Origin of the sequence: Paenibacillus algorifonticola (genome assembly GCF_000971975.1) — a bacterium.
GTDB lineage: Bacteria > Bacillota > Bacilli > Paenibacillales > Paenibacillaceae > Pristimantibacillus > Pristimantibacillus algorifonticola.
The window spans coordinates 57,672-114,517 of record NZ_LAQO01000002.1; the positions used below are offsets into that span (position 1 = coordinate 57,672).

A 56,846-nucleotide genomic window follows, 5' to 3' on the forward strand; every position below is an offset into this window, starting at 1 on the left:
AGCGCGCGGAACAACCAGCACAGTGAAAAAAGCCGCAAGCAGCCGCAAAACGGGTTCCACCGCTTCATCCAAACCCGGTATGTTCGAACGGATAAAAAATATGTTTAACGAATTTATTTGATCGGGGGAAATTGATGATGTTGGAATTCGACATGGAATTGGAGCAACTCGCTCAAATAAAAGTAATCGGCGTCGGCGGCGGCGGCAGCAATGCGGTTAACCGAATGATTGAAAATGGGGTAAAAGGTGTTGACTTCATTACCGTCAATACGGATGCTCAGGCGCTGCATTTGTCGAAATCCGAGCACAAGCTGCAAATCGGCGATAAGCTGACACGCGGACTCGGTGCGGGCGCTAACCCGGAAGTGGGTAAGAAAGCGGCTGAGGAATCCCGTGATCTCGCACTCAACCAGCTGAAAGGCTCGGACATGGTATTCGTTACCGCAGGTATGGGCGGTGGCACAGGCACAGGCGCTGCGCCTGTTATAGCTGAAATCGCAAGAGAATGCGGAGCGCTGACTGTAGGCGTAGTAACCCGTCCATTCACCTTCGAAGGCCGCAAGCGCGCCGCACAAGCGGAAATGGGCATAGAAGCGCTTAAAGAGAAAGTAGATACACTGATCGTTATCCCAAATGACCGTCTTTTGGAAATTGTCGACAAGAAGACGCCTATGCTGGAAGCGTTCCGTGAAGCGGATAACGTGCTTCGTCAAGCGGTGCAAGGTATTTCCGATTTGATCCAAGTACCGGGTCTGATCAACCTTGACTTCGCAGACGTTAAGACGATTATGACAGAGCGCGGCTCTGCACTGATGGGAATCGGGGAAGCCAGCGGTGAGAACCGTGCAGCAGAAGCGGCGAAAAAAGCGATTATGAGCCCGCTGCTGGAAACGTCCATTGATGGCGCACGTGGCGTTATTATGAACATTACAGGCGGCAGCAACCTGAGCCTGTATGAAGTTAATGAAGCAGCTGAAATTGTTATTTCCGCTTCCGATCCGGAAGTGAATATGATTTTTGGTGCCATTATTGACGATAATTTGAAAGATGAAATCAAAGTTACCGTCATTGCGACTGGCTTTGAACACAAGGCCGCTCCGGCTGCTAGACGCTCGCCGCAGCAGCAGGGAGAATCAGAGACTCGCCAGCCGGCAAGTCCGACCTCCGCGCCTGCTTCGACATCGTCTGTCAAGCCTTTTGGCGCAAGCACTTCGAGCGATCAGCTTGAGATTCCAGCCTTTTTGCGCAACCGTCCACGCAGCGATCGCTAGATGGCGGTTTACAGCCTACAAGAAAGCCCGCTTTTCCCATTAGCATTTGGGAGAAGCGGGCTTTTTGCGCTTCCTTTCCAAGCAGGAACGAGGCAAAGACACTTTTGTTGCTGTCAAACGACCGCTTGTCCTGCCGTTTTTTATTCGCGCGCTCGACAAAAAAAGATGGCTCACCCCGTCATGATTAGACAGACTTTGAAATAGGATTTTAATATACTAGTCTCAATCGTTCTCACCGGCGCCATGAAGCAAGCCTGGCGGACGGAATTCGCAGGAAGGTGACGATTGTGGCTATATATGTCGATGTCATGTTTGTGCGGGAGCTGCTGGTCGACGGCGGGCTGCTGCTGACGACAGCATGGGCGAGGAACATTCGTGCCAAGCCATGGCGGGTGCTCGCCGCTGCAAGTGTTGGAGCCAGCTACGTCGTGCTCATGTTGTTTCCGATGCTGTCCGTCCTGTTTACCTTGGTTGTCAAGCTAGGCATCTCGATGCTGATGTTATGGATTGCCTTTGGTTATGGGTCGATTCAGCATTTTCTTCGCACGACGGCAGCCTTTTATGCCGTTAATTTTGTGGCGGCAGGAGCGATCATCGGCATTTATTATTTGCTGATGCAGGGCTCGGGAGAAGTATGGAGAACGATTGCCTTCGTCGATGGAAGCATGCATGTTGAGCTGAAAATGAGCCTTATTTATTTATTTGCAGCGTTTTGTATCGGGCTGTATATATACCGCACCGTGTTGACGCAGCGTCGTGAAAGGGAGTTGGTGCAAACTCATCTTGCCGATGTAAGTATTCATATTGAAAATCAGGAATTCCGCTGCATCGGATTGATTGATACGGGCAATCAGCTCTATGATCCGTTGTCGCGAACTCCGGTAATGGTCGTTGAAGCCGCTCTTTGGCAAAATGAATTGCCTCCTTCATGGTTGCAAAGCATTCGTGAGGCCGAGGTGGATCGTCTGGTCGCAGGCATGGGTGATGACGTCTTTATTTGGCAGCATCGCTTGCGCCTCATTCCTTACCGCGGCGTCAACCGCGGCTCGCAATTTATGCTGGCGCTAAAACCGGATTTTGTCCGAATTGAGCGGGATGGCTGCAGTTATGTCGCGAAAAAAGTGTTGATTGGGCTTGATGGCGGCAAGCTGACAGCAGACAGCTCGTATCAGGCGATCATTCATCCCGCACTTGTGCAGACTCCGCAAGCGGATGCGAGGACAGGAGACTGAAAATACTACGATTATCGGGGAGGGATAGGCCGGATGCTCGTCAAGTGGAAATTGGTTCTGCAGTTATATTATTATCGGACTTTATTTTTATTCGGACTAAAAAGCGAAGAGATTTATTATATCGGTGGAAGCGAAGCGCTGCCGCCTCCCTTGACGCGGGAAGAGGAAGAATATTTGCTGGGCAAGCTGCCCTCTGGGGATACGGCTATTCGGGCAATGCTCATTGAGCGCAACCTGCGGCTTGTCGTATACATTGCCCGCAAATTCGAAAATACAGGCATTCACATTGAGGATTTGGTGTCCATAGGCGCCATTGGCTTAATTAAAGCGGTCAACACCTTTGATCCTGAGAAAAAAATCAAGCTGGCGACTTATGCGTCGCGCTGTATTGAGAATGAAATTCTAATGTATTTGCGGCGCAACAACAAAACGCGTACCGAGGTCTCTTTTGACGAGCCGCTGAATATTGATTGGGATGGCAATGAGCTGCTGCTGTCGGATGTGCTCGGAACGGAAAACGATACGATTTACCGCAATATTGAGGAGCAGGTTGATCGCAAGCTGCTGCATAAGGCGCTCGACAAGCTGACGGAGCGTGAACGCATCATTATGGAGCTGCGATTCGGGCTTGCGGATGGGGAAGAGAAAACGCAGAAGGACGTTGCCGATCTGCTCGGTATCTCTCAATCTTACATTTCGCGTTTAGAAAAACGCATTATTAAGCGGCTGCGCAAGGAGTTCAACAAAATGGTATAAAAGGGCAATCCATAGAGTTGCAAAGCGGAGTGCTGAGCAGGAATATTTCGGGCGTCCGAGGAGATAATGAACATTAATGTTTCTCCTTGGGAGGTAATCACGTTGGCACGAAATAAAGTTGAGATCTGTGGAGTGGATACCGCGAAACTGCCTGTACTGACAAATGTTGAAATGCGGGAGCTGTTCACCGCTTTGCAAACCCGCAATGAGTGGGCAGCCAGAGAGAAATTGGTTAATGGCAACTTGAGGCTTGTGCTCAGTGTCATTCAACGGTTTAACAATAGGGGAGAGTTTGTAGACGACTTGTTCCAGGTCGGCTGCATTGGACTTATGAAGGCGATAGATAATTTTGATCTTGGCCAGAACGTCAAATTTTCCACCTATGCCGTCCCGATGATTATCGGGGAAATACGCCGTTATTTGCGCGACAATAACCCGATTCGCGTATCGCGAAGCCTGCGGGATATCGCTTATAAAGCGCTGCAAGCCAGAGACAGCCTGACGAATCAAAATTCGCGCGAGCCGACGATTTTTGAAATTTCCGAAATGCTGAATGTTCCAAAGGAAGATGTTGTGTTCGCGCTTGATGCGATTCAGGATCCGGTATCGTTGTTTGAGCCGATTTACCATGACGGCGGCGATCCGATTTATGTGATGGATCAAATTAGTGACGACAAAAACAAAGACGTGTCGTGGATTGAGGAAATCGCACTTCGCGAAGCGATGCATAAGCTGAACAATCGGGAAAAAATGATTTTGTCGATGCGGTTTTTCGAAGGCAAGACGCAAATGGAGGTCGCCGATGAAATCGGCATCTCGCAGGCGCAAGTATCACGACTAGAAAAGTCGGCTATCCAGCAAATGCAGAAGCATGTCAAATCGTAGACGCTCGTGAAAAAGATGCAGCGCTGCGTGAAGGCTTGGCTTTCACGCAGCTCGCCTTTTGGGAAGCAGGCCGGACAATGATGTCCGGTCTTTTTAATGTCTCTTAGTCCCTTTTAAACGCTTTTTGCAAGGTGCGGGGCAGCTGATTATGCTTGCTGGCTGCTGCTAACGGCGGTTATTTTGCGAAAGAGGACATTTTGGGCGCGTCTTACATATACTGATATAAGAGACAGCACAGCTAGGCTGGGCATGGAGCCCGGTCATAAAATGGTTATTCATCCCGCTGGAAAAGTGGTGAGCTGAAAAATGAAAATATCTGATTTTCAGACGAAGGATGTCATTAATATTGTGGACGGCAAGAAGCTCGGGCATATTACCGATTTGGAGCTGGATTTGCGGCAGGGACGTATCGATTCCATCGTCATTCCGCAGTACAGCCGCTTTATGGGGCTGTTTGGCGGGCCAGGCGGAGAGGTCGTCATTCCTTGGCGCAACATTGTGAAAATCGGGGCGGACGTTGTGCTCGTTCGCATGGATGAAACGAAGCAGCGCCTGGAGGAAGAGGATTTGCACGCAAGAGGATAACAGGGTAAACTGCATAAAGAGGTGATGACCCGAATGGAAGCTTTTAAGTGGAATCATTCAGCGAAGAATCCTTCGCTTTTTTTGTTGTCTAATTGGATGGATGAAAATAAACAGCTGACAGCCGGATTTACCGGCCGCGATGGCGGCGTAAGCGCCGCTCCTTGGGCGACACTGAATATGGGGCTCCATGTCGGCGATGCAGATCGCGACGTCATTCACAACCGCCAGCGGGTCGTAGAGGCGGTCGGCTTTCCCTTTGAGGCGTGGACCTGCGCGGAGCAGGTTCACGGCGCTGATGTATATAAAGTAACCGAACAGGACGCTGGGCGGGGCAGGGATTCCCGCAGCAGCGCGATTGCCGATACCGATGCCCTTATGACGGATGTGCCGGGCATTTTGCTCGCTTCCTTTTATGCGGATTGCGTGCCGCTTTATTTCTATGATGCTGAGCATCAAGCGGTAGCGCTTGCCCATGCGGGCTGGAAAGGAACGGTTGCAGCCATTGCCAAAGTGACGCTTGAGGCGATGGCCGCGCAATATGGCACAAGAGCAGAGAATGTGCGTGCAGCAATCGGTCCATCGATTGGCGGCTGCTGTTATGAGGTCGATCAAACGGTCATTGGCAAGGTGCTTCCTATACTCGATTCCTTCGAGCTGAACGGCGAAGAAGCGCGTAATACGTTGATTAAGCTGCTGCCAAATGGCAAGGCGATGGTCGACTTGAAAGAAATTAACCGTCAGATTATGATAAAAGCAGGAATTATGCCGATCCATATCGAATTAACACAGTGGTGTACTGGCTGTCGTCAGGATTTGTTTTTCTCCCATCGGATGGAAGGCGGCAAAACTGGACGAATGGCCAGCTGGATAGGGATTGCAAAGAGGTGACGAAATTGGATAGCTCATTAACAGGGCGGATAGCAGAAGTACAGCGCCGGATCGATGCAGCATGTGAGAGAAGCGGTCGTAAGCCGGAGGATGTGAACGTTATTGCGGTGACTAAATATGTATCGCTCGCTACAGCTGTTCAGGCGTTTGACGAGGGACTTCGCCATTTAGGCGAAAACCGCTTTCAGGACGCGCTGCCCAAGTGGGAAGCGATTAGCGGCGAAACAGCCGAAGGAGGCGATGGACAAGCCATCTGGCATTTCATCGGTTCGCTGCAGACGAATAAGGTTAAAGATGTCATAGGGAAGTTTACATACATTCACTCGCTGGATCGTTTGTCGCTTGCACAGGCGATTGAGAAGCGAGCAGCGCAGCTTGGCGTGCAGGTGCCCTGTATGATTCAGGTTAATGTATCGGGCGAAGATTCCAAGCATGGCCTTGAACCGGAGCAGCTGCCGGAGCTTTTGGAAGCGATTAAAAGCTTTCAGTATGTACAGCCGGTGGGCTTAATGACGATGGCGCCTTATGAGGCTGAAGCTGAGCAGACCCGGCCCGTATTCCGCGCGTTGCGGGAGCTGAGGGATAAGATGAATGCAACAGTGGCTTTGAACGCTCCGCTGACGGAACTTTCCATGGGCATGTCGAACGACTTTGAGGTCGCGATTGAAGAGGGCGCAACGTGGGTTAGATTAGGAACGATACTTGTGGGAAAAGAGGGATGACGAATGGGCGTTATGAATAAGTTTATGAATTTTCTTGGTTTGCAGGAGGAAGAAGAGATTATTGAACGGGAAAGAAGCGCGCAGCCGGAGGAGCCAGACCATGAAATTGAAACCTCTCCGTTCGAAGCACGTAAAAATACAAAGGGCAACAACATTGTAAGCATACATTCGCAGAAAAATGTACGAGTCATCTTGAGCGAGCCGCGCTCCTACGATGAGGCGCAGGATATTGCCGATCATCTGCGTTCGCGCCGTGCCGTCATTGTGAATCTGCAGCGTGTGCGTACAGACCTCGCGCTTCGCATTGTTGATTTCCTCAGCGGTACAGTGTACGCTTTGGGTGGAAATATTTCGAAGCTCGGCCCGAACATTTTCCTATGTACGCCGGATTCGGTTGAAATTCAAGGGTCGATTACGGAAATGATGGCAGAGGACAATGAATACTCCAAAATGAGGTGACCACCGATTGTTTAGTAGTGTATCAGGGCTCATAATGAACCTTCAAAGTATTTACAGCTTTATGATTATTGGTTATGTTTTAATGTCGTGGCTGCCGAATGCGCGCGAAAGCTTTATTGGCGTATTTTTAGGCAAGCTGGTTGAGCCTTACTTAGGCATTTTCCGCCGTTTCATTCCATCGATTGGTGGCATGATCGATATTTCCCCAATCGTAGCGATTTTTGCGCTTCGTTTTGTGGCAATGGGGCTCATTGCGGTAGTAGGCTTTATACTGCCGGGCTAGACTTCAAAAGTTAGGAAGGGAATTTCAATGAAATTACCTATATATGACCATTTCCACCCGGACGAGAAGCCATTCGTAGACCGGGCATGGGAATGGGTGGAACGGTCCGCACAGCAGCATGAGCTGAAGCGGACCGATTTTTTGGACCCGAGACAGGCGCAAATCGTGCAAAGTCTCGTCAATCGCCATCCAGATGTCGAACTGCGGCTCGATGGCGGCTATCCCGAGGCAGAGCGCTGCCGGGCGATTATCGGGCCGGATTATCGGGATTTAGACCAAGAGCTTGCTGCTATCGCTGTGCTGGAGGTTCAGGTCAGCGGCCCGGGCGGGGCAAGCCAGCAGCTCGATCACGGCGATTACCTTGGCGCTTTGCTTGGCCTTGGCATCAAGCGTGACCGAGTAGGGGACATTCATGTCCATGAAACTTTCGCTCACATTATGATGACGGAAGACATTGCGGACTATTTGAACGTTCATTTGCGACAGGTGCACCGTGCGAGCGTATTGACTGAAATCATTCCATTGTCTTCTTTGTCGCCAGTAGTGCCAGAGCTGCAGGAAATGAGCTTTACAGTCGCTTCGATGCGGGTGGATGGTATTGCGAGCGATGTGCATCGGATCAGCCGCACGAAGATTGTAGATCCAATCCGCGCCGGCAGATGCCGGGTGAACTGGAAAACGGTGGAGGACCCGTCCGAGCAGCTGCGCGAAGGCGATGTCGTTTCCATAAAAGGGTTGGGCCGATTTAAAGTTTTGGAGGCGGATGGCGTGACGAAGAAAGGCAGAATTCGGCTGAAGGTGGGCAAATTTATTTAGCTCTATTGCAGGATTTTGCTGGCGGTTGTCGAATCCTTTCCACAGCAAATGTTTTCCGGTATGGAAATAAGTCGAGGAGGTGCGCCGATGCCGTTAACGCCATTGGACATACATAATAAGGAATTTGGTCGCCGGTTGCGCGGCTATGACGAGGATGAGGTCAATGAATTTCTTGACCAGGTCATTAAAGATTATGAAACGATTATCCGCGAAAATAAGGAGCTGCAAAATCAGATCCTTAATATGCAGGAGAAGCTGAACCACTTCTCGAACATCGAAGAGACGCTGAGCAAGACGATTATCGTCGCACAAGAGGCGGCTGACGAGGTTCGAAACAATGCGAAGAAGGAAGCGCAGCTGATCATTAAGGAAGCGGAGAAAAATGCGGATCGCATTATTAATGACTCGCTGAGCAAGTCGCGCAAAGTATCGGTTGAGGTTGAAGAGCTGAAGAAGCAGGCGTCGATCTTCCGTGCACGGTTCCGTACGCTTGTAGAAGCGCAGCTGGAGCTGCTGAGCCAGGACGATTGGAGAACGCTTGATCCGGGCCAGCATCCAGAGCTGGAACAGCTTTCTCGTGGTTAATCCACACAAGGCTAATTGACAACGGGGCAGCGATACGCTATAAATAGGATTAATGATTGTTAAGATGTAAAACTTCGTTGACGAGAACGAGTATGTATCGTTGCTTGATCCCCAGAGAGTCGTTGCTTTGCTGCAAGACGACGTTCAAGCGGTTACAGAATATCCTCTCCGAGAAGCAGCGCCGAAACTTTGCCTAGCCAGTTGTGATTTACGGCTGCACGGTAGAAGGAGTAAGGGCTGACGGTCCGTCCTCCGTTACAGGGACCGTGGATGCTGCGGCATTCACGCCAAAGGTGCCGTTTTTTAGGCTGCTCGTGCAGCGTAGTTGACGGAACAAGGGTGGTAACGCGAGCAAGCCTCGTCCCTTCTACAGGGGCGGGGCTTTATTTTTTTGAAAATATAAGCCCGTATAAGTTTCACTCTTATAAAGGGCTTCTATTTCATCGCGAAACGGTAGTTTTGCCGCCAGAGGATGGCGACTGCCGTTTACGCTTGAAATATAAGCCTGCATAAGTTTCACACTTATTAATGGGCTTCTATTTCATCGCGAAACGGAAGCTTCGTCGCCAAAGGACGACTACAGCCGTTTACGCTTGTCGGGAGGAATTTTAAGATGCAACGTGTAGATGTAAAGGAAAAAGCAAGAACGCGCGAGCTTCGCGTATTAAAGCAGTGGGCGGATAACGATACGTTCAAAAAGTCGATTGAAAATCGGGAAGGCAAGCCGAATTTCGTGTTTTATGAAGGGCCGCCGACCGCTAACGGCGCGCCGCATATCGGCCACGTGCTGGGCCGCGTCATTAAAGATTTTATTTGCCGCTACAAAACGATGTCCGGCTACCGTGTTGTGCGCAAAGCGGGCTGGGATACGCATGGTTTGCCTGTTGAGCTTGGTGTTGAGAAGCAGCTCGGCATTTCCGGCAAGCAGGAGATCGAGAATTACGGCGTAGAAGCTTTTATCAAAAAATGCAAGGACAGCGTCTTTGAATATGAGAAGCAGTGGCGTGAGCTCACCGAGGGCATCGCTTATTGGACAGATCTTGACAATCCGTACATTACGCTTAAAAACGAATATATCGAAAGTGTATGGCATATTCTCTCGACGATTCATAACAAGGGCTTGCTGTATCGCGGCCACCGCGTCAGCCCGTATTGCCCTTGCTGCCAAACGACGCTGAGCTCCCATGAGGTTGCGCAAGGCTATGAGGATGTTAAAGATTTGAGTGCAACGGTCAAGTTTAAGCTTGCAGGCACTGGCGAATTCGTACTCGCATGGACGACTACGCCTTGGACGCTGCCGGGAAACGTAGCGCTGGCCGTTCATCCGGAGCTTGAATACGTCCGTGTAGCAAGCGGTGGAGAAGTATTTATCGTCGCTAAAAGCTTGGTAGAGAGCGTATTTAAGGAGGAGCACGAAGTGCTGTCCTCGCTAAAGGGCTCCGAGCTGGTTGGTCAAAGCTATGAGCCGCCTTTCCATTACGTTGCCGTTGAAAATGCTCATAAAGTCATCGCTGGCGATTTCGTAAGCGATACGAGCGGTACGGGTATCGTACACATTGCGCCGGCATACGGTGAGGATGACTATAGAGTAGCACGCCAGAACGGCATCAGCATGCTGAACGTCGTGAACAATGCGGGCCGTTACGTCGATGAAGTGACAGACCTCGCTGGACGCTTCGTCAAAGATTGCGATGTCGACATTGTGAAAATGCTCAGCGAGCGCGGCCTGCTGTTCTCGAAAGAACGTTATGAGCATAGCTATCCGTTCTGCTGGCGTTGTAAATCGCCTTTGCTGTATTACGCGACAGAAAGCTGGTTCATTGAGACGACTGCGGTTAAAGATCAGCTGATCGCTAACAACAATGGGGTAGACTGGTACCCAGGTCATATCCGCGATGGACGCTTCGGCAAATTCCTTGAAGATCTGGTGGACTGGAACATCAGCCGTAACCGCTATTGGGGAACGCCGCTGAACGTATGGATTTGCGAAGCGACGGGCAAGCAATATTCGCCTGGCAGCATTGCCGATCTGCGCGAGCGTGCGGTTGGCGACGTGCCGGAGGATATTGAGCTGCATAAGCCTTACGTCGATGAAATCAAGCTGAAATCGCCGTTCGCCGAAGGCGCAGTCATGACGCGTACGCCGGAAGTGATTGATGTATGGTTCGACAGCGGCTCGATGCCGTTTGCGCAGCATCATGTTCCTTTTGAAAATGCCGACCGTTTCGCCGAGCAGTATCCGGCTGATATGATTTGCGAAGGCATCGATCAGACGCGCGGCTGGTTCTACAGCCTGCTTGCGGTATCGACGCTATACAATGGCAAGGCACCGTATAAAGCGGTTATTTCAACCGGACATATTTTGGATGAAAATGGTCAGAAAATGTCCAAATCCAAAGGCAATGTCATTGATCCTTGGGAAATTATCAACGAGTACGGCACGGATGCTTTCCGTTGGGCTTTGCTTGCGGATAGCGCACCGTGGAACAGCAAGCGTTTCTCACGTTCGATCGTAGGCGAAGCAAAATCCAAAGTCATTGACACCATTGTCAACACGCATGCTTTCTATGCGCTGTATGCGACTATTGATGGCTTCGATCACAAAACGCATGAAGAGCGCCATTCTGCGAATAAGCTGGATCGCTGGATCGTCTCGCGCCTGAACAGCCTGATCAAGACGGCTGTGAAAGGACTTGACGGAAATGACTTCCTGAACCCGGCGAAGGCGATTGAAATTTTCGTTGACGAGCTGAGCAACTGGTACATCCGTCGTTCCCGTGACCGTTTCTGGGGCAGCGGCCTTACCGAGGACAAAATCAATGCCTATCAAACGCTGCGTCATGTGCTGCTGACACTGGCTCGCGTCATTGCGCCATATGCGCCGCTGCTGGCGGAAGACCTCTACGGCAATCTTGGCGGCGGAGAAAGCGTCCATCTAGCAAACTATCCTACAGCAGACGAGTCCGCAATTGACCTAACGCTAGAGCAGGATATGGAGAGCGCGAAGCAAATCGTGGAGCTTGCCCGCAACGTCCGCAACGAAACGGGCATCAAGACGCGTCAGCCGCTGTCTGAGCTGATCGTGTCCCTTGACCGCGAGTTTGACGTAGCAGGCTATGAGGAAATCGTGAAGGATGAAATCAACGTAAAATCGATCGTCGTGCAAAACAGCGACAGCGGATTTGTAGATTTCACGCTTAAGCTGAACCTCAAAGTTGCCGGTAAAAAATACGGCAAAAACGTTGGCCCGATTCAGGCTCATCTGAAATCGTTGTCGGCCGATGAGACGCGTGCTGTTATAGCACACGGATCGCTCGCTATGGCGGTGGATGCGGAGGAGCTGTTCATTCCTGTCGAGGAGCTTCTCGTTGAGAAACAAGCGAAATCCGGCTTTGCGTCCGCCTCGGGCAGCGGCATTACCGTAGCCTTGAACACGGACATTACGCCTGAGCTGGAGCAAGAGGGCTGGGTGCGCGAAATCATCCGTGCGGTTCAAGATACGCGTAAAAAGCTGGATCTGCCAATTGAGAAGCGCATTGACCTGGTGCTCAGCGTCGATGAAGGACTGCGCGCAGCGCTTGAAACGTTCAGTCATGTGCTGGAGGAAAATGTACTGCTGAGCAGCGTTTCCTATGAAGAGCTGGAAGACAGCGAGCGGGTCCAATTGGGCGAGAAGGAAATTGGCATTTTGATCAAAGGCTAAGGTGCGAAGAAAATTGTGCCAAGTTTCTCATATTCAGCATAAGAAAAAGGCGTTTAAGGATATAGTATAAGGAGCAAATAAAAAACGAGCATAGCTTATGCTCGTTTTTCCTTATTTTATGCCCAGGAGGGATGCCGAGATGAAAGAGTTGGAGCGTAAGCCGATTCGTTCAGTGAAGGAAGAGCAGTCGCTTGAACATACGCTGAGCAAGCTGGATAGCAGGCTGAGCAAAATAGCGGCGGAAATGGAACGTACGCAAATAGCAGAATATGTGGATTTGCTGAATCGGCCGATTAGCCTCATATGGCGCAATGTGCTTGCTGGATTGGCGAGAGGCGTCGGTATTGCGATTGGCTTTACCTTTTTTGCAGCGACGATTCTTTATGTATTGCAAATTTTGGGGGCGCTCAATTTGCCGATTATCGGCGATTATATCGCAGATATCGTTCGCATTGTGCAGATTCAGCTGGAAGGAAAAAACTATTAAGCAGCCGATTACATATGCGGACAAACGTTCCGCTATTTATTCATAATACCAGTATTATAAGCGCAAGGGCATTTTTATGAACAAATAACGGAAGCTGCCGTCCGTGAGGAAACGTATTTAACTGTCCTGCTCTAAATGGTGGTCGCCTTCTTCACTCTCCATATAACGCTTATATTGTGAATTATGAATAATGGACACATGGCGTCCGGTTATGTCGGTGGCGACGAAGCTTTCCAGCTGCTCCACAAAACCGTCGTTTTCCTCTGAGGCGGAGCCGATATGCGCATAATCGGTCGCCTCGGGATTGCCGGACATGGCGGGGGAGTCGGAGTTGCCCCATTGCTCGACGATTTGCCAGGCATCCTCGCCGTCGAAGCCGGCCCAGCCTGTGTATGCTTTTTCACTGGAGTAGCCGTAAGGCAGTTGGATCGTTTCTTCCTCAATAGGACGATTGTAGGTTAACTCTTGGCGCGGGGCATGGTCCAGGCAATATAAGCAATCTGGAATAGCCTCCAGACGTTCGTATGGAATAGGCTCCTTGCACACGATGCAGGAACCGTATGTCCCGTTTTGAAAAGCTTCAAGCGCTGCGTCGATACGGTTCAAATGCAGCTCCTCCTGCTCCAGCAATGCGATATCCTTGCTGCGCTCGAACATATCAGTTCCGGCATCGGCAGGATGATTGTCGATGGTTGTAAGATCGCTGCTATTCGATTTCCATCCCGTATCAAGACCATAATGGCCATTATGCTCTAGTCGTTGTTCAATGTCTTGCTTGTCCGATATTAATCGAGCGTGCAGCTCGCTAAGCTGTTCCATCGTAGGCAGCCGCATGGCAGGCACCATCCTTTGTTCATTTAGTCCTCCGCACCGCAGAGGCTGGCTCATTCCATATTGACTATGCTACAATAGCTTGGGACATATGACGGAATGTTATGCAGACGGATAGGTCCAGCATGCACAACGAAAGGAGAAAGTAGATGCGTTATTACTACTACTGGATCGCTTTATTCGTATTTGTTGTAGATTTTATAACGAAGAAAATAATTGCGACAAAGCTGAATCTGGGTGATTTGATTAGTGTAATTGGCAATTTCTTTTACATTACTTCGCACCGCAACAGGGGAGCTGCCTTTGGCATTTTGCAGGAGCAGCGTTTATTTTTTATCATCATTACAATTGTTATTTTAGCCGCGATTATCTGGTACATACAAACGACTCGGAAGCTCGGCAAAGTATGGTTGCTAACAGGGCTTGGACTTGTGCTTGGCGGAGCGTTCGGCAATTTTCTTGATCGGGCCATGTATGGCGAAGTTGTCGATTTCCTGCTGTTTAATTTCGGAAGCTATTCGTTCCCGATTTTTAATGTCGCTGATTCGGCGATTTGCATTGGTGTCGTGCTGATATTAATTGATGCCTTGCTGACCTCGAAACAAGAGAAGCAGGATCAAATGAGAAGTGAAAAGGATAAGGAGTCTAACCCGAATGAGCAGCAAACCGTTTGATGGACAAGAAGTAGAGCAAGAGATGGAGCAGGAAGAGCAGGAACAATTGGGGTTTGTCATTAACGAGGATCAGGCTGGGGAACGTCTGGATAAAGTCGTAACCGAAGCTATGGATGATCCGGCCATATCGCGTACCCAGGTACAGGAATGGCTCAAGGCCCAAGCCGTTACGGTGAACGGACAAACAGGCAAAAGAAATTATAAAGTTGCCGCGGGCGACGTTATCGTCGTTACAATTCCAGAACCGGAAGAGGCGGTCATTGATCCTGAAAATATACCGCTTGATATCGTCTATGAGGATAGCGACGTCATCGTTATTAATAAGCCGCGCGGATTAGTCGTTCACCCTGCGCCGGGTCATTCATCCGGTACCGTTGTCAACGCGCTCATGTATCATTGTAAAGACTTGTCGGGCATTAACGGTGTACTTCGTCCCGGCATTGTCCATCGCATTGACAAGGACACCTCAGGGCTGCTGATGATCGCGAAAAATGATTTGGCTCACGCTTCGCTCGCTGCGCAGCTGAAGGATCATTCGATTACGCGCAAATATATCGGTTTGGTGCATGGCAATTTGCCGCATGACCACGGCACGATTGATGCGCCAATCGGCAGGGATACGAATGACCGTAAAATGTTTACGGTTACGGAGCGCAACAGCAAGCATGCGGTAACGCATTTCATGGTTATCGAGCGAATTGGGGAAGACTATTCACTAGTGGAGCTCCAGCTGGAGACAGGGCGGACACATCAAATCCGCGTACATTTAAAATATATTGGCTATCCGCTTGCAGGCGATCCGATGTATGGACGCAACAAGACGGTAGCGCTTAAGGGACAAGCGCTGCATGCGGCGGTGCTTGGCTTCAAGCATCCGCGCACAGGCGAGCAGATGCATTTCGAAGCGCCAATTCCTGGCGATATGAACCATATATTGAATGTGCTGCGCGGCCGATAAGCCGATGCCGTCCATGTGCATGGCAGCACAGTAGCGCAAAAATACAAACTTTTGGGCAAATCCTTTATTAAGTCTCAGGGAAAAGTAAGCTATTCTAGTAGTTAAAGGATTGGTGATAAATAATGACGAACATTAATCATAATTACCAGGAGCTGCAAGGCAGCTATTTATTCTCTGAAATTGCAAAGCGTCGCACACAGTTTATTAAAGAAAACCCGAATGCTGAAATTATTAGCTTAGGGATTGGTGACGTTACGCGGGGTTTGCCGGAAGCGGTTGTTAAAGCGATGCACGAAGCAGTGGACGAGCTGGCTGTGCCAGGCTCCTTTCGCGGATATGGCCCAGAGCAAGGATATGACTTCTTGATTAATGCCATTATCGAGAATGATTACAAAGCACGCGGCGTAGATATTCAAACGAACGAAGTATTTTTGAGCGATGGCTCGAAATGTGACGTCGGCAACATTCAGGAGATTTTTAGCCAAAACAGCATCGTAGCTGTTCAAGATCCCGTTTATCCGGTTTATGTGGACACGAATGTTATGGCTGGACGCTCTGGCAAATATAATACAGATTCGAAGCGTTATGAAAATATCGTTTATCTGGAATGCACGGCGGAAAACAACTTCACGCCAAGCTTGCCAGACCGCAAGGTGGATCTCATTTACCTGTGTTACCCGAACAATCCGACGGGCATGACGCTTTCCCGTGAGGAATTGCAAAAATGGGTCGACTATGCAAAAAGCAACAACTGCATCATCCTATATGATTCGGCTTATGAAGCTTTCATTCAAGAATCGGATGTACCGCATAGCATTTATGAAATCGAAGGCGCGAAGGAAGTCGCGATCGAATTCCGCAGCTTCTCGAAAACAGCGGGCTTCACAGGCGTTCGCTGTGCTTACACCGTCGTTCCTCGTGAGCTGAAAGGCTTCGATGACAACGGCAAGGAAGTATTGATCAATGATCTGTGGAATCGTCGTCACACAACGAAGTTCAACGGAGTGTCTTACGTAACGCAGCGCGGTGCAGCAGCGATCTATTCACCTGAAGGCAAAGAGCAAATTAAAGCGCTTGTTGACTACTACATGACGAATGCGAAAATTATTCGTGACGGCCTTGCTTCGCTCGGTCTTGAAGTATTTGGCGGCGTTAATGCGCCCTACATTTGGCTGAAAACGCCAAACGGCCTCGATTCATGGGCATTTTTCGATAAGCTGCTTTCGGAGGCCAACATTGTGGGTACGCCGGGCGTCGGCTTCGGACAAAGTGGTCAAGGCTACTTCCGCCTGACGGCATTCGGCAGCCGTGAGAATACGGAAAAAGCAGTTGAGCGTATTCGCAAAATGTCGCTGTAAGCTGGCTATAGTACCTCGCAAGAGAGAAAAAGCTCCGCAACCTCAGGTTGCGGAGCTTTTTTGCTTGAATTTTTTCTTCATATAATAGATGGAAACGAGCAGTGCCGGAAGTATAAAGCCATGGGTGAAATCCCAGTCGATCCAGTAGGGAACAATCGTTTTGACATAATACAAAGATTGGGTGCCACCATCATGGCCAGACCGAACATGAGGAAGGAGGTTGGAACGATGAGCGGTTTGAAGGTAGAGAGCCGCAGCAGCTGCGCCGTTCCGATCGAGAAGGCATAAAAATAAAGTACGGTTTTGAAGAAGGTCGAAATGACCCAGGCAGTAGCTATTAAAGCTTCAATACGCTGGAGAAAAGCCCCGATATTGATTTTTTGCGTCAGCACATAAGTCGAATAAATATTATGCTCGGTAAAATAAGCGCCGAGAACCGTCAAGGAAATAAACACGAGCAGGAAAAGCAGCAGTGAAGCGCATAAGGCCGAGATAAGCACATCCTTGTTCCGATGAGCTGGTTTGGAGGCATAGGGGAAAATCATGAGAAAGGAGCATAATTCCCCGAACGGATAAACGCTGAACATCATCGTAGCATGGGCGAATGACAGCCCTTCCGAGCCAAAATAGGGCTTCAACCGCTCTAAATCCATTTGCGGAATCAGACAGACAATTAAAGCTATACAAATAAAAATAAACAGTGGCAACAAGATTTCGGCGCTTCGGGCAATCGACTCAATGCCATTCCATACGCCCCACATGAGGATCAGCACGAACAAGAGATGGATGTAGCGAATAGGTGTACTCTGGAACAGCTGAGTTGTCAAAAAGTCTCCAACCTCACGGATGAAGGTTGAGCCAGCCAGCAGGAAAAAGAGCAAATAAGCGCAGCTGAGCAGCGCCCCCAGCCATTTTCCGAGAATACGGTCATTGATTTGAACTAGATTGAGCTTTGGGTAAAAGCTGCTCAAATGGAGAATCAGCCAAAGAATAAGCAACCCGATAGGTATGCCGAACAGGGCGGCGATCCACCCATCCTGCTGCGCGTAGCCCGCAATAATAGCAGGTATGATCAAGATCATATCGCCAACAGCGGCTAAATAACAAGCACGGCCAGCTGTCTTGCGCTAATTCTTCCTTTTTCCAGCATGGCATAGTGGCTCCCTTCATGGTTTAAGGTCGGAACATTCGATCGAAAAATTGATTGACGGGCTCATAAATCGTAATTAACGCATTAAGCGGGCTTGGCACAGGCTTCACATTTGCTGCGTAAATGCTGAAGGCGGTTCCGGCACTGAGCAGCAGAAAATAAGCAAAAGCCTCGCGTTTCAGCTTTTTTTTGATTAAAGCGGGCATTTGAATCATCCCGAAGGAAATAGCGATACATAATACAATGAGCGTTGGCAGTGACATTGGTTTACTCCTTTATATCCTGTAAAATAGAATCGTCGAGCATGCCGACCCCTCGCAGTTGAACATGAACTTCGTATTCTACCTTCAGTCTTGGGAACTCCTCATCCCAATGATCGCGTAATTGCGCCCACTGCTTGGGATTATTTCGGCTAATATTCAGACCAAATCCAAAAATGTCGGATTTAAAACGCTTTTGAACAGTTTTTACAGATTCTTTCATAAACATTTCGATTTTTTCGCTGCCCTCCTTCTCAATGATTCTGAGGTCATCCTGACTGGAGATTGGCACGGTACAAGCATCTCCCATGATGCTGGACATATTGTTGACTTTAATGTGGATAACCGGATTTCCGTCTACAATTTTGGAGGTAACATCGGTCTGGCTGCGCAGTACCTTGATGCTTAGCTTGCCTTTATGGTCCGGGCAAGGTAAGTTTCCCGTCGTACTTTTTATATTGTTTGTAATATAGTTATAGCCTTTGCTTTCCTGCTCGTTCATCCATCCAAGCAGCCTGTCCTTCTTGAGCACCGCCATGCCAGTATACGTCAAATTCGCTACGGGCTTAATTGTCGTCAAATTATCCTTATTTCCACCGTTCTGCTTATCACCTACAATTTGGACGCCAGTCAGTACAGGCTCAACACCGTCGCTAATCATTTTCTCCAATAAATCGTCAGTGACGGTAGTAATAGTAGGTGCCCATGTTTTTGCGGAATTTTGCAGGGAAAGGAACAAATTATTGGCTGGAATGGTTTCCAGCGGGGTTAAAACATTCAAAATATCCGAAGCTCTCGAATGGCGCGCGATCATCACATAATAGTCCGGGCGGATTTCCGGATGCCGCAAAAAAGTTTCCAACTCATCGGCAATGCCCATTCTGGCGACCGCTTCGCTGAAAATAAGTACGCGAATATGGGACATATAGCTATTCCGTGGGCTAGTCAGGGTCATTTTATTAATCGCTTCGAGGATGGTGGGCGCGCTCGCTTGGTACAGCGTAACGGGCGTTGTCGTGCTTTTTCCTGAATTGGATGCTACTTCCGATGGGACGACGATCTGGCAGGATACTTCCAGCATATTGTTCTTTCCCTTATCGATCGCCATAGCAAGCACGATGCCAAGTTCGTTCATTTCCTGACGGTCCCAGCAGCCAGTTATCAACAGCAAAATTAAAGCGGCAGCCAGCAAGGAAATACCTGTTCTTTTCATGCGGCGTCCCCTTCCTTATAAGCGTTTCGTACGTTTCTTTTGCCTTTTTTTCTGTCCATTGCCATTGGAGTATGGTCGATTCATCATATGCGTCCATGGCATACGAAACAGTGAATCTTTTATATCTGAGGCTACGAATGGGCCGAATGGACTCATGTAGGCTGCGCCAAAAGAACGCAAATTCGTCAAATGCAGCAAAATGGCCAGCAGTCCAAGCAAAATACCGAAAAATCCGAACGTTGCCGCTAAAATTATATAGAAGGAGGGCGCAAGCATGGCTATAAAAAACGATAAATAGCGAATGAGCCGCAACAGGGTGCTGATATCTGCGCGCTGATAATAGTCCTCGGGCGATTGGAAGAAATGGACGAACAGTGAAGGGATAAGCATGACGAACGGCGTGCCGTCTACAATAATCGCGACGCGGCCTTCCAGCAGCCCCGCAGCGACCGTATCAGGGCGCTCGCTGTTGTAGATCGTAGGAAAAGGCGTCAGTGTAACGTCCTGAATCAGCTCCTCGATATAGCCGCTTTCCAAAATGCTGTCGATATCAATATCATCCAGTCTGCGCCGGACCTCTTCGAGTACGCCTTTATCGACGAGATGATTCACGTACATGAGGGCAACGGATGTTTTCGTTATTTTTCCGATTTGCCTTGTTTCCATCCAGAGCTGAGAATCTTTAATCCTTCTGCGGATTAAAGTCGTATTCGTGCGCAAATTTTCAGTGAACGCCTCCATTGGCCCGCGAACGACCGATTGCGACTGTGGCTCGGTTATGCTGCGGTCTTCCCAGCCAGCTGCACTAATACTAATGGCTTGCGAGCTGTTATCCAATAGCAAAATAATAGCCCCAGACAGCAGGCGATGAAACAGAAGCTCCATCTCATCGATATAATCGGTGTTTCCAGCGATTAAAACGTCCTCTTTTACATGGATCAGACGATCATTTGGATCATCAAACTTAGGCGTATGCTCATTCGCATAGCCCATAAGAGAGCCTAGAACCGACTGATGAAGCATTTGAACATCAATCATGCCTTCAATATAAACGAGAGCACCAGGCCACAGATGCAGGCAGGAGAAGCACTTGATGACGAGATCGGAGCTGCCGCCGATTTCAGTCTGAATATGCTTAATACACGCTTCGAGCGAAGCGGGCAGGCTGATTTTTTCATGCGGCTGAGATACGTGCGACTGCATCTGTTTCACTCCTGCTGGCAAAATATCCGTAATTGCTTGTTAGTATGCCAACTGCCTGTAAAAAATATGTTAGTTATCCAATCAAAGGCTGGCGGTACGTATTTACTGCTGCTGCCCCTTGACATCTTATGTCGAACGTGGGATAATTCCTTTGGTATAAAGTTGTACCTTTAACTCAGTCCTGAGAGGCTGGCAAGGTAGCGTGAATAGTTGATTAATTAAGCTGGGGACTAGCAACTCCTCATCTTCCGCAACTCATGAGGTTGGCGGAGATGGATGGAATCCACAGCGGTTAATCATGGGCTCCTTGCGAATACGCAAGGAGTCTTTTTTATAAAGCGCCTTGATGAGAGTTGGCAGTTCAACCTGCGCTAGGATGGGAGGTTACGTAACGGTGGAAGAAGAGCACTTGGTCATTATGGATGATGCAGCCATTCGCCGCGCACTCACCCGCATCGCCCACGAGATCGTGGAGAAGAACAAAGGCATCGACAACTGTACGCTGGTCGGCATTCGGACAAGAGGCGTTTATTTAGCCCGAAGAATAGCGGAGCGCGTTCAGGAAATTGAAGGCAAGCCTGTTTTGGTGAAGGAGCTGGATATTACCCGCTATCGCGATGATGGCAAGGCGCTAGGCAGCCGCACCGAGATGGAAGCAGGCATAATCGGCGAGATGGATGTCGAATTGTCGGTCGTACAGGACCGCAATATTATTTTGTTCGACGATGTGCTGTATACCGGCCGGACGATTCGCGCCGCGATGGATGCGGTGATGGATTGCGGCAGGCCGCAAAGCATTCAGCTTGCTGTGCTGGTTGACCGTGGTCATCGGGAATTGCCAATAAGGCCGGATTTTGTAGGTAAAAATGTGCCATCCTCCAAACAAGAGCAAATCTCCGTTACGCTAACCGAGATTGATTCCTTAGACCAGGTGAAAATTATTCATCAGAGGGGGCAAGCCTAAATGACACTTTTACAGCTCAAACAGCGCAGTTTGCTTGGTTTGAAGGAGCTTGACGCAGAGGAAATTATCGCCATATTGGATCGTGCCGCTCATTGGGAGCAGCAGGAGACGAAAGTGCAGAACGTGCTGCAGGGCAAGTTTGCAGCTAATATGTTTTTCGAGAACAGCACGCGCACACGCTTTTCCTTCGAGGTAGCGGAGAAGCGGCTTGGGGCGGAAGTGCTGAACTTCTCGGCAGCCGTATCGAGTGTGCAGAAGGGCGAATCGGTATATGATACCGTTCGCACCTTGGAGTCGATGGGCATAGACGTCGGCATCATCAGGCTCAAGCCGATTGGCTTGCTTGCCGAACTGGCTACGAAAATTAAAGTGCCGCTGATTAACGCGGGCGATGGCAACAACGAGCATCCGACGCAGGCGCTGCTTGATCTATATACGATGCGCAAGCAATTTGGCGCAATTAAAGGTTTGACCGTCTCGATTATCGGAGACATCCTGCACAGCCGCGTAGCGCGTTCGAACTTATATGCGCTGCAAAAGCTGGGCGCTACGGTGAAGTTTTGCGCTCCTGCGAACTTGCAGGCGTCCGACCTTGACGCCCGTTATGTGACGATGGAGGAAGCGCTGAAATCCGATGTCGTGATGATGCTGCGGGTACAGCTGGAGCGTCACGAAAGCGGCATGCTGAGCTCGGCTGAAAGCTACCGCGAGCAGTTCGGACTCACGGTGGAGCGAGCAGCGACAATGCCGGATCACGCGATTATTATGCACCCGGCGCCGATCAACCGCAATGTTGAAATTGACGATGAGCTTGTCGAGCATGCCAAGTCCCGGATTTTTAAGCAGATGGAGCACGGGGTTCCGGTCAGAATGGCCGTCATAGAACGGGCTTTAAACTAACTTTTAGATGAAATCGGGAGGGTGAACCAATATGTCATTATGGATTATTAACGGCAGCGTTTGGGATAAAGCTGCAAGCGGCCTAGTGAAGCAGCATATTCGAATTGAGGATGGCAAAATCGCCGAGCTTGCAAGCGGCGAAACAGCGCCAGATACAGGATCAGCAGAAGTGATTGACGCAGAGGGCAAGCTTGTATCAGCCGGCTTCATCGATATGCATGTGCATTTGCGCGATCCTGGCTTCGAATATAAAGAAGATATCGCAACAGGGACGCGTTCAGCAGCGAAAGGCGGATTTACAACAATCGCCTGCATGCCGAACACTCGCCCGGTGACAGATACACCTGAAACGATTAAATACATTTTGGACAAAAATGCGAAGGAAGGCGTCGTTCGCGTCCTGCCTTACGCCGCTATTTCTAAAAATCAGCTCGGACGTGAGCTGACGGACTTTGCAGCGCTTAAAGCGGCTGGTACGATTGGCTTTACCGACGATGGTGTCGGCGTACAAAGCGCCCAAATGATGAAGGATGCGATGGCGCTGGCAAAGTCGCTTGACATGCCGGTCATTGCGCACTGCGAGGACAATACGCTCGTTGAGGGATTATTCGTCTCGGAAGGCAAGTTCTCAAGCGAGAACGGACTGAAGGGCATTCCGAATGAATCGGAAGCGATTCATGTTGGCCGCGACATTTTGCTGGCTGAAGCGACAGGCGTTCATTATCACGTCTGCCACGTCAGCACCGAGCAATCGGTAAGGCTGATCCGCCTTGGTAAGCAAATCGGCGTCAATGTAACCGCTGAGGTTTGCCCGCATCATCTGGTGCTGTCGGACGAGGACATTCCAGGCTTTGATGCCAATTGGAAAATGAACCCGCCGCTGCGCACGCCGCGCGATGTGGCTGCGGTCATCGAAGCGCTGGAGGACGGCACGATCGACATGATCGTAACGGATCATGCGCCGCATAGCGCGGAAGAGAAAGCTCGCGGCATGCAGCTTGCGCCGTTCGGAATTGTCGGCTTTGAGACAGCTTTCCCGCTGCTTTACACGCAGTTTGTTAAAACCGGCAAATGGACGCTGGGCTTCCTGCTGGATCGTATGACGGCTGATCCGGCACGGGTGTTCAAGCTGGAGACAGGCCGCCTGGCAGCAGGTGCGCCAGCTGATCTGACGATTGTGGATCTCGGCAGCGAGCGCACAGTCGATCCGGCAACATTTGCCTCGCGCAGCAACAACACGCCTTTCGGCGGCTGGAAGCTGCAAGGCTGGCCGGTAGCGACGATTGTGAATGGCGCGGTTGTGTGGTCGGAGCAAGCATAAGCACGTTAACTTGGATATGCTAATTGACATATAGGAATACGAAGACCTGAGGAGTGAGACGGATGCAAGCGAGATTATTATTGGAAGATGGAACGTTGTTTACAGGACTATCCTTCGGCGCGGAAGTGCAAACGATGGGTGAGGTTGTTTTTAATACAGGAATTACGGGTTATCAGGAAGTATTGTCTGATCCGTCCTATTGTGGACAAATCGTAACGATGACTTACCCGCTGATCGGCAACTACGGCATTTCGCGCGATGACTTTGAGTCGATTCGCCCGTATATCCACGGTTTTGTCGTACGCCGCAATGAACCGGTGCCGAGCAACTGGCGCGCCCAATATTCGCTTGAGCAGCTGCTTAAGGAGTATGGCATTCCGGGCATCAGCGAAATCGACACGCGCATGCTGACGCGGATTTTGCGTCACCATGGCACGATGAGAGGCCTGCTTACTACAGGCAACGAGCGCATTGAGGAGCTGCAAGAGCGCCTTGGCTTGTCTACGCTAATGACGGATCAAGTAGCACGCACATCTACGAAGCATGTATTCTCCAGCCCAGGCAATGGCGAGCGCATTGTGCTTGTAGACTTTGGTGCAAAAAGCGGCATTTTGCGCGAGCTGACTAAGCGCGGCTGCGACGTCGTTGTTGTGCCTCATGACACGACGGCTGAAGAAATTCGCCGCCTGGCACCGGATGGCATTCAGCTGTCCAACGGCCCTGGGGACCCGAAAGACGTTCCACATGCGGTTAAAATGATTTCCGAGCTGCTCGGCGAATACCCGATCTTCGGCATTTGCCTTGGGCACCAGCTGTTCGCACTTGCTTGCGGCGCTGATACAACGAAGCTTAAATTCGGCCACCGCGGCGGAAACCATCCGGTGAAGGAACTAGCGACGAACCGCTGCTACATTACTTCCCAGAACCATGGCTACACCGTAATGGAAGATTCGATTGCGAACTCCGGTCTGACCGTTACGCATATCAACAACAATGACCGTACGATTGAAGGGCTGAAGCATAATACGCATCCAGCATTTTCGGTGCAATACCACCCGGAAGCTGCTCCAGGACCGTATGATTCCAGCTATCTGTTTGACGAATTCCTGAGTATGATTCGCACACATAAATTAAATAACCCGCAAAAGCGTCGCCAAGTCGTACTCGCGGAAACGTTGAAGGTGAAAGGGGAGCTTCAGTATGCCCAAAAATAATAAACTCAAAAAAATTCTCGTCATCGGCTCCGGCCCTATTGTTATCGGCCAAGCCGCTGAATTCGACTATGCTGGCACGCAAGCTTGCCAGGCGCTTATGGAAGAAGGCTACGAGGTTGTATTGATTAACAGCAACCCGGCTACCATTATGACAGACACAAATATGGCTGATAAAGTATATATCGAGCCTATTACGCTTGAATTTGTATCGCAAATCATTCGTCAGGAGCGTCCGGATGGCTTGCTGCCGACGCTTGGCGGCCAAACAGGCCTTAACATGGCGGTAGAGCTGGCACGCGCTGGCGTATTGGAAGCGGAAAATGTACAGCTTCTCGGCACACAGCTGACAGCTATCGAGAAAGCCGAGGACCGCGATTTGTTCCGCGATCTGATGCGCGAGCTGGAGCAGCCGGTACCTGAGAGCGATATCGTAACGACAGTTGAAGCGGCAGTTGCTTTTGCCAATGAAATTGGCTATCCGATTATCGTTCGTCCTGCCTACACGCTTGGCGGTACAGGCGGCGGTATTTGCGCAAATGAAGAAGAATTGCTGGAGACGGTTGCTTCCGGTATCCGTTACAGTCCAATCGGCCAATGCTTGATTGAAAAATCGATTGCCGGCTTGAAGGAAGTTGAATACGAAGTTATGCGTGATGCGAATGACAACTGTATCGTTGTCTGCAACATGGAAAACTTTGACCCGGTTGGCGTACATACTGGTGACAGTATCGTAGTAGCGCCTAGCCAAACGCTGTCGGACCGCGAGTATCAAATGCTTCGTTCCGCTTCGCTTAAAATCATTCGCGCTTTGAACATCGAAGGCGGCTGTAACGTACAGTTCGCGCTTGATCCACAAAGCTTCCAATATTATGTAATTGAAGTTAACCCGCGCGTCAGCCGCTCTTCGGCGCTGGCTTCCAAAGCGACAGGCTACCCGATTGCTAAAATGGCTGCTAAAATCGCAATTGGCTACACGCTTGATGAAATCGTGAACCCAGTAACCGGCCAAACGTATGCTTGCTTTGAGCCTACGCTCGATTACATCGTATCGAAAATTCCGCGCTGGCCGTTTGACAAGTTCGTGAATGCGAACCGCAAGCTTGGCACGCAAATGAAAGCGACAGGCGAAGTTATGGCGATTGGCCGTACATTCGAGGAGTCGATTCATAAAGCGGTTCGTTCCCTTGAAATTGGCGCGCATCGCATTCATTTGAAGGAAGCGACTGACCTCAGCGATGATGTGCTGCGCACACGCCTTCAAAAGCCGGATGATGAGCGCATGTTCCTGGTAGCTGAAGCGTTCCGCCGTGGTTATGCTTTGCAGGAAATTCAAGATCTGACGAACATCGACTGGTGGTTCCTGGACAAAATCGAAGGCATCGTAGCATTCGAGGACAAAATCCGCCAAGAAGCGACGCTTTCGCGTGAAACGCTGTACCAAGCGAAGCGCAAAGGCTTCTCCGACCGTTCGATCGCTGAGCTTCGCAAAGAAGGCAATCCGAATGGCAGCCACACGAATGAGCATGATATTCGTACTTACCGTAAAGAGCTTGATATCGTTCCTGTATACAAAATGGTTGATACTTGCGCCGCTGAGTTTGAAGCGAGCACGCCTTACTACTATTCGACATACGAGGTAGAGAACGAAGTAGCGCCTTCGACGAAAGAGAAAGTGCTTGTACTCGGCTCTGGCCCGATTCGGATCGGACAAGGCATTGAGTTTGACTATTCGACGGTTCATGCCGTATGGGCGATTCAGAAAGCTGGCTATGAAGCGGTTATTATCAACAACAATCCAGAAACGGTATCGACCGATTTCAGCACATCAGACCGCCTGTACTTTGAGCCTTTATTCCTTGAAGATGTGATGAACGTTATTGAGCAAGAGAAGCCAATCGGCGTAATCGTGCAGTTTGGTGGTCAAACGGCGATTAACCTCGCAGCTCCGCTATCCAAAGCTGGCGTGAAAATTCTCGGCTCAAGCCTAGAAAGCATCGATATGGCGGAGGATCGCAAAAAGTTCGAAGCTTTGCTTCGCGGCTTGAACGTTGCTCAGCCGGAAGGCAGCACGGTAACTTCTGTTGGTGAAGCAGTAGCAACTGCACAAAAGCTCGGTTACCCTGTACTCGTTCGTCCATCGTACGTTTTGGGCGGCCGCGCTATGGAAATCGTATATTCGGATGAAGATTTGCTGAGCTACATGGAAGTAGCGGTAAAAATCAATCCGGAGCATCCTGTTCTCATCGACCGTTATATGCTTGGCATGGAAGCGGAAGTTGATGCTATCTGTGACGGCGACACGGTATTGATTCCGGGCATCATGGAGCATATTGAGCGTGCAGGCGTTCACTCCGGCGACTCGATCGCTGTGTACCCGCCGCAATCGTTGTCTGACAGCGTGAAGGAGCAAATTGTCGACATTACGATTAAAGTATCCAAGGCGCTGAACGTAATCGGCTTGGTTAACATCCAGTTCGTTATTCATAACGAGATCGTGTATGTCATTGAAGTGAATCCGCGTTCGTCGCGTACCGTTCCATTCCTGAGCAAAGTAACGAACTTGCAAATGGCGAACCTCGCGACACAAGCGATTCTTGGCACTAAGTTGGCGGATCTTGGCCATAAAGATGGACTGTGGCCTGAAGACGAGTACGTATCGGTTAAAGTTCCGGTATTCTCGTTCGCGAAGCTGCGCCGTGTTGACCCTACCTTGACACCGGAGATGAAATCGACGGGTGAGGTTATGGGACGCGATGTGCAATATGCGAAAGCCTTGTACAAAGGTTTGCTAGGCGCAGGCATGAAAATCCCGACAACAGGCTCGATTATTGCGACCGTTGCGGATAAAGATAAAGAAGAAGCGCTCGAATTGCTTCGTGGCTTCTACAGCATTGGCTACAAAATCATTGCAACTGGCGGCACGGCAGCTATGCTTGAGGAAGCTGGCATGACGGTAACGACAGTGAATAAGCTTAGCGAAGGATCGCCGAACATTCTTGATCTGATTCGTGAAGGCAAAGCACAATTCGTCTTCAATACGCTGACAAAAGGCAAAACGCCTGAGCGCGACGGTTTCCGTATTCGCCGTGAAGCGGTTGAGAACGGCGTCGTATGTATGACGTCGCTTGATACGGTTCGCGCCTTGCTGCGGATGATGGAGACAATCAACTTCTCCTCGCGTTCGATGCCTACCCTGCTGCACAAATAAGTTTTAGCAAGCACGGCCAGCGCCGGTTGCCTGCGGCCCGCAAATGGCTTTGCTTTTGCGGGCTGCGTGGTCCGGCGGATGGCCTTTTTAATGCGCATATTTCACAAAAATACGGCAAAGGGGACGGTTAACGATGGGTTTGACTCGGGAACGGGAACAGGCAGCCGGAAAAATTATGGTTGCGCTCGATTATGCGGATGCGGCTTCTGCCGAGCGCTTATTGAATGAGCTTGAAGGTATTCCCTGTTATATGAAAGTGGGTATGCAGCTGTTTTATGCTGCGGGCCCCGCATTTATAACGGGACTTAAGGAGCGGGGTTACCGCGTTTTCCTTGATGTGAAGATGCATGATATTCCGAACACGGTCAAAGGCGGCTCGGGCAGCGTGACCCGGCTTGGCGTCGACATGTTCAATGTCCATGCCGCTGGCGGAAGCGCGATGCTGGAGGCGGCGGTCGAAGGCATGGAAGCTGCGCTTGCGGCTGGGCAAGAGAGGCCAAGCATTATTGCAGTGACCCAGCTGACCAGCACCAATCAAGCGATGCTCAATGAGCAAATCGGCATCGCGGGAACGGTTGAACAGGCTGTTCTGCGCTATGTAGAGCTTGCCCGTGCTGCGGGTTTGAATGGCGTAGTTGCGTCCCCTGCTGAAGTACAGGCCATCAAGCAGGCATGTGGTGTTTCCTTCCAGACGGTGACGCCGGGCATTCGCCCGAAAGGTGCGGATGTGGGTGACCAATCACGCATTATGACACCAGCAGAAGCGTTAAAGCAAGGGACGGACTATATGGTTATCGGTCGGCCGATTACGGCTGCCGCAAATTCAAGAGCAGTATTAGAAGCGATTATTGAGGAGCTGATTTAAGATGAGCCAAGTTAAACTTTCGGAATTGCCTAAAACGATTGCTGCCAGCCTGCTCGAAATCGGAGCAGTAGCCCTTAGCCCAAATAAGCCTTTTACGTGGACTTCCGGTCTTAAGTCGCCCATTTATTGCGACAATCGTCTAACGATGTCTTACCCGGCTATTCGCGAGCTCGTTGCTGATGGCTTCGCAGCTGTCATTCGCGAGCGTTATCCGGATGTGGAAGTGATCGCGGGCACCTCGACAGCCGGTATTCCCCATGCGGCTTGGGTGGCGCATAAGCTTGGACTGCCGATGGCTTATATTCGCGATAAAGCGAAGGGCCATGGCAAGCAGAACCAAATTGAAGGCCGCATTGAGCCTGGGCAAAAGGTTGTCGTCATTGAGGATTTGATTTCAACTGGAGGCAGCTCGCTGAAAGCGGGGCTTGCCGTTCGCGAGGCAGGGGCCGAGGTACTGGCGGTGCTAGCGATTTTCACCTACCAATTTGAGCAGGCAACTTCGGCATTCGCCGAGGCGAATATGCCGCTCGAAACGTTGTCGAATTATTCCGAGCTTATTGAAGCAGCTGTAGAGCTTGGCAAGGTGCAAAGCGACGATATGCTGAAACTGCAAGCATGGCGCGAAAATCCGCAAGGGTTCGGCCAATAGAATGAGCAGCGCTCCAGTCTTTCCCATCCGGAAGGGCTGGAGTTTTTTAATATAAGTAGCCGTTTCCGGTTGTTCTACTCATTTAAGCTTTTGTAAAAATTTTATAATCGTCGGATTTTGTTGTAACTTTTTGCTGTAATCGTTCGTCTAACACGTTAAGATGAGAATTATGAAGGTTTTTTAATTGAGCAGCCTGATTGTCATCCTAGGGCGCTCTGCTTAAGAGGAGGTATAGAATTCAGCTATGATATTTAGCAAGAAAAAAAAGGATGAGCAACCGGCGTCAGAGCCCGATCTAGTGAAGGAAGAAAAGCAGGATCTGAAACTAGAGAAAGAAGTACATAATGAAAAACTGCTTTCCGTTGTGAATGTTGAACGGGTATTTCAGGCTGGCGGCGCGCCGCTGCGCGTGCTCAAAGGCATTAATATGGAGCTTAGGCAAAATCAGCTCGTTATGCTTCGCGGCCGCTCCGGCTCCGGCAAGACGACGCTGCTGAACTGTCTGGGCGGACTGGATACGCCAACTGAAGGCGAAATCTGGTTTAACGGCAGGCCCTTTCATAAGCTGAGCGACGACAAGCGTACTCTTGTCAGGCGCAAGGAAATGGGCTTTATTTTTCAGGCGTTCGCATTGATGCCGCTGCTGTCTGCGAAGGAGAATGTCGAGCTGTCGCTAAGGATGGCTGGCGTTCCGCGTGGAACGTGGAAGGAACGGGTGGACCACTGCCTGGAGCTGGTCGGCCTTGAGAAAAGGATGAACCATCGTCCCTTCGAGCTGTCCGGCGGCGAGCAGCAGCGCGTAGCTATCGCGAAGGCGATTGCTCACAAGCCGATATTGCTGCTGGCGGATGAGCCGACCGCAGAGCTGGATTCAAACATGGCAGCTCAAATTATGAGTGTTTTTAAAACAATTATTCGCACGGAACAAGTTACGATTTGTATGACGACACATGATCCTACTATTATGGAGGTTGCCGACCATGTCTATGAAATGGTTGACGGGAAATTTATTTAAACGTCCCGCAATAATAAGTCTTGCTGCAATCATGTTAATAACTAGCGGCTGCTCCTTGCTGCCTGCTGAAGAAGAAGAGGAAGTTTTGCCTTCCATTGCTCCGCCCCAAATTTCCAAGAAGCCAGAATATGAAGTAACGACAGATACGCTGGAGACGAAGGTTAACGTAATCGGCAAGCTGATTTCATCCCGCGAGGAGCCTCTCTTTTTCACCCTTGACGGTAAAAACCTGAAAGAGCTGAACATTAAGGTTGGCGATAAAGTGTCCGCGGGCCAGGTTATTGGCCAGCTTGATGTAGATGAGCTAACCAAGAAACTGCGCATGGATAAGCTGGCATTCCGCAAGGAAGAGACGGCGATGAAGGAAGCGCTGAGAACGCGCGATGAGATGGACCCGGTAGAATTTGAAGAAAGATCGATTTTGTTTGAAGAGAAGAAACAGGCACTGGTCGATCAGGAGGCTGACATTGCGAAGGCTACGCTGACAGCGCCGATTAGCGGCACGGTTGTTTCACTCAATGTCGAGAAGGGTGCAGCGATTAAAGCGTACAGCACAATTGCGGTCATTGCCGATACAACGACGCTTATTCCGGCAGCGAAGCTGACGAAGGATGAGCGGGCGAAAATCGTCGTCGGCATGCCGATTGTAGCTGAAATCAGCAATGCTGGCCAGTTCAAAGGTACGGTGAAAATGATGCCGATGACCAATGACGATTCCTCTAGCGGTGGCAACAATGGTGGAGGTGGCAATGGCGGCTCAGGTAGCGGAAATAATACGGATAAAGAGCGCCCGGAAGATTTTATGCAGGTGGAAATTAAGAATTTGCCTAAAAACTTGACTCGCGGTACTCCGCTTTCGATCAGTATTATTACGAAGCGCAAGGAAAACGTCATCGTAATCCCGCCATCTACACTGCGTTCCATTGGATCGCGTACCTACGTGCAAGTCATTGACGCAGACGGAAAACGTGAAGTGGACGTGGAGGTTGGACAGCAGACAGCTACACAAATTGAAATTTTGAAAGGCTTGAAGCCGGGACAGAAAGTTGTAGGTCGATAGCCGATGGGAATACCTCTACTGCGATTTTTGTTCCGCAAAATGTGGAACACCCGTTGGCTGACGTTTAGCGCTTTGGCGGGTCTAACGATTGCGGTTGCTTTTGCAACCAGCATCCCGATGTATGCGGATGGGGCGCTCAAGCGCGTAGTTGCTGCCTCGCTCAAGGAGAAGAGCACCGGCTTGCCAGCAGGCTCGCTGCTGATGCGGTATCAGTCGCCTGGCGGGCAGTCAACCGATCTTTCAGCTTTGACCGAGGTTGACCGATATATTAAAGAGGATGTACCGAATGAAATCGGGTTTGCCTATCAGAACTTTGTTCGCAGCTTATCGCTTCGCGGCGCTGATGTAGTACCAGAAGACCCGACCAAGGTGGATGCGAGCCGTACCCGTCAGATGACATTAATGTCTATGTCGGAGCTGGAAGGCAAAACCGAGATTATGCAAGGACGCTGGTTTACCGACAAGGTCGATAAAGACGGCGTTATGGAAGCGGTCATGCTTGAAGAGGCGATGTACCGCAATGATATTCATATTGGGGATTTATTTGAATACCCGATCTATAGCGGGCTGAATTTGACGCTGCGCGTCAAAATCGTCGGAGCTGTCAAGCCGCTGAATGACACCGATCCTTATTGGTATCAAGGGCTTGAAGGACTAATGAATACGCTCCAGATTAACGAGAACGTATTTATGAAGTCACTGCTGGAGCAGCAAAAAATTCCGCTTAACAATGCAAGCTGGTATTATGCTTTCGATTTGTCTCAGGTGCAGACGAGTCAGCTGTCGCCGCTCGGAAGAACGCTGGACCGCTTGAATATCGAGCTGTATCAGCGTTTGACAGACACGAAGGTGGAAATTTCATTTGCCGATACGCTCATCGAGTTCAAGCGGCAGAGCTTGCAGCTTCAGACGCTGCTGTTCACGCTGGCAGCTCCGATGCTTGCGATGGTGTTTTATTTTATCGCGATGAATGCCCGGCAGTCTCTTGATAAGCAGCGCAGCGACATTGCGGTGCTTCGCAGCCGCGGCGCAGGAACGAGGCAAATCATTTGGATTTATTTGCTGGAGGGCTTGCTGCTTGGGGCGATCGCTTTAGTATGCGGTCCGTTCCTCGGCTGGTTTATGGCGAAAAGCATCGGCTCGGCCAATGGTTTCCTGTCCTTCGTCAATCGGACGTCGATCCCGGTCGGCTTCTCGACTGAGGCGATGATTGCAGGCGTAGCTGCCGTCGTGCTGGCGCTGCTATCGACGATTATTCCGGCGATTATTTATGCCAGATCGTCGATTGTCAGCTACAAGAGAGATTTAGCGCGTTCGGACCGCAGTCCGTTTTGGCAGCGCTGGTTTATCGATGTTTTGCTGCTTGGCGCAGCCGGATATGGCTGGTATATGTTCAATCAGCGCCAAATGCTGACCTTCCAGACTGGACTTACGACGGATCAGCTTAATGTGCAGCCGTTTCTGTTTTTCGTACCGGCTTTATCCATTTTTGCAATGGGGTTGTTTTTCCTGCGGTTGTTCCCGTGGCTGCTGAAGGTGTTTAACTGGCTGGGCCGGAGATTTTTACCCGTTCCGCTTTATTTAACGCTTACCCAGTTGTCGCGTTCTTCCAAAGGCTATTACCCGTTGATGATTTTGCTTGTATTGACACTCGGGCTCGGTGTATATAACGCATCTGCTGCCCGTACGATTGATTTGAACTCGACGGAGCGTACGCTGTATAAATTCGGCACGGATGTCGTCATTCAAACGGTATGGGATGGCACGCCAGAGGTGAAATATACGGGGGGCAGCAATGGAAACGGCGGCGGCAATGGCGGCAGCGGTGGAAATGGCTCCGGCGGCAACGGAGGCGGTTCGTCAGGGGGCGGCTCTGGTGGTGGAGCTGGCGGAGGGTCCGGCGGCGGTGGAGGCGGTGCGCAACAGCCTGTGCCTACGCGCATTTTGTACAGTGAACCGCCTTTTGAGCTGTTCCGCAAAATGGAAGGTGTTGAAGCTGCAGCACGCGTGCTGCAAACGAAAGGGAACATTGTCGTTTCGGGGCGCTCCATTGGTCAGGGCACGGTGATGGGTATCGACAATGTCGATTTCTCCAAGGTAGCTTGGTTCCGCAATGACCTGTTTCCAACACATCCGTTTACGTATTTGAACTATTTGGGCATGTATGAGCATGCGGCGCTTATTCCAACTGGAGTAGCGGAGAAGTATCAGCTTAAGCCGGGAGATACGATGTCGGTTGGCTTTACCGAAGGCAAGCTGGATTTTGTAGTCGTTGGCATCCTGCCTTATTGGCCGACGCAATATCCGGATCAATCGCCGTTCGTCATTACAAATCTCGATTACATTTATGATCAGCTTCCGATTATGCCTTATGAGGTTTGGCTCAAAATGAAGGATGGCGCTAAAGTTGCGCCGATTTTGGAAGAACTGCAAAAGCAGAGCATTGAAGTCGCTACCGTCAAGGACGTACGCAATGAACTGATTATCCAGTCCAAGCTTCCGACCAGAGGCGGCGTATTCGGGATTCTCAGTCTCGGGTTTCTCGTATCCGTCATCGTCACTTTGACAGGGTACGTGCTGTATTGGTTCTTTAATCTTTCAGGACGGGTCGTGCAATTTGGTGTTTTGCGGGCGATGGGGCTGTCGCGCAAGCAGCTCACGGGCATGCTCATGCTGGAGCAGCTGTTTACAGCGGGACTTTCCATCGGTCTAGGCGTTATGATTGGCAAGCTGACGAGTCTATTGTTCCTGCCGTTCCTGCAAACGGCCGAAAATGCGACAGAAACGGTGCCGCCGTTCCGCGTCGTCTTCGAAGCGAAGGATACGAATCAGCTGTTTATCGTCGTCGCTTTCATGATGATTACTGGAGCGCTGCTGCTCTTCCTGCATATTCGCAGGCTGCGGGTGCATCAGGCGGTTAAAATGGGAGAGGAGCGCTAACAGCTATGATCGATTGCGAAGGCTTAGTCAAAATTTACAAAACGGATGATCTCGAGGTTGTCGCTCTGCAGGGTCTTAATCTTAAAGTAAACCCAGGCGAGCTGATGGCGATTATCGGGAACAGCGGAAGCGGGAAGTCGACGCTGCTTAATATTTTGGGCGGCCTCGACCACCCGTCTGCTGGCCAAGTCAGAGTGGGTCCGTGGGATTTGCTGAAAATCACCCCGGACGACCTCGTGAAATACAAGCGGGAAACGGTCGGTTTTATATGGCAAAATAACGCCCGCAACCTGCTGCCGTATTTAACGGCGCTGGAAAATGTGGAAATGCCGATGATGCTTTCGGGCAAGGTCGACCGTGCCTATGCCAAGCAGCTGCTGGAATGGGTAGGGCTCAAGGAGCGGATGAACAACAAGCTCCATCAATTGTCCGGCGGGGAGCAGCAGCGTGTCGCGATTGCGATTTCCTTGTGCAATCGCCCGCAGCTGCTGCTGGCGGATGAGCCGACGGGATCGGTGGATACCGCAACCTCGGATCTGATCATGAATATTTTTCGCAAGCTGAACCGTGAAATTGGCATTACGATTGTTATTGTTACCCATGATCTTTCATTGGCGGGCAAAGTGGACCGTGTCGTTGCGATTCGCGACGGCTTGACGAGTACCGAGTTTATTAAGCGCAATCCCAATATGAATACGGTTGGGGGTGAGGAAGAGCATTCAGGCAAAGGACTTCAGGCTGTTCATGAAGCTTATGTCGTCGTAGACCGGGTGGGAAGACTCCAGGTGCCGAAGGAATATTTAACCACACTAGGCATAACAGATAAAGCGACAATGGAATTTGATGGTGAGCGAATCGTCATTTCGCCGCCTAAATCATTAGGGGGGTAAAATAGGATGGAGAAACGGTTGTCTAATAGAAAAATGATTAAAAAGTGGGTTGTTGTCCCTGCGACACTTATGGTGGCAACGTCGATTTTGGCGGCTTGCAGCGGCGGTGCGCAAAGTACAGCAGAGAAGCATGTTCTGCGTATAGGTGTATTGTATGGGGGAGCAGATAATGAGCCGTATTTCCGTTCGCAATATACCGATACGTATGAAATGATGAACCCGGAGATCGATTTTGAAATCGTAAGCGCAATTGACTACTCGGATATGCGCTACCAGACTCCGGATGAGAACGGCAATATCGATCAACCAGATCCGTATGCGAAAATGAAAGATATGCTGACTGGCGATAATCCTGTCGATGTCGTGGTGCTGGATTACAACATGCTGCGCCGTCTCGTGCAGGATAATCTGCTGAAGCAGCTCGACCCATTGATCAGCCAAAGCAAATTCGATTTGACTGATTATGTGCCGACTGTCATTGATGGCATTAAATCCGCTGGCGACAACAACATCTACGCCCTGACGCCAACGTTCAGCTCATCGGCTCTTTATTACAATAAAAAGCTGTTTGAAGAAGCTGGCGTAGAGCCTCCTACAGACAATATGACCTGGAAGGACATTATGGACAAAGCTCGTCTTGTGAGCAAGGGAGAGGGCGTTGACCGTAAATATGGCATGACCTTCAGCCGTTGGAACGGCGGCGATTTCAACTCTGATATTCAAACCTACAGCTCGGCGCTTCAACTGAAAATGTGGGACGATAAAGGCGAGAAAATGCTGGTCAACACGCCGCAATGGGAAAATGTATGGAATACGGTCTCTAGCTTGTACAGAGACGATGTTGTGCCGGATCAAGAGGATATTAATAAAATCAATGAAGAGCTAAACAAGGAATCCGCAGATGGCAACTACGTTTACAACCCTACACAAGGCGATTTGTTTGCGGGTGGCAAAGTAGCCATGACGATCTCAGATTACAATTATGTGAATGAGCTGAGCAATACGATGAACAATGCTTCCAAAATTAAAGACTTTGAGGCATTTGATTGGGATGTTGTGACCTATCCGACGCATGAGGAGGCACCAGGCATCGGCGGTGCCATTTACTTCAGCCAGCTGATGGGGATTAACAACAACGCTCAAAACTCCGAGGATGCTTGGAAATTCATTCAATTTACAAACAGCAAGGAATGGGCGGAAATGAAGTCCCGCAGCACGTATGAGCTCGTTGCGCGCAAAGAGTTCCTTAAGCCTAAAAACGGCATGAATTACAACATTAATGCCTTTACTGCCCTTAAACCTATTCCGCCGCAAAGCGTCGATACAGAGAAGCTGTACCGCGAAAAGCCGGGCATTTGGGAAGCGCAAAATGCTTCTTACGAGCTGTTCCAGAAGGTCATTAAGGGCGATATAACATCGAAGGAAGCATTAGCCGAGTGGGAAACGAAAGGTAATGCTGTACTGGAGAAGATTAAAAAACAGCCGACCAAGACAGATTCCGGAAAGGCAGCGGAAGCAGGCACGGATGATGCCAGCACCAAGCCTGTAGAGGAAGAAGCTGAAGCAGCAGTACCAGCAGGATAAAAAAAGAGCGTCCCGTAAGAAGCCTGAAATGGCTTTGTACGGGACGTTTGTTTTTGAAGGTATAAATTGTCGATGGATTACTGTATTTAGCCTTTTTTGGGTATTCTAATGAGTGAGGAGGGATACCATTGAGGTGGATCTATTGGGTTCGATTATATGAGACAAAATTTCAGGCAGGCTGCCTTGTGCGGAGAATGGAAAATGACTGGTGGATATATGGCTACGAGTGTCCACAGGAGGTTGAGGTTTTTCGCTCCAAGCGGGGACGTTACGGCGTGAGATTTTTGATTTAATTCAAAAGATTAAAAAAATGAAGAAAAATGCTTGACTTCACTATCTCATATATTGTATATTAATTCATGTCGCCATTTCAAATTGATGCGTTGTACGAATGGAATATACAGCCGCTTTCTATTAAATCGTCTTGCTAGACGTTTTATGAGGGCCCTTAGCTCAGTTGGTTAGAGCGGTCGGCTCATAACCGATTGGTCGGGGGTTCGAGTCCCTCAGGGCCCACCATTGTACACCTCAATCTATTATGCCGGGGTGGCGGAATTGGCAGACGCACAGGACTTAAAATCCTGCGGTAGGTGACTACCGTACCGGTTCGATCCCGGTCCTCGGCATACCGAAAACACCTTGAGATCCCTTGATACATAAGGGGTCTTTTGTTTTTGTATGGCGCTTTTTGATTCGACAAAATCAAGAAGAATGGGCGTCGTTTTTGCCGTTGGGGACGGATTGGGGACGAACTTTTGGGTCGAACTTATCAAGGTGCGAAGCGGTCTTGCGGCTGAGCTTTTTTGTCACGTGGGCATACGTATCGCTGGTGACTTGCGATGTAGCATGTCTCAGTCGGTGTTGTATCTCTTTAATAGATGCACCTTGCTCTAGTAAGTACGTTGCATTCGTATGCCGTAGGCCGTGCAGGGTTACATATCGGAACCCGTTTTTCTTACACCAGTTTTCCCACCTTTGGGTCGGCGTTGTATGATAGTATGGTTTACCCAATCCAGAGTGAAAAACGAAATTGCGATCCCCACCTTCCCACTTGTCCATCAGTTTCAATTTAAGCTTTCGGTTTGCTTTGATGTGAGCGGCCAACTCTTCCATATACCACAGTGGCATGTCCACATAATCGTTAGATGCTTCGTTCTTGGTGTCAGTAATGTCGGCTTGACTGTTTTCGGTGTTCGATATACTCTCATCGATCCGCAGCCGACAATTCACGAAGTCGCAGTCATCAATCTCAAGTGCGATCAACTCGCCGCGTCTAAAGCCTCCCATAATTGCCCCAAGAAAATACATACGCCATACCGATTTAGTTTCAAGCAGCGCATCAATTACTGCTGTCGCTTCATCATCTTCGTAGTAGTTTTTCCGATCCTTTCGCGCCTTCTTATCTTCTTTGCTAATCTGAGGTCGCTTAACACCATCCAGCGGATTTACTTTGAGTACGTTCCACTCAACGGCTCTCGCGAACACACTATTCGTTACGTCATAGGTATATTGAATCGTCCGGGATGATAACGTGTCTTTACCTCCTCGTTTGTCTACGCGCGCGCCTGGCTTACGTAGATCAGCAAACATTTTAACCAATTGCATCGTTGTAATTTCGTCGATGCGTTTGTGCCCAATTCTGGGCAATACGTGGTTATTGATCTTCGAACAGTGTGACTTTAGAGTGGTCCCATTTTTTAACTCTATCGCAGCATACTTTGGTATCCATTCCTTCTCATAAAAATCTTTGAATGTTAGTTTAGCAGGTGCGATATAGTTCCCGCTCAATACGTCTAGTTTGAACGCTGCTAATTGGTCATCCAGATAATCTTTCAAGCGTTTTGTTGTTCTTAGCAGCGCCTCGTCTTCAATTGTGACTGTTTGGCGTGGCCGGTTGCGGGTGCCGTCAGCATTTAGGCCAAGGTCTACAGTTAACCTCCAGGTATTTTCTCCTCGTTTTTCGATGCTTCCTTTTGCCATCTTTTTTCCTCCAATAGAACGTATGTTCTTTTTTGATGTATGATAAACAGCCTTTAGGCCGGAAAGCGCGAAAGGGTAGGATCTCATTTCGTGTATTAATCTTGTTAAATTAATTCTACAACGCCTAATGGGTCAAACAGCACAATATGGTTGTCGTCGGCCTTAACTGATAATCCGTATTTTTCGGTATAGCGATCAATAGCTGCCTGTAAAAAGTCTTCTGTAACGCCTAAAAATTCTGCCAGATCATATCGGCCTGATATTCGGGCATGGTGGGCTTGTACAATGCGATCCAAAGGAATCATACACTGATAAGCCCACTGCCTGGCCCGCAGCTCTTGTTTGCGGTTCTGGATGTTGGATTGATCAAGGATGTTGCCTGAGCTGGTATGGTAATGGGCAATTTCTTCTGCAATGACGCAAGCCTTAGCCACTTCTGACTGATCTTTATTTATGAAGATAACTTTATCGGCGTATAGCCCTTTAATGCGAGGAGTCATTTTCTTCTCGAATACAATTACATCATGCCGTGTAGCCTCCATTAACAGAGCGTCATAATTCATTCATTGTCCGCCCTTCTGCCGCTTCATTTTCACGAATTGCTTGAACTGTTCTATCTCCGCAAGTTCTTCCTCCGACCAGTCTTCCCCGACATGGTGAGCTGCGATGGTTTCGGGTTCGTAGAATTTCTCATCTGCAAAAGCTTCTTCAGCTGTCATCGATGGCCCGTTGTATGCAGGTGGTTCTTGTCTTGCCAAGGCGGCTCGAATAGGTATATTGCTAATATGAAGAAATTTAGCCACTTTATCTATCGATTCGTAATCCCACGGGCCAGGAACTAGATCATCGATACTGGTAAGGTACTCTGTAGTTAGACTGGTTCCTTTAGCTAAGTCCTCATAACTAAACTTATAAGTTTCGAGTAGCCCTTCAATAATCTCGCTCACCCACGGTTGTGTAATATCTTCAATCGAAACATCTAAAGTTTTAGCTATAGAATTTAGCGTGTCAATTTGAGGGTTCTTTGTTGTTCCGTCTAAAACCTTTATTAGGGTTGTATACGGAACACCGGATAGTTTCGCCAATTGGTACCTAGAGACTCCTTTTTTCTCAATCAACTTTACAATTCTATTTGCAATGCTCATTTGTACTCTCCTCACATATTCAATTATATCCCTATGAGGTAATAATATAACGGAATTAGGTACTAGGTCAAGTAATCAGAAGAAATTAGGAGAAAAACGAAACTTACATACCTAAAACGGTAGTATTTGATATTTGATACATACCTAATACGGTAGTATATTTGTTTCAGGAGGTGAACGAACATGGGAACAGCAATTAAGGGGAATGTGGACAGGTTGCTTAAGGAAAAGGGCTGGACGCGCTATCGCCTCAGCAAGGAAAGTGGAGTTTCAATGACCGTCATCTACAGCTTGGATAAAAAAGAATCTGGCCCTACGGCTGACACCTTGGTAAAAATGGCAGACGCATTGGGTTCAACCGTGGACGCATTGGTAAGATAGCTGATTTGGGTCATTAGCGGCCCTGAACTCTCCGCTTTGAAGGCGGTTAGTCAGTAAAATCCGTAGCGCAGACGTAGTAATTCACCGATACGCTTACCTTATTACAGGAAGGGGAAATAAAGATGTTTGAAATTACGATTGTAAATCAGAACGGCCAACTGCTCATGGATAGTCGAAATGTCGCTGAGCTGACAGGTGCGAGACACGATAATCTATTGCGAGATATTCGCGGATATATTAAATCTTTCGACGCACTCAAATCTGAGGACGTTGAGAGCGGTAAGGATTACGTAAAGATGGCAACAGAATTATTCAATAGGACACACGGTACAGTTGAGGGAGTTTCGAAACATTTTTTCATCGAGAGTAGTTATGTTGACGGGAAGGGCGAGCCACGACCTTGTTATCTCCTAACCCGCAAAGGCTGTGACATGGTAGCAAACAAAATGACGGGTGATAAAGGCGTGCTCTTTACAGCTGCATACGTAACTAAGTTTGAAGATATGGAAAAACAACTTATGTTTCAACTGCCATCTACCTATAAAGAAGCATTGCTGCAATTGGTCGAGCAAGTTGAACAAAACGAAAAGCTTCAAACAACTAATATGGTTCTCGTACAGCAGAACAACGAGCTTAAACCCAAGGCTTCCTATTATGACATGGTGCTCCAAAACAAATCGCTTCTATCAGTTTCCAAGATTGCGAAGGATTACGGCTTGAGTGCTATGGCTCTGAATAAGAAGCTTTATGAACTTGACGTTCAATTCAAGCAAGGTGACATTTGGTTACTCTATGCAAAATACCAAGATAAGGGATACACGCAAACCACGACTCACGTGATTGATGCTGATAATTCAAGGGTTAGCACTAAATGGACCCAAAAGGGTCGATTATTCATTTATGAATTATTGAAACAAAAAGGATTTCTGCCTGTGATCGAAAGAGAGGTAGCGGGGTGAACCTATCAATCGAAGCAGCCATTCGTGCCATTATCGCAGAGGAAGTCGCAGCAGCTGAACAGAGGATACGTGAAAGCCTGAATGTTCAATCGGATGTAACACTTACGTTCCAAGAAGCATTGAAATACTTGGGGATGAGTGAATACACGCTGCGGAGAATGTGCCAAGCCAAAAAGCTGCCATACCGGATAGTTGGAGCAGATGGCAGTAAGAATCCGCGCTATCTTTTCAGCTCCAGCAGCCTAGATAAGTGGATGAAACAGCAAGAAGAATCTAACTACAAGCCGAATCAACCCTAAATAGAAGGGAGGTGAGTAAGCCAAATGGCTATGACATGGCGAAGGTATGACCTGCAGCGCATGCGTTGGCGGCTGATTAACTATCCACACCTTGCTGAGCCGGACGTATTGCCGGCAGCGCTGGACTGGCTTGACGGAGAGATTGCAGCAATGAAAAAGGCTGCTACGGATCCGACTCCGTAACAGCCCAAAGAAACAATTTGAATAGGGCTATTGTATCACGCAATGGCCTTGAACGGAAGAGGGCGGCTCATTTGAATGCGGAACCTGCTCATTTAGAAAATGTGATTGACCAGCATCTTTATCTCGTTCGTTATGCTATTGGGCGTTATCGCTGGGCTATTGGTCAGCATGGCATTGCAAAGGAAGATTTGGAGAGCGAGGCAACAATTGGGCTGATTAAGGCCCACAAGCGCTTTGATCCAAGCCGCCTAAATAGCCGCGGCCAATCAGTAAAGTTTTCATCATTCGCGCTGCCATATATCCTGGGCGAGATCGGAAAATATTTGTGGAAGTACCAGCCGATTAAAGTTTCGCAGGCTGTCTACAACCTTGCTGGGAAAATCCTGAAACAAGGTCTAACGGAGCAACCAGCAGCTGAAATAGCGCAGCAGCTACAGGCGAATGAATTGGCTGCACAGCGAGCTTTGAATTACTTACGTGAATCTAAACCTTCTTCATTGGATGCACCGCTAGGCGAGGATTGTGGCACGTTATGCGATGTGCTGCCAGAGGAAATAGACGACACGGAGGCAAATGTTTCGTTGTTTGTGAACGAGCTGAGCCAGGTTGAACGCAAGATACTTCAATTATTGAACAAGGGCATGGATCCGACTGCAGCAGCTCCCAAATTAGGATTGTCCACGACGCGCATGAAAATTGCGGTGGCTGAGCTGCGCAGGAAGGCTAGTAGTCATTTTGATTATAAGGGGGATGCTGCTGTGAAGAAATTAACGAAAGATGCCTATGCGGCCTGCAAGGCGCGTGGCGTTGCTGATACCGAAATCGCCAAGGAATTTAAGGTGTCTAAGACATTCATTTATGAAAGTAAAAAATCATGGGGTTTAGTCGGCATGTCCAATAAGTCAACGAAAGGTGGTCAAGGATCTGACGATCCAAGTGTTCAGGATCCGCCGATCGTATCACATCAACCTGAAAAAACGGCTGAATTTTGGATGGGACGCTTTGAGGCGTCGCAAATGGAGTTTGAAAAAGCTGCGAATCGGGTGTCTGATCTGGAACGTGAAAACGGGCTGCTGAAATCGTTACTCAAAAACTATCTTTAATTGGAGGGTACAAGGATCATGATCAAAATTAATAAATTGGAAGTCGAAAATATCAAGCGGGTAAAGGCGGTCAAAATTGAGCCGACAGCTTCCGGCCTGACTGTCGTAGGCGGACGCAACAATCAAGGGAAAACCAGTGTGCTCGATGCTATTGCTTGGGGGCTTGGTGGCAACAAATACCGTCCGACTCAAGCGGAGCGCGATGGATCGGCAGTACCGCCTTATCTCCACATCGTACTCAGCAACGGCCTAATCGTTGAGCGGAAGGGGAAGAACAGCGACCTCAAGGTTATTGATCCGAACGGCCAGAAGGGTGGCCAGCAGCTGCTCGACAGTTTAGTTGAAGAGCTGGCCATTGATTTGCCCAAGTTTATGAATGCTTCCAATAAGGAAAAGGCCAACATCCTGCTGCGGATTATCGGAGTCGGTGACAAGCTGCAGGCGCTGGAAGCACAAGAACAGGAAGTCTATAACAAACGGCACACAATCGGGCAGATAGCCGACCAGAAGGCCAAGTTTGCCAAGGAGCAGCCGTATTATACGGACGCACCAAAGGAGCCTATATCCGCGTCGGAGCTGATTAGTCAGCAGCAAGGTATTATGGCGCGTAACGGAGATAACCAGCGCAAGCGGCAGCAGCTGACACAGATTCAGGCTGCATATGCCAGCCAGGGGCAAGAGGTAAGCAGGTTAAATGCCCTTTTGTATGAGGCCAATTTGAAATATGAACAGCTTTCAAAAGATTTAGAGATTGCGCAGAAGGACACGCTTGACCTTCAAGACGAATCGACGGCGGAACTGGAAGCCAACATTCAGCAGATTGACACTATCAATCGCAAGGTGAGAGCGAATCTAGATAAGGACAAGGCAGAGGCGGATGCAGGCGACTACCGTGTTCAATACGATGCTTTAACGGTAGACATTAACCGGATCCGCGAGCAGAAAGCGGAGCTGCTGAATAACGCAGCGCTACCGCTGGAAGGTCTGTCCGTTGAAGGGGGGGAGTTAATCTACAAAGGGCAGAAATGGGGGAACATGAGCGGTTCCGATCAACTCAAGGTATCCACGGCCATTGTGCGGAAGCTTAAGCCTGAATGCGGCTTTATCCTGCTGGACAAGCTCGAACAAATGGATTTACAGACGCTGCAAGAGTTTGGCAGCTGGCTTGAGCAAGAAGGGCTGCAGGCAATTGCAACGCGTGTCAGCACCGGCGACGAATGCAGCATCATTATTGAAGACGGCTATGTTGCGGGGCAGGAGCTGCCGGAAGAAAAGAAAACTTGGAAAGCAGGTGAGTTCTGATGCAAGTCATCAGTGGCAAAGTAGAAAAGGCCAAGAAGGTTGTTATTTACGGTCCGGAGGGAATTGGTAAATCCTCTCTGGCAGGGCGGTTTCCACGTCCTATCTTTATTGATACAGAGGGCAGCACAACAGAAATGGAAGTTGATCGGCTGCCGAAGCCGTCGAGCTGGGAAATGCTTAAGCAGCAGGTCGTATGGGTTAAGCAGCAGGGCAGCAGGTTCGGAACGCTTGTGCTAGACACGATTGACTGGGCAGAAATGCTTTGCGTAGAAGGGGTTTGCTCAGCTCATCAGAAAAAGGGCGTCGAGGATTTTGGATACGGTAAGGGCTATATCTTCGTGGCCGAGGAATTTGGACGCTTTCTGAATCTGCTTAGCGATGTTATTGAATCCGGTATTCATGTTGTCCTGAATGCTCATGCTCAGATCGTGAAGTTTGAGCAGCCTGATGAAATGGGTGCCTATGATCGGTATCAGCTTAAGCTTGGCCCGAAAACAGGATCCCGAACAGCTCCACTTGTCAAAGAGTGGGCCGACATGGTTCTCTTCATTAATTACAAGACGTTCAGTGTGGCTACAGACGAAAAGGGCAAGAAGCATAAAGGCCAGGGCGGCACGCGGACGGTCTACGCTACGCATCATCCGGCGTGGGACGCCAAGAACCGCCATGGCCTGCCTGATGACTTCCCGCTGGACTATGCCCATATCGCCCATATTTTCGAGAAGGGGGCAGCGGTTGGCGGCAATCCTCCATCACAGCCTGCACAACAAGCATTTGGACATATGACAGGGGGAGAAACAATTCCACAAACACAAGCTCCCGCCGTGTCACCGCCAGTAGAACCACCTGCAGCGCCGCCTGCTCCACCGACAAGTCAGCAACAACCGGCACCTGCTCAGAATGCTCAGCCTGCAGGTACGCAGCCTGATCCAGCTATTCCACGTCAGTTGTACGATTTGATGGTGCAGTATCAAGTGTCTGAGCCGGAAATTCAGATTGTCGTAAGCAACAAAGGCTATTACCCGATGAACACGCCGATTGTTAACTATGATCCTAATTTTATTGATGGCGTTTTGGTCGGTGCATGGCCGCAAGTGTTCGAAATGATCCAAGCAACCAGAGAGCTGCAACCATTTTGATAACAAACATTAGGAGGATTAATACATGACTATAAATAATGAACGTGAACTGGGTTGGGACGACACCATTGAAAAAGACGGTGGGGGCGGCTTCGTGCTGCTTCCTGTGGGGGACTATTTTTTCACTGTTGCTAAATTTGAGCGTGGGCGGTTTAGTGGTAGTGAAAAAATGCCAGCCTGCAATCAAGCCAAATTGGAATTGACTGTCCATTCCCAAGAGCATGGAGACGTGACTGTATTTCACAACTTGTATCTGCATACCAAGACAGAGGGGTTGCTTTCCAATTTCTTCTCTGCTATTGGTCAGAAGCGTAAGGGCGAGACGTTGCGGATGAACTGGAACGCGGTCATTGGTTCGAAGGGAAAAGCGAAAATTGAAGTCCGGGAATATAAGAGCAAAGGTGAGGATCGGGCTGCTAATCAAGTAAAAACCTTTTTTGCCTATGAAGATGCGTTTCCGGCAGGGCAGCCGCAAGGATATCAGCAACAGGCACCACAACAGTCGTATCAGCCACCTCAGCAGCAGCCATATCAACAGCAACCACCGCAATATAATCCAGCGCCGTTCCCAGGCCAGACAGGTCAACCACAGCCGCCACAACAAGGCGGATGGGCGCCGGGCCAATTCTAGGAGGTATCGACTCATGAAGCTAAGAGATTATCAGCAACAGGCCCGCGAGTCTATACATGCGGAATGGGATAAGGGGATCAGGAGAACGTTGCTGGTCCTTCCTACTGGATGCGGCAAGACTATCGTATTTTCAAAGGTAATAGAGGACCGGGTAGTATTGGGCGAGCGTGTGCTCGTCCTTGCCCACCGGGGCGAGCTGCTGGACCAGGCATCAGACAAGCTTGAGAAATCAACTGGCTTGAAAACGGCGAGGGAGAAAGCGGATCAGACATCAGTAGGGAGCTGGTTCAGGGTTGTAGTCGGCAGCGTCCAGACACTAATGAGAGATAAGCGGTTGAGGCAATTTGCTGCAGATCATTTTGACACAATTATCATCGACGAGGCGCATCATTGTATATCCGATGGTTACCAGCGCGTGTTGCAGTATTTTGAGGGGGCTAACGTCCTGGGCGTTACGGCCACGCCGGATCGGGGAGACATGCGTAATCTGGGCAGTTACTTTGAAAGCTTGGCTTTCGAATATTCGCTACCGAAGGCGATAAAATCAGGCTACCTTAGCCCCATCAAGGCAATGACAATTCCGCTGCAGATCAATCTATCAGCAGTTGGCCAACAGGCCGGAGACTTTAAAGCTAGCGAGCTGGGCACAGCTCTGGATCCTTATTTGGATTCCATCGCCGCCGAAATGTGGAAGGTGGCCAAGGACCGTAAAATCGTTGTATTCCTACCGCTGGTTAAAACTAGCCAAAAATTTACTTCTATATTAAATGCCATTGGATTTAAGGCTGCCGAGGTAAACGGAGATTCACAGGACCGTTCGCAGATATTAGCAGACTTTGATAGCGATAAATATAACGTGCTTTGCAACAGCATGCTGCTGACAGAGGGCTGGGATTGTCCAAGCGTCGATTGTGTCGTTGTCTTGCGGCCTACGAAGGTACGCAGCTTATACAGCCAGATGGTGGGGCGTGGTACCCGACTATTCCCCGGCAAGACGGAGCTTCTTCTATTAGACTTCCTTTGGCATACGGATAAGCATGAACTTTGTCATCCGGCCCATTTAATCGCAGAAAATGAAGAAGTAGCCCAAGCCATGACAAAGCAGATCGAGGAAGCGGGCATTCCGCTTGATCTGGAAGACGTTGAGAAGCAGGCTGCCGAGGATGTAGTTGCCCAGCGTGAGGAAGCTCTGGCCAAGATGCTGAATGAAATGAAACGTCGGAAGGCTAAGCTGGTGGATCCGCTGCAATTCGAAATGAGCATCCAGGCGGAGGATTTGGCTAGCTATGTACCAGCATTCGGATGGGAAATGGGTCCGCCGAGTGATAAGCAAATTCAGACGTTGGAGAAACTTGGAATATTGCCGGATCAGGTAGACAATGCCGGCAAGGCAACAAAGCTGCTTGAACGCCTGGACAAGCGCCGGGAAGAAGGTTTGACGACGCCTAAGCAGATCCGCTTTCTTGAAGGCCGTGGCTTTGAACACGTCGGAACATGGCAATTTGAAACGGCTAAAAAAATGATTGACCGGGTAGCGGCCAATGGCTGGAAAGTTCCGGACGGAATCGATCCTAAAGAATATCACGGGGAGTAGTGGCCGAGGCGGAGAGGAGCGTTTAAATGAACAATCATAAAATTAAAGTCGTGGGCGGAACGATCTTGTATGACAAGCTGACATCGTTATCGGACGAAAAAATGCGGGATGTAGCCAAAGCACACATATGGCTGCAGATGCTGAAAGATATACAGGTGCCCGTGAAATGGTCCAGGCCTTATAAGCATGGAACGAAAATCAAGTTTAACTTTCCTCAATCGCAAAAAGAATGGGACGATTCTCTTGCTGAATTAAAAGGTTACATTGTCACAGTGAATGAGAAGCACGATTTAGATATGAGTATCGGTGAAAATTGAAATCTGGGAGGCGGACAAGATGAAAGCCATTACGATCATACAGCCATGGGCGACATTGATAGCGCTTGGCGAAAAGAAATTTGAAACGCGCAGCTGGTCCACAAAACATCGCGGCGAGTTGGCCATTCATGCTGGCAAAAAGGTTGATCGTGAAGCCTGTGAAACGGAGCCGATCAAGTCCGCGTTGGCCAAGTACGGTTACACAGCAGACAACCTGCCTACAGGAGCCATTGTGGCCACGTGTCAGCTTGAGGAATGCTGGCAGATTGAAAGATTGAATTGGAAGGCAGTTACAAAGCCGGTTCAATTTACTGCTACTAATGGTCGTCAAAGTCTATGGGCCGGATGCATTGAAGGAAACAAAGAATACCATTTTGGAAATTATGAGCATGGACGATACGCTTGGGAATTATCTGATGTTAAGCGGCTAGTGAAGCCATTCCGGGCTAAGGGCCAACAAGGATTATGGAATTGGTAATCTGTCAAAATTGAGCAACTTGGAGGGGTGATAGAACGATGGCAAAATTCATTGTTACTTATGAAAATGGTCGAATCAAAAAGGAAATTACGTTTCGCGGCGAGGTATATACCGTCACAATGGGGTCGTGGGATGGCTGCAGCCGAACGGCAGAGGAAAAGGCGTTCAATCATCAGTTTGAAGAACGTCATCCAGAAGACAGGGATTTGGAAGAAATCGCAAGCCTGATGGATGATATGTCATTCGGCAGTTGGGATGATATCGAAGAGTCATTAAAGGAGTTGGCTAAATTTGAGCAAAACAGTGCTGTTTGATGTTGATAAAGATATGGTTTCGAATCTTGCTGGACATATTGCACAGAAAAATGAGGATAGCTTGTTGGTGATTGCGCCTTTTACGGGAAACGTGTCCATTCATGCGCCTGCTAAAAAGGGCAAGAACAAAGGTTATCACCGCATAAAATTGGAAGTCTGGATTGAAGAGGGCGCCATTATTGGCGAAAGTGCTCTGACTGACTTCGGCGCATTTGCTGTGCTGCGGCTACCAAAGGCAAGGGTGCAGGATCATCTAATAAATAAATTAAAGTAACGAAAGGAAAAACCTATGGAACATAAAATAGACCTCATTGCGCTGCTGGCCTACGTTGATCCGGCGTTCCTATCTTACCAGGAATGGGTCAACGTAGGCATGGCCCTCAAATACGAGGGCTATACAGCCAGTGATTGGGATTCGTGGAGTCGGCAGGACGGTGGGCGTTACAACCCGGGCGAATGTTTTAAAAAGTGGACGAGCTTCGAGGGATCCGGCACACCAGTAACTGGCGCGACCATTACGCAAATGGCGAAAGACAATGGTTGGATGCCGCGGTCATTTGATCGTGAAGACCGGGAGCTGGGCTGGGATGACGAGATTGCCGGAGGCGATTATGTCGTCGTAGACAAAAACTGGATAGAAGGCAAGGAGATCCACGAGCCGGCAACATGGAATCCGGTCCAGCAGCTCACCACTTACCTGCAGACGTTGTTCGAGGCTTCCGAAAACGTCGGCTACGTCACGGATACCTGGCAAAATGAAGACGGCAAGTATTTGCCTACTAAAGGCGCATCGGATCGGACGGCAGGCGAGCTAATTGAATTGTTGCATTTATGTGAGGGCGACATTGGAGCGGTCCTGGGCGATTACAATCCAGAGGCGGGCGCGTGGATCCGCTTCAACCCGCTCGACGGCCAAGGCGTCAAAAACGACAACGTAACGGAGTTTAGGTATGCGCTTGTGGAAAGCGACACGATGGAAATTGAAAAACAGAATGCCATTATGCGCGAACTGGAATTACCAATCGCTGTCATGGTATACAGCGGCGGCAAGAGCCTGCATGCTATCGTGCGGGTGGAGGCTGCCAATTACGATGAATATCGAAAACGCGTTGATTACCTGTACAACGTGTGCAAGCGGAACGGGCTGCACATCGACAATCAAAATCGTAATCCGTCCAGGCTGTCACGGCTGCCAGGCGTCGAGCGGAATGGCAAGAAGCAATTTATCGTGGATACGAATATTGGCCGAGCAACATGGGCCGAGTGGCATGAGTGGATTGAGGGCGTTAACGATGATTTACCGGATCCGGAGAGTCTAGCGAATTACTGGGACAACATGCCGAAATTGGCACCGCCATTGATTGAAGGTGTATTGCGACAGGGTCACAAAATGTTGATGGCCGGACCGTCAAAGGCTGGCAAGTCGTTCTTGCAGATTCAGTTAAGCATTGCCATAGCAGAAGGGGTTAAGTGGTTAGGATGGCAATGCACACAGGGGCGGGTGCTCTACGTTAACTTGGAATTAGATAGCGCAAGCGCTTTGGATCGATTTAAGAATGTGTATATAGCGCTTGGTGTTCCTCCTATGAACATTGACAAAATAGATATCTGGAACCTGCGGGGCAAGTCGGTACCGATGGACAAGCTTGCGCCGAAGCTAATTAGGCGAGCGGCCAAGAAACAATATATTGCGGTCATTATCGATCCGATTTATAAGGTCCTTACAGGCGATGAAAACAGCGCCGATCAGATGGCTCACTTCACGAACCAATTCGATAAGATAGCCACGGAGCTGGGTGCCAGCGTTATCTATTGCCATCATCATAGCAAGGGTTCACAGGGCGGCAAAAAATCGATGGACCGGGCCAGCGGCAGCGGCGTATTTGCCCGCGATCCTGACGCACTTATCGATTTAGTAGAGCTTGATTTAACGGAAGATTTATTAAAGCAAGAGGAGAACAAAGCCATTTGTCAGGTGTACAAACGCTTCTTTGCTCAGTACAACCCGCAATACCTGCAGCAATCTGTGTCCCAGGATGACGAGCTGAGCGCCAGAGCAATGGAGGAACATGCTAAACGTGCCCTATACAATGATGCACAGGCTGCAGCTCAAGCGGAGGTTCAACTGGCGACTAAGGCAGTACAAGCAAGGTCTGCATGGCGCGTGGAAGGAACGCTGCGGGAGTACGCCAAATTCGCGCCGGTTAACATGTGGTTTCAGTATCCTGTGCACCGTGTCGATGACGTAGGCAGCCTCAAGGACATCAATCCGGAAGGTGACGGACCGCAGCAGCCGCCTTGGAAAAAGGCTACGGATAAACGGAAAGCCAAGGCTAAAGAGGAGCGGCGAAGCAAAGCCGAGGAATTTGAGGACGCCGTGGTTAATTGCAACATGGGTGAGCCGCCAACGGTCAAGGATCTCCAAGAGTGGTTTTCAACCACTGGAAAAGAGATACCGGATCGGACAATTAGAGGCTGGGTTACAAAATTTGGATACATGATCGATAAGAACAATGGAAATGTCATTGTGAAGAACGACGGCAATGATCATTAATTTTATGGTCATGACCGCACGGCTACAATCATCAAAAACGTGATCAATTCCGAGCGGCGAACACCATAAAACAATGGTCATTGTCGTTGAAAATGAATGCCCTTATATATACACGCGATTGTATGTATAAACTTAATGACTAATCTACTAAGGTAACCGGTAGGGAGAGAGAAGGTCGCCGCTACTGATTCCGCGGCGCCCCCTTCCTCCCACAGCCTTAGCGGTTGCGCAAGAAAAAAAGAAAAGAGGATGATAAAAGTGGGAAAAAAATATTGGGAAGTTGAAACGCCAGAAACAATAGAGTTTGGAAATAATTTCATGCGTTGTTACGACAAGGCTGGGAAGCTTCAATTCGGAATAAAATTAAACGGGAACTATATCGTCAAATTTGTTATCGATCGGAAAGAGTTGTTCGCCGATAATCAGGCTGCTGATTATTTGCGAGCATTGCTGAACGAATGGGAAGATATGGTCGAGGAACAAGGCGATGACGACTGAGTTCTTCATGGCGATGAAACCCCCGACGATTACACACCAGCAAAAGCAGGTCGCGGTTATAGACGGTAAGCCTGTCTTTTTCGAGCCTCCCGAATTGAAAGTAGCAAGAGTTAAGCTGATGGCGCACCTTGGGCCTCATAAGCCAGACAAGCCATATAGGGGCGCTGTGCGCCTGATGGTGAAATGGTGCTTCCCGCTTGCTGGCAAGCATACAGATGGCGAGTACAAGGATACGAAGCCGGATAACTCAAATATGCAGAAGCTGCTTGAGGATTGCATGGAGGATCTGGGCTATTTCAAAAATGATTCTCAGATTGCTAGTTTGATCGTCGAGAAATTTTGGGCATCACGGCCGGGTATCTATATTCGGCTGGAACAGTTATAGCCTATGGATCGCAAATTAGACTATAAGGCCTTTTACGACGATATCGTTGCTTGGATTGCCGATGTCAACATGGCAGTTATGCGGGCTGGCCCAGATAGTTCAGAATTTTGGATATGGATTGCTGATTCAAGCGGATTCATATGCCGGAAATATAACGATAACCGGCTGGTCGTCAAGCAAATGGTCATGTTGGTGGAATGGATGGAAGAAGTTTTTGAACAAAGAAAAAATAAGGGAGCGAATTAAATATGACATTGAAATTGAGCATTGTAGATGGGGTAAAGTCGGTTGATCTTGAGCTAGAGCAAACAGAATCGGGACATGTTACGGCGGTAATTAACGGGGCATTCAGCGTTTTCGGAGTGAATCTGGCGAGTGTGCCGGCGCCTGCTACGGAAGTGATTGCTCCTGAGCTTACCATTACCAAAACGGATTTAGATTTTATATTTGGGCCTGAACGCCCGGATCTGAAAGCGAAGCAAGTGAAAGAAATTGAACAGGCTAAAGAGGAACTGACGAAGAAAGCATATCCTGTTCCAGAATTTCCGCCTGTACCTGTGGCGAAAGTGGAGATTCCTGCGAAGGAGCGCCCGCGTACACTCCCGCTAATCGGATCCGCCAGAACGCCCATGGTATCGCTAGAAGAAAAGATACAGGCCGTGATTAATACGGGAGAGGCGAGGCCTGTTCATTGGGAAACAGGAATCAAATTCAAAGAGGGCATCCCGCATTACAGATGCTATTACCGCTGCAAATCCTGCGGGAATAAAGGGAATCACTATATTAAATTGGACGATACAGAGGTCACATGCCACAATTGCAAATCAGCTTATTCCGTCTTATCGGCAACTGGCGTGGAGCAAGATGGCATTCCTGAACGCGACGGCTTTGGAAACTTTTTCGTTTCAGGCAGACTGCTGTAATCATGGATATGCATAACGCAACGCTTGAGCAGTTAGTTAACATCCGTTATTGCGATGAGGAGGCGCCGCTGGCTGATAAAGCAGCGGCAGAGGCGGAAATAATTCGCCGGCAGCAGCTTGAGGCCGAATCGTCCGATCAGGACTTTCTGGCTTGGGATCCGCATCCGCTGCCGGAAATAGGCGACTAGGGGGAAGCATCATGAAAACTGAAATTGTGAATAAAGAGGAGCTGCGCAAATTATTTTTGGAGGGCCTGCCGCTTGCTGAGATTGCGAAGAAGCTAGGCAGCACGTATGGCAGCATCCGAACGATGATTTATCATGAACGGCAGCGCAAGCCACATGAATGGCCGCTGCGAATCAATTACCCTGGTAAATCAGCAGAGCCGCCGCTCATGATGCACCTATACGAGTGTCAAGATTGTGCGCTAGATTTTGCGGTCGAGGATTACGAGGATGCGGACCATTCCGCTACGGTATGTCCGATCTGCCATAGCGATGAGTATCTACAGGAGCGCGGTTACGGGCAATTTACGGTTACTTCGGCGCCTTTGCGTGAAGTGACTTAAGCAAATATAGGAGGCGGACAGGGTGAAAGTGAAATGGACAATGAGCAATGGATATCCTGGTGCGATACAGAGCGGGACAATTGAAATTGCCGAGGAAGAGTTGGAAGGTCTTAGCGATGATGAGCGTGAGTCGTATATCGGTGAAGCAGTTTGGGAAGATGCCGTCCAATATGTTGATACAAGCTGGGAGATTGAAGAATAGGGGGGGCAAGGCTGTATGAACATGCAAAAAGCAGTGGAGCAGCTTAAGGATTATAAACAACTACAGGCTAGAATGCAGGTGCTGAGTAACTACAGCATCGGATCAGGCATCACACTTAGCCGTTTAAATGGGGACGATCAACTACAGGATTTGCATCGGCGCTTACGCGGATTGCCAAGCTATATGTACTTGTCAGCGCGAGAACAGCGGTTAGAAACAACAGCGCATGCATACCTAAAACAATACCCAGCAGGAATTAAAAGCCAGTTGAAGGCTATACCGGAATATGGAGCTGACGCGGAGGACGATAAAATCCTGCAGGAGTTACGCAATAAAATAAAAAAAGTCATTGATGCGAGAGGGTATGGTGTTCGCGACGACCTGGATGCGGTTTTGGAAAGACTTAGTGAGCTTCAAGATATTCAAGACGAGATCAAGCGAATCGATACGGTGCTGGAGGCACTTCAACGCTATAAACCGGAATATGAGCGTCTGATCCGATTGCAATACATTGAGGGCACCACGGTATCGCGAGCGGCGATAAAGTTATGCGTAACAGAGCGCACGTTCAGACGATGGAGAGACAGGGCATTGCAAGAATACTTAAAGTTGTCCGTTTAATGTCCTGCTATTGTCCGCATAGGTATCTTTTTTATCCTGTAAACCCGTAGTAATATGATATTGTCAAACGAAATGAGTAGACTTAAGCCGCTGGTCCACAGCAAGCCAGCGGCAAAGTGTCACATTATCACCGGTGCTTAACATGATATTCATAACCTTTTTCCTTACCGCTTCTTCGGAGGCGGTATTTTTGGTATATTTCGAGGCCAATCGGACTAAACTAGTAGAAAACGTACTAGATTAGGAGAGAGGCTGATGAATGAGCGGCAATACGCAATGTGGCTATCTAGTATAAAGCCAGGAGACACGGTCTGTTATTATCAGCAGGGCGAGGCTGTGCCGTTAAAAGTCACGCAGGTACACAAAAGCAAAAATGTGTACCACACTTGCGGCGGTATGCGATTTAAAAACGGGGAGTACGGAGACGGCTGGAATTGGATCCGAATATACCCCTTGGAAGGAAAATGACAAGGCCGCCTAATTTTGGTGGCTTTTTTTCTATATACAAAACAAACTCAACGACGGTGGTGGTGATCGTGTAGATGCAGCACATAAAAGCAGAGGCTGATTACAAACGCGGCATGAAATACAAGGACATTGCAGACAAGTACAGCGTAAGCCTCAACACCGTGAAGTCGTGGAAGCAGCGGTATGGCTGGGAGCGCGTGAAAGGTGCACCCTCTCAAAAAGGTGTGCACACAAAAAAGCCGGGCGCACCACCAGGCAACAAGAACGCTGTTGGCAATAAAGGTGGGGCAGCACCGCCTCATAACAGCAATGCTGTAACCCATGGCCTATTTGCTAAGTATCTGCCGGCAGAGTCGCTTGAGATCATGGAGCAGCTGCAGCAGCGCTCGCCGCTTGATATCGTTTGGGATAACATCATGATCCAGTACACGGCCATTATTCGGGCCCAGCAGATCATGTACGTTAAGGATAGGGAAGATATAACGAAGGAAATTAAGAAAAACATGGATACAGGTACCGAATACGAGATCCAGCAGGCCTGGGATAAGCAGGCAAGCTTCCTGCAGGCGCAAAGCCGAGCCATGACATCGCTGCAAAGCCTCATCCGGCAGTATGATGAGCTGTTACGCACGGAGCTGGCTACAGAGGAGCAGCAGGCGCGAATCGACGTGCTTAAGTCCAAGGTGCCGAACAAAGACGGTGTGGATCCGAACGCCCAAATTACAGCGCTGGCTGATCTAATCAACAACCCGGCTCCTGAAAGGGTGCTGCCTGATGATTGAGTACGCACCGCTGACAGCCAAGCAGGCTGAGTATATACGACGCTCAAAGGATTGCTGGCTAAATGTGGCTGAGGGTGGCAAGCGGGCAGGCAAAAACATTATCAACCTGATAGCTTACGCAATGTGCCTTGAGGTGCATCCAGATAAGCTGCATTTGGTATTCGGTGTAAGCCTGGGCGCGGCCAAGATGAACGTTATTGACTCCAACGGCTTCGGGCTGCAATGGCTATTTGCTGGCAGATGCCGTGAAGGTGAATATAAGAACCGCGATGCGTTGTACATCCAGACGAAGACAGGCGAGAAGATCATTATTATCGCTGGTGGCGGTAAGAAGAACGACGCGGCCCGGATCAAGGGTAACTCATACGGCACGGTATACGGCACCGAGGTTAACGAGTGCCATCAGTCATTTGTGCAGGAGGTATTTGACCGGACACTGGCATCTAGCTTCCGGCAGTTGTTTTTTGACCTCAACCCTAAGCCGCCAGCACACTGGTTTTATCGTGATGTGCTAGATTACCAGGACCAACTGCTTGAGAGTGGAGACAATCCCGGTTACAATTACGGTCATTTTACGATGGTGGGTAACCTGAGCATCCCAGATGACCGCCTGCAGGCTGCGCTGATTACGTATGACAAAGACAGCCTATGGTATAAGGCTGATATCCTGGGCGAGCGGACGGCAGCGACAGGGCGCATCTATACTGGATTCAGCAAGGCGGCTAATGTCGTATCGCGGGATGATATTAAGGATTACCGATTTATTGAGTTTAGCATTGGCATTGATATAGGTGGTACCGACGCAACGGTGGCGACACTGACAGGCATGACGGCCAAGTATAAGGACGTTGTGCTGATAGATGGATATTACCATCGCCAAGGTAAGGACCAGGGCAAAGAGCCTGGCTATACACATGACAGATATGCGCAAGAGATCGTAAACAAAGTTGTCGAGTGGTCGGAAACGTATCCGGCCTTTTTGTCGTGTGCGCACATCTTTGCAGAGTCAGCTGACAAGCTGTTTAGACAGGCGCTTGCAAATGAGCTACGACGCAGGGGTATCCACATACCTGTTGTGCCATCTTACAAAA

At 49.3% G+C, this 56,846-nt stretch carries 61 protein-coding genes, 2 tRNA genes and 1 other annotated feature (2 of these 64 cut by a window edge); of the genes, 55 read left to right on the plus strand and 8 right to left on the minus strand.

Features of this window, described 5'->3' with window-relative positions; translation table 11 throughout:
- The 14 genes from ftsA to WH37_RS09930 all read left to right on the plus strand — a co-directional run.
- Positions 1-121, plus strand: partial view of a cell division protein FtsA gene (gene ftsA / locus WH37_RS09865; RefSeq protein WP_046230418.1) — the final stretch only. It extends 1,127 nt beyond the left edge of the window; 121 of the gene's 1,248 nt are visible here — the last part of the coding sequence; the start codon falls outside the window, past its left edge; its stop codon occupies positions 119-121.
- 16 nt (positions 122-137) lie between these two features.
- Positions 138-1,271: a cell division protein FtsZ gene (gene ftsZ, locus WH37_RS09870; protein ID WP_046230419.1), complete on the plus strand. Its 1,134-nt coding sequence runs from the start codon at positions 138-140 to the stop codon at positions 1,269-1,271.
- A gap of 287 nt (positions 1,272-1,558) precedes the next feature.
- A complete protein-coding gene (spoIIGA, locus tag WH37_RS09875) occupies positions 1,559-2,503 on the plus strand; it encodes a sigma-E processing peptidase SpoIIGA (protein WP_046230420.1) in 945 nt (314 codons plus the stop codon).
- A 33-nt stretch (positions 2,504-2,536) separates the two neighbouring features.
- Complete coding sequence (sigE, locus tag WH37_RS09880) at positions 2,537-3,259, plus strand: RNA polymerase sporulation sigma factor SigE (protein WP_046230421.1); 723 nt, start codon at positions 2,537-2,539, stop codon at positions 3,257-3,259.
- A gap of 102 nt (positions 3,260-3,361) precedes the next feature.
- The gene (gene sigG, locus WH37_RS09885; RefSeq protein WP_046230422.1) at positions 3,362-4,144 is read left to right on the plus strand and encodes an RNA polymerase sporulation sigma factor SigG; all 783 of its coding nucleotides are present in this window, start codon (positions 3,362-3,364) and stop codon (positions 4,142-4,144) included.
- Between the two features lie 306 nt (positions 4,145-4,450).
- Positions 4,451-4,729 (plus strand): YlmC/YmxH family sporulation protein, encoded by a 279-nt coding sequence (locus WH37_RS09890; RefSeq protein ID WP_046230423.1) that lies wholly within the window; start codon positions 4,451-4,453, stop codon positions 4,727-4,729.
- Between the two features lie 33 nt (positions 4,730-4,762).
- Complete coding sequence (gene pgeF / locus WH37_RS09895; protein ID WP_046230424.1) at positions 4,763-5,617, plus strand: peptidoglycan editing factor PgeF; 855 nt, start codon at positions 4,763-4,765, stop codon at positions 5,615-5,617.
- A 5-nt stretch (positions 5,618-5,622) separates the two neighbouring features.
- Positions 5,623-6,339: a YggS family pyridoxal phosphate-dependent enzyme gene (locus WH37_RS09900; RefSeq protein WP_046230425.1), complete on the plus strand. Its 717-nt coding sequence runs from the start codon at positions 5,623-5,625 to the stop codon at positions 6,337-6,339.
- A 3-nt stretch (positions 6,340-6,342) separates the two neighbouring features.
- Positions 6,343-6,798: a cell division protein SepF gene (locus tag WH37_RS09905; protein ID WP_046230426.1), complete on the plus strand. Its 456-nt coding sequence runs from the start codon at positions 6,343-6,345 to the stop codon at positions 6,796-6,798.
- Positions 6,799-6,832: 34 nt separating this feature from the next.
- Positions 6,833-7,081, plus strand: a complete 249-nt coding sequence (locus WH37_RS09910; RefSeq protein ID WP_046230427.1) for a YggT family protein — start codon at positions 6,833-6,835, stop codon at positions 7,079-7,081.
- Between the two features lie 27 nt (positions 7,082-7,108).
- Positions 7,109-7,897 carry a YlmH family RNA-binding protein gene (locus WH37_RS09915; protein ID WP_046230428.1) on the plus strand — a complete coding sequence of 263 codons (789 nt, stop codon included), beginning with the start codon at positions 7,109-7,111 and terminating at the stop codon, positions 7,895-7,897.
- Positions 7,898-7,984: 87 nt separating this feature from the next.
- On the plus strand, positions 7,985-8,482 hold the full coding sequence (locus tag WH37_RS09920) for a DivIVA domain-containing protein (RefSeq protein WP_046230429.1): 498 nt from the start codon (positions 7,985-7,987) through the stop codon (positions 8,480-8,482).
- 68 nt (positions 8,483-8,550) lie between these two features.
- Positions 8,551-8,851 (plus strand) — a binding site (T-box leader).
- 244 nt (positions 8,852-9,095) lie between these two features.
- Positions 9,096-12,185, plus strand: a complete 3,090-nt coding sequence (ileS, locus tag WH37_RS09925) for an isoleucine--tRNA ligase (protein ID WP_046230430.1) — start codon at positions 9,096-9,098, stop codon at positions 12,183-12,185.
- A 139-nt stretch (positions 12,186-12,324) separates the two neighbouring features.
- The gene (locus WH37_RS09930) at positions 12,325-12,672 is read left to right on the plus strand and encodes a DUF5665 domain-containing protein (protein ID WP_099520895.1); all 348 of its coding nucleotides are present in this window, start codon (positions 12,325-12,327) and stop codon (positions 12,670-12,672) included.
- Positions 12,673-12,789: 117 nt separating this feature from the next.
- Here the strand turns inward: WH37_RS09930 and WH37_RS09935 are convergent, their stop codons facing one another.
- Positions 12,790-13,506 carry a TraR/DksA C4-type zinc finger protein gene (locus WH37_RS09935; protein WP_046230800.1) on the minus strand — a complete coding sequence of 239 codons (717 nt, stop codon included), beginning with the start codon at positions 13,504-13,506 and terminating at the stop codon, positions 12,790-12,792.
- Between the two features lie 146 nt (positions 13,507-13,652).
- Here WH37_RS09935 and lspA point away from each other — a divergent pair, with 146 nt between their 5' ends.
- The 3 genes from lspA to WH37_RS09950 all read left to right on the plus strand — a co-directional run bounded on the left by lspA (position 13,653) and on the right by WH37_RS09950 (position 16,493).
- A complete protein-coding gene (gene lspA, locus WH37_RS09940; RefSeq protein WP_046230431.1) occupies positions 13,653-14,177 on the plus strand; it encodes a signal peptidase II in 525 nt (174 codons plus the stop codon).
- Positions 14,158-15,135 carry an RluA family pseudouridine synthase gene (locus WH37_RS09945; RefSeq protein ID WP_046230432.1) on the plus strand — a complete coding sequence of 326 codons (978 nt, stop codon included), beginning with the start codon at positions 14,158-14,160 and terminating at the stop codon, positions 15,133-15,135. The genes lspA and WH37_RS09945 overlap by 20 nt, the downstream gene beginning before the upstream one ends.
- A gap of 122 nt (positions 15,136-15,257) precedes the next feature.
- Positions 15,258-16,493: an LL-diaminopimelate aminotransferase gene (locus WH37_RS09950; protein ID WP_046230433.1), complete on the plus strand. Its 1,236-nt coding sequence runs from the start codon at positions 15,258-15,260 to the stop codon at positions 16,491-16,493.
- A gap of 77 nt (positions 16,494-16,570) precedes the next feature.
- On the opposite strand, the gene WH37_RS09955 is transcribed toward WH37_RS09950, so the two are convergent.
- The 4 genes from WH37_RS09955 to WH37_RS09970 form a co-directional block, all read right to left on the minus strand.
- Positions 16,571-17,569 (minus strand): GerAB/ArcD/ProY family transporter, encoded by a 999-nt coding sequence (locus WH37_RS09955; RefSeq protein ID WP_052736912.1) that lies wholly within the window; start codon positions 17,567-17,569, stop codon positions 16,571-16,573.
- A gap of 97 nt (positions 17,570-17,666) precedes the next feature.
- The gene (locus tag WH37_RS09960) at positions 17,667-17,906 is read right to left on the minus strand and encodes a hypothetical protein (RefSeq protein ID WP_046230434.1); all 240 of its coding nucleotides are present in this window, start codon (positions 17,904-17,906) and stop codon (positions 17,667-17,669) included.
- A gap of 4 nt (positions 17,907-17,910) precedes the next feature.
- A complete protein-coding gene (locus WH37_RS09965) occupies positions 17,911-19,116 on the minus strand; it encodes a Ger(x)C family spore germination protein (RefSeq protein WP_046230435.1) in 1,206 nt (401 codons plus the stop codon).
- Positions 19,117-19,131: 15 nt separating this feature from the next.
- Positions 19,132-20,319, minus strand: coding sequence for a spore germination protein (locus tag WH37_RS09970; RefSeq protein WP_046230436.1), 1,188 nt, complete (start codon positions 20,317-20,319; stop codon positions 19,132-19,134).
- A 418-nt stretch (positions 20,320-20,737) separates the two neighbouring features.
- On the opposite strand from WH37_RS09970, the gene pyrR reads away from it, so the two are divergent.
- From pyrR to WH37_RS10040, 14 genes are all read left to right on the plus strand, one after another.
- Positions 20,738-21,283, plus strand: coding sequence for a bifunctional pyr operon transcriptional regulator/uracil phosphoribosyltransferase PyrR (gene pyrR, locus WH37_RS09975; protein ID WP_231594201.1), 546 nt, complete (start codon positions 20,738-20,740; stop codon positions 21,281-21,283).
- Positions 21,284-22,183: an aspartate carbamoyltransferase catalytic subunit gene (locus tag WH37_RS09980; RefSeq protein ID WP_046230438.1), complete on the plus strand. Its 900-nt coding sequence runs from the start codon at positions 21,284-21,286 to the stop codon at positions 22,181-22,183.
- 31 nt (positions 22,184-22,214) lie between these two features.
- Complete coding sequence (locus WH37_RS09985) at positions 22,215-23,504, plus strand: dihydroorotase (RefSeq protein ID WP_046230439.1); 1,290 nt, start codon at positions 22,215-22,217, stop codon at positions 23,502-23,504.
- Between the two features lie 62 nt (positions 23,505-23,566).
- Positions 23,567-24,718, plus strand: coding sequence for a carbamoyl phosphate synthase small subunit (locus WH37_RS09990; protein WP_046230440.1), 1,152 nt, complete (start codon positions 23,567-23,569; stop codon positions 24,716-24,718).
- Positions 24,705-27,926 carry a carbamoyl-phosphate synthase large subunit gene (carB, locus tag WH37_RS09995; protein WP_046230441.1) on the plus strand — a complete coding sequence of 1,074 codons (3,222 nt, stop codon included), beginning with the start codon at positions 24,705-24,707 and terminating at the stop codon, positions 27,924-27,926. Before WH37_RS09990 ends, carB begins: the two co-directional genes overlap by 14 nt.
- Before the next feature lie 133 nt (positions 27,927-28,059).
- The gene (gene pyrF, locus WH37_RS10000) at positions 28,060-28,791 is read left to right on the plus strand and encodes an orotidine-5'-phosphate decarboxylase (RefSeq protein ID WP_046230442.1); all 732 of its coding nucleotides are present in this window, start codon (positions 28,060-28,062) and stop codon (positions 28,789-28,791) included.
- 1 nt (position 28,792) lies between these two features.
- The gene (gene pyrE / locus WH37_RS10005) at positions 28,793-29,440 is read left to right on the plus strand and encodes an orotate phosphoribosyltransferase (protein WP_046230443.1); all 648 of its coding nucleotides are present in this window, start codon (positions 28,793-28,795) and stop codon (positions 29,438-29,440) included.
- Positions 29,441-29,684: 244 nt separating this feature from the next.
- Positions 29,685-30,455, plus strand: coding sequence for an ABC transporter ATP-binding protein (locus WH37_RS10010; RefSeq protein ID WP_074904616.1), 771 nt, complete (start codon positions 29,685-29,687; stop codon positions 30,453-30,455).
- Entirely contained in the window at positions 30,421-31,515 is a 1,095-nt protein-coding gene (locus tag WH37_RS10015; RefSeq protein ID WP_046230444.1) for an efflux RND transporter periplasmic adaptor subunit, read from the plus strand. The genes WH37_RS10010 and WH37_RS10015 overlap by 35 nt, the downstream gene beginning before the upstream one ends.
- Before the next feature lie 3 nt (positions 31,516-31,518).
- On the plus strand, positions 31,519-34,455 hold the full coding sequence (locus WH37_RS10020; RefSeq protein ID WP_046230445.1) for an ABC transporter permease: 2,937 nt from the start codon (positions 31,519-31,521) through the stop codon (positions 34,453-34,455).
- Between the two features lie 5 nt (positions 34,456-34,460).
- A complete protein-coding gene (locus tag WH37_RS10025) occupies positions 34,461-35,345 on the plus strand; it encodes an ABC transporter ATP-binding protein (RefSeq protein ID WP_046230446.1) in 885 nt (294 codons plus the stop codon).
- A gap of 6 nt (positions 35,346-35,351) precedes the next feature.
- Positions 35,352-36,929: an ABC transporter substrate-binding protein gene (locus tag WH37_RS10030; RefSeq protein ID WP_231594179.1), complete on the plus strand. Its 1,578-nt coding sequence runs from the start codon at positions 35,352-35,354 to the stop codon at positions 36,927-36,929.
- Between the two features lie 442 nt (positions 36,930-37,371).
- Positions 37,372-37,448 (plus strand) — tRNA-Ile (locus tag WH37_RS10035).
- A gap of 21 nt (positions 37,449-37,469) precedes the next feature.
- Positions 37,470-37,555, plus strand: a tRNA-Leu gene (locus tag WH37_RS10040).
- Between the two features lie 76 nt (positions 37,556-37,631).
- Here the strand turns inward: WH37_RS10040 and WH37_RS10045 are convergent.
- The 3 genes from WH37_RS10045 to WH37_RS37245 form a co-directional block, all read right to left on the minus strand.
- On the minus strand, positions 37,632-38,909 hold the full coding sequence (locus WH37_RS10045; RefSeq protein ID WP_046230447.1) for a tyrosine-type recombinase/integrase: 1,278 nt from the start codon (positions 38,907-38,909) through the stop codon (positions 37,632-37,634).
- Between the two features lie 104 nt (positions 38,910-39,013).
- Positions 39,014-39,472 (minus strand): ImmA/IrrE family metallo-endopeptidase, encoded by a 459-nt coding sequence (locus WH37_RS10050; protein WP_046230448.1) that lies wholly within the window; start codon positions 39,470-39,472, stop codon positions 39,014-39,016.
- A complete protein-coding gene (locus tag WH37_RS37245; protein WP_052736913.1) occupies positions 39,473-40,054 on the minus strand; it encodes a helix-turn-helix domain-containing protein in 582 nt (193 codons plus the stop codon).
- 183 nt (positions 40,055-40,237) lie between these two features.
- Between WH37_RS37245 and WH37_RS10060 the strand changes: the two genes are divergently transcribed.
- From WH37_RS10060 to WH37_RS10175, 24 genes are all read left to right on the plus strand, one after another.
- Positions 40,238-40,435, plus strand: coding sequence for a helix-turn-helix domain-containing protein (locus WH37_RS10060; protein WP_046230449.1), 198 nt, complete (start codon positions 40,238-40,240; stop codon positions 40,433-40,435).
- Positions 40,436-40,557: 122 nt separating this feature from the next.
- Positions 40,558-41,394, plus strand: coding sequence for a phage regulatory protein/antirepressor Ant (locus WH37_RS10065; protein ID WP_046230450.1), 837 nt, complete (start codon positions 40,558-40,560; stop codon positions 41,392-41,394).
- Positions 41,391-41,693 (plus strand): helix-turn-helix domain-containing protein, encoded by a 303-nt coding sequence (locus tag WH37_RS10070; RefSeq protein ID WP_046230451.1) that lies wholly within the window; start codon positions 41,391-41,393, stop codon positions 41,691-41,693. The genes WH37_RS10065 and WH37_RS10070 overlap by 4 nt, the downstream gene beginning before the upstream one ends.
- Before the next feature lie 24 nt (positions 41,694-41,717).
- Positions 41,718-41,876 carry a hypothetical protein gene (locus WH37_RS35495; protein WP_156182293.1) on the plus strand — a complete coding sequence of 53 codons (159 nt, stop codon included), beginning with the start codon at positions 41,718-41,720 and terminating at the stop codon, positions 41,874-41,876.
- A 71-nt stretch (positions 41,877-41,947) separates the two neighbouring features.
- On the plus strand, positions 41,948-42,979 hold the full coding sequence (locus tag WH37_RS33485) for a sigma-70 family RNA polymerase sigma factor (protein ID WP_052736914.1): 1,032 nt from the start codon (positions 41,948-41,950) through the stop codon (positions 42,977-42,979).
- 18 nt (positions 42,980-42,997) lie between these two features.
- Positions 42,998-44,281: an AAA family ATPase gene (locus WH37_RS10080; protein WP_177217870.1), complete on the plus strand. Its 1,284-nt coding sequence runs from the start codon at positions 42,998-43,000 to the stop codon at positions 44,279-44,281.
- Positions 44,281-45,420 (plus strand): ATP-binding protein, encoded by a 1,140-nt coding sequence (locus tag WH37_RS10085; RefSeq protein ID WP_046230452.1) that lies wholly within the window; start codon positions 44,281-44,283, stop codon positions 45,418-45,420. The genes WH37_RS10080 and WH37_RS10085 overlap by 1 nt, the downstream gene beginning before the upstream one ends.
- A 25-nt stretch (positions 45,421-45,445) precedes the next feature.
- Positions 45,446-46,051 carry a hypothetical protein gene (locus WH37_RS10090; protein WP_046230453.1) on the plus strand — a complete coding sequence of 202 codons (606 nt, stop codon included), beginning with the start codon at positions 45,446-45,448 and terminating at the stop codon, positions 46,049-46,051.
- Between the two features lie 13 nt (positions 46,052-46,064).
- Positions 46,065-47,645: a DEAD/DEAH box helicase gene (locus tag WH37_RS10095; RefSeq protein WP_046230454.1), complete on the plus strand. Its 1,581-nt coding sequence runs from the start codon at positions 46,065-46,067 to the stop codon at positions 47,643-47,645.
- A 26-nt stretch (positions 47,646-47,671) separates the two neighbouring features.
- A complete protein-coding gene (locus WH37_RS10100; protein WP_046230455.1) occupies positions 47,672-47,962 on the plus strand; it encodes a hypothetical protein in 291 nt (96 codons plus the stop codon).
- A gap of 19 nt (positions 47,963-47,981) precedes the next feature.
- On the plus strand, positions 47,982-48,440 hold the full coding sequence (locus tag WH37_RS10105) for an ASCH domain-containing protein (RefSeq protein WP_046230456.1): 459 nt from the start codon (positions 47,982-47,984) through the stop codon (positions 48,438-48,440).
- Between the two features lie 38 nt (positions 48,441-48,478).
- Positions 48,479-48,754 carry a hypothetical protein gene (locus tag WH37_RS10110; protein WP_046230457.1) on the plus strand — a complete coding sequence of 92 codons (276 nt, stop codon included), beginning with the start codon at positions 48,479-48,481 and terminating at the stop codon, positions 48,752-48,754.
- Complete coding sequence (locus tag WH37_RS10115) at positions 48,732-49,028, plus strand: hypothetical protein (protein ID WP_046230458.1); 297 nt, start codon at positions 48,732-48,734, stop codon at positions 49,026-49,028. The genes WH37_RS10110 and WH37_RS10115 overlap by 23 nt, the downstream gene beginning before the upstream one ends.
- 15 nt (positions 49,029-49,043) lie before the next feature.
- Entirely contained in the window at positions 49,044-51,308 is a 2,265-nt protein-coding gene (locus WH37_RS10120) for an AAA family ATPase (RefSeq protein WP_046230459.1), read from the plus strand.
- A gap of 249 nt (positions 51,309-51,557) precedes the next feature.
- Positions 51,558-51,806 (plus strand): hypothetical protein, encoded by a 249-nt coding sequence (locus WH37_RS10125; RefSeq protein ID WP_046230460.1) that lies wholly within the window; start codon positions 51,558-51,560, stop codon positions 51,804-51,806.
- The gene (locus tag WH37_RS10130) at positions 51,796-52,191 is read left to right on the plus strand and encodes a RusA family crossover junction endodeoxyribonuclease (RefSeq protein WP_046230461.1); all 396 of its coding nucleotides are present in this window, start codon (positions 51,796-51,798) and stop codon (positions 52,189-52,191) included. The genes WH37_RS10125 and WH37_RS10130 overlap by 11 nt, the downstream gene beginning before the upstream one ends.
- 3 nt (positions 52,192-52,194) lie before the next feature.
- The gene (locus tag WH37_RS10135) at positions 52,195-52,437 is read left to right on the plus strand and encodes a hypothetical protein (protein WP_046230462.1); all 243 of its coding nucleotides are present in this window, start codon (positions 52,195-52,197) and stop codon (positions 52,435-52,437) included.
- Between the two features lie 2 nt (positions 52,438-52,439).
- Entirely contained in the window at positions 52,440-53,114 is a 675-nt protein-coding gene (locus tag WH37_RS33490; protein ID WP_052736915.1) for an FmdB family zinc ribbon protein, read from the plus strand.
- 2 nt (positions 53,115-53,116) lie between these two features.
- Positions 53,117-53,302, plus strand: a complete 186-nt coding sequence (locus WH37_RS10145; protein ID WP_046230463.1) for a hypothetical protein — start codon at positions 53,117-53,119, stop codon at positions 53,300-53,302.
- 11 nt (positions 53,303-53,313) lie between these two features.
- Positions 53,314-53,682, plus strand: a complete 369-nt coding sequence (locus tag WH37_RS10150; RefSeq protein WP_046230464.1) for an RNA polymerase sigma factor sigma-70 region 4 domain-containing protein — start codon at positions 53,314-53,316, stop codon at positions 53,680-53,682.
- Positions 53,683-53,704: 22 nt separating this feature from the next.
- Positions 53,705-53,884 carry a DUF7167 family protein gene (locus WH37_RS10155; RefSeq protein WP_046230465.1) on the plus strand — a complete coding sequence of 60 codons (180 nt, stop codon included), beginning with the start codon at positions 53,705-53,707 and terminating at the stop codon, positions 53,882-53,884.
- Between the two features lie 15 nt (positions 53,885-53,899).
- Positions 53,900-54,505 (plus strand): ECF-type sigma factor, encoded by a 606-nt coding sequence (locus tag WH37_RS10160; protein WP_046230466.1) that lies wholly within the window; start codon positions 53,900-53,902, stop codon positions 54,503-54,505.
- 542 nt (positions 54,506-55,047) lie between these two features.
- On the plus strand, positions 55,048-55,755 hold the full coding sequence (terS, locus tag WH37_RS10170; RefSeq protein WP_046230468.1) for a phage terminase small subunit: 708 nt from the start codon (positions 55,048-55,050) through the stop codon (positions 55,753-55,755).
- On the plus strand, positions 55,748-56,846 hold the 5' portion of the coding sequence (locus WH37_RS10175) for a terminase (protein WP_046230469.1). Its footprint extends 233 nt past the window's final position; 1,099 of the gene's 1,332 nt are visible here — the first part of the coding sequence; its start codon is at positions 55,748-55,750; the stop codon falls past the right edge of the window. The genes terS and WH37_RS10175 overlap by 8 nt, the downstream gene beginning before the upstream one ends.

What these genes read in the sequence shown, in the direction of transcription:
- pyrF (WP_046230442.1), top strand. Translation starts at nt 28,060, where the DNA reads ATGGGTTTGACTCGGGAACGGGAACAGGCAGCCGGAAAAATTATGGTT.
- WH37_RS10010 (WP_074904616.1), top strand. Translation starts at nt 29,685, where the DNA reads ATGATATTTAGCAAGAAAAAAAAGGATGAGCAACCGGCGTCAGAGCCC.
- WH37_RS09985 (WP_046230439.1), top strand. Translation starts at nt 22,215, where the DNA reads ATGTCATTATGGATTATTAACGGCAGCGTTTGGGATAAAGCTGCAAGC.
- WH37_RS33490 (WP_052736915.1), top strand. Translation starts at nt 52,440, where the DNA reads ATGACATTGAAATTGAGCATTGTAGATGGGGTAAAGTCGGTTGATCTT.
- pyrE (WP_046230443.1), top strand. Translation starts at nt 28,793, where the DNA reads ATGAGCCAAGTTAAACTTTCGGAATTGCCTAAAACGATTGCTGCCAGC.
- WH37_RS10030 (WP_231594179.1), top strand. Translation starts at nt 35,352, where the DNA reads ATGGAGAAACGGTTGTCTAATAGAAAAATGATTAAAAAGTGGGTTGTT.
- WH37_RS35495 (WP_156182293.1), top strand. Translation starts at nt 41,718, where the DNA reads ATGGCTATGACATGGCGAAGGTATGACCTGCAGCGCATGCGTTGGCGG.
- WH37_RS10090 (WP_046230453.1), top strand. Translation starts at nt 45,446, where the DNA reads ATGACTATAAATAATGAACGTGAACTGGGTTGGGACGACACCATTGAA.
- WH37_RS09950 (WP_046230433.1), top strand. Translation starts at nt 15,258, where the DNA reads ATGACGAACATTAATCATAATTACCAGGAGCTGCAAGGCAGCTATTTA.
- lspA (WP_046230431.1), top strand. Translation starts at nt 13,653, where the DNA reads ATGCGTTATTACTACTACTGGATCGCTTTATTCGTATTTGTTGTAGAT.
- WH37_RS10085 (WP_046230452.1), top strand. Translation starts at nt 44,281, where the DNA reads ATGCAAGTCATCAGTGGCAAAGTAGAAAAGGCCAAGAAGGTTGTTATT.
- WH37_RS10160 (WP_046230466.1), top strand. Translation starts at nt 53,900, where the DNA reads ATGAACATGCAAAAAGCAGTGGAGCAGCTTAAGGATTATAAACAACTA.
- WH37_RS10045 (WP_046230447.1), bottom strand. Translation starts at nt 38,909, where the DNA reads ATGGCAAAAGGAAGCATCGAAAAACGAGGAGAAAATACCTGGAGGTTA.
- WH37_RS10150 (WP_046230464.1), top strand. Translation starts at nt 53,314, where the DNA reads ATGAAAACTGAAATTGTGAATAAAGAGGAGCTGCGCAAATTATTTTTG.
- WH37_RS09960 (WP_046230434.1), bottom strand. Translation starts at nt 17,906, where the DNA reads ATGTCACTGCCAACGCTCATTGTATTATGTATCGCTATTTCCTTCGGG.
- WH37_RS10025 (WP_046230446.1), top strand. Translation starts at nt 34,461, where the DNA reads ATGATCGATTGCGAAGGCTTAGTCAAAATTTACAAAACGGATGATCTC.
- WH37_RS10130 (WP_046230461.1), top strand. Translation starts at nt 51,796, where the DNA reads ATGACGACTGAGTTCTTCATGGCGATGAAACCCCCGACGATTACACAC.
- WH37_RS10105 (WP_046230456.1), top strand. Translation starts at nt 47,982, where the DNA reads ATGAAAGCCATTACGATCATACAGCCATGGGCGACATTGATAGCGCTT.
- WH37_RS09890 (WP_046230423.1), top strand. Translation starts at nt 4,451, where the DNA reads ATGAAAATATCTGATTTTCAGACGAAGGATGTCATTAATATTGTGGAC.
- WH37_RS37245 (WP_052736913.1), bottom strand. Translation starts at nt 40,054, where the DNA reads ATGAGCATTGCAAATAGAATTGTAAAGTTGATTGAGAAAAAAGGAGTC.
- WH37_RS10020 (WP_046230445.1), top strand. Translation starts at nt 31,519, where the DNA reads ATGGGAATACCTCTACTGCGATTTTTGTTCCGCAAAATGTGGAACACC.
- ftsZ (WP_046230419.1), top strand. Translation starts at nt 138, where the DNA reads ATGTTGGAATTCGACATGGAATTGGAGCAACTCGCTCAAATAAAAGTA.
- WH37_RS09935 (WP_046230800.1), bottom strand. Translation starts at nt 13,506, where the DNA reads ATGCGGCTGCCTACGATGGAACAGCTTAGCGAGCTGCACGCTCGATTA.
- carB (WP_046230441.1), top strand. Translation starts at nt 24,705, where the DNA reads ATGCCCAAAAATAATAAACTCAAAAAAATTCTCGTCATCGGCTCCGGC.
- WH37_RS10110 (WP_046230457.1), top strand. Translation starts at nt 48,479, where the DNA reads ATGGCAAAATTCATTGTTACTTATGAAAATGGTCGAATCAAAAAGGAA.
- WH37_RS09905 (WP_046230426.1), top strand. Translation starts at nt 6,343, where the DNA reads ATGGGCGTTATGAATAAGTTTATGAATTTTCTTGGTTTGCAGGAGGAA.
- WH37_RS10065 (WP_046230450.1), top strand. Translation starts at nt 40,558, where the DNA reads ATGTTTGAAATTACGATTGTAAATCAGAACGGCCAACTGCTCATGGAT.
- pgeF (WP_046230424.1), top strand. Translation starts at nt 4,763, where the DNA reads ATGGAAGCTTTTAAGTGGAATCATTCAGCGAAGAATCCTTCGCTTTTT.
- WH37_RS09980 (WP_046230438.1), top strand. Translation starts at nt 21,284, where the DNA reads ATGACACTTTTACAGCTCAAACAGCGCAGTTTGCTTGGTTTGAAGGAG.
- WH37_RS09965 (WP_046230435.1), bottom strand. Translation starts at nt 19,116, where the DNA reads ATGAAAAGAACAGGTATTTCCTTGCTGGCTGCCGCTTTAATTTTGCTG.
- WH37_RS09945 (WP_046230432.1), top strand. Translation starts at nt 14,158, where the DNA reads ATGAGCAGCAAACCGTTTGATGGACAAGAAGTAGAGCAAGAGATGGAG.
- pyrR (WP_231594201.1), top strand. Translation starts at nt 20,738, where the DNA reads ATGGATGATGCAGCCATTCGCCGCGCACTCACCCGCATCGCCCACGAG.
- WH37_RS09930 (WP_099520895.1), top strand. Translation starts at nt 12,325, where the DNA reads ATGAAAGAGTTGGAGCGTAAGCCGATTCGTTCAGTGAAGGAAGAGCAG.
- WH37_RS10060 (WP_046230449.1), top strand. Translation starts at nt 40,238, where the DNA reads ATGGGAACAGCAATTAAGGGGAATGTGGACAGGTTGCTTAAGGAAAAG.
- WH37_RS10050 (WP_046230448.1), bottom strand. Translation starts at nt 39,472, where the DNA reads ATGAATTATGACGCTCTGTTAATGGAGGCTACACGGCATGATGTAATT.
- WH37_RS09920 (WP_046230429.1), top strand. Translation starts at nt 7,985, where the DNA reads ATGCCGTTAACGCCATTGGACATACATAATAAGGAATTTGGTCGCCGG.
- WH37_RS10120 (WP_046230459.1), top strand. Translation starts at nt 49,044, where the DNA reads ATGGAACATAAAATAGACCTCATTGCGCTGCTGGCCTACGTTGATCCG.
- WH37_RS10080 (WP_177217870.1), top strand. Translation starts at nt 42,998, where the DNA reads ATGATCAAAATTAATAAATTGGAAGTCGAAAATATCAAGCGGGTAAAG.
- WH37_RS10125 (WP_046230460.1), top strand. Translation starts at nt 51,558, where the DNA reads ATGATAAAAGTGGGAAAAAAATATTGGGAAGTTGAAACGCCAGAAACA.
- WH37_RS10015 (WP_046230444.1), top strand. Translation starts at nt 30,421, where the DNA reads ATGTCTATGAAATGGTTGACGGGAAATTTATTTAAACGTCCCGCAATA.
- ileS (WP_046230430.1), top strand. Translation starts at nt 9,096, where the DNA reads ATGCAACGTGTAGATGTAAAGGAAAAAGCAAGAACGCGCGAGCTTCGC.
- WH37_RS10135 (WP_046230462.1), top strand. Translation starts at nt 52,195, where the DNA reads ATGGATCGCAAATTAGACTATAAGGCCTTTTACGACGATATCGTTGCT.
- WH37_RS10100 (WP_046230455.1), top strand. Translation starts at nt 47,672, where the DNA reads ATGAACAATCATAAAATTAAAGTCGTGGGCGGAACGATCTTGTATGAC.
- WH37_RS09910 (WP_046230427.1), top strand. Translation starts at nt 6,833, where the DNA reads ATGAACCTTCAAAGTATTTACAGCTTTATGATTATTGGTTATGTTTTA.
- WH37_RS09915 (WP_046230428.1), top strand. Translation starts at nt 7,109, where the DNA reads ATGAAATTACCTATATATGACCATTTCCACCCGGACGAGAAGCCATTC.
- terS (WP_046230468.1), top strand. Translation starts at nt 55,048, where the DNA reads ATGCAGCACATAAAAGCAGAGGCTGATTACAAACGCGGCATGAAATAC.
- WH37_RS10095 (WP_046230454.1), top strand. Translation starts at nt 46,065, where the DNA reads ATGAAGCTAAGAGATTATCAGCAACAGGCCCGCGAGTCTATACATGCG.
- sigE (WP_046230421.1), top strand. Translation starts at nt 2,537, where the DNA reads ATGCTCGTCAAGTGGAAATTGGTTCTGCAGTTATATTATTATCGGACT.
- WH37_RS10145 (WP_046230463.1), top strand. Translation starts at nt 53,117, where the DNA reads ATGGATATGCATAACGCAACGCTTGAGCAGTTAGTTAACATCCGTTAT.
- WH37_RS09970 (WP_046230436.1), bottom strand. Translation starts at nt 20,319, where the DNA reads ATGCAGTCGCACGTATCTCAGCCGCATGAAAAAATCAGCCTGCCCGCT.
- WH37_RS09990 (WP_046230440.1), top strand. Translation starts at nt 23,567, where the DNA reads ATGCAAGCGAGATTATTATTGGAAGATGGAACGTTGTTTACAGGACTA.